General features: G+C 69.8%; 51 protein-coding genes (1 of these 51 running past the window's edge). 19 read left to right on the top strand and 32 right to left on the bottom strand.

Annotation, left to right across the window (positions count from 1 at the left end; translation table 11 throughout):
* The first annotated feature begins 6 nt into the window (after positions 1–6).
* The 3 genes from BTH_RS14245 to BTH_RS14235 all read left to right on the top strand — a co-directional run bounded on the left by BTH_RS14245 (position 7) and on the right by BTH_RS14235 (position 3,233).
* Positions 7–258 (top strand): accessory factor UbiK family protein, encoded by a 252-nt coding sequence (locus tag BTH_RS14245; RefSeq protein WP_009893183.1) that lies wholly within the window; start codon positions 7–9, stop codon positions 256–258.
* Positions 259–398: 140 nt separating this feature from the next.
* Positions 399–1,979, top strand: a complete 1,581-nt coding sequence (locus BTH_RS14240) for a YifB family Mg chelatase-like AAA ATPase (RefSeq protein ID WP_009893184.1) — start codon at positions 399–401, stop codon at positions 1,977–1,979.
* 474 nt (positions 1,980–2,453) lie between these two features.
* On the top strand, positions 2,454–3,233 hold the full coding sequence (locus tag BTH_RS14235) for a thioesterase II family protein (RefSeq protein WP_009893185.1): 780 nt from the start codon (positions 2,454–2,456) through the stop codon (positions 3,231–3,233).
* A 704-nt stretch (positions 3,234–3,937) separates the two neighbouring features.
* Here the strand turns inward: BTH_RS14235 and BTH_RS14230 are convergent.
* A complete protein-coding gene (locus BTH_RS14230) occupies positions 3,938–4,651 on the bottom strand; it encodes a hypothetical protein (RefSeq protein ID WP_011401755.1) in 714 nt (237 codons plus the stop codon).
* 170 nt (positions 4,652–4,821) lie between these two features.
* On the opposite strand from BTH_RS14230, the gene BTH_RS14225 reads away from it, so the two are divergent.
* Positions 4,822–5,358 (top strand): peroxiredoxin family protein, encoded by a 537-nt coding sequence (locus BTH_RS14225; protein ID WP_009893188.1) that lies wholly within the window; start codon positions 4,822–4,824, stop codon positions 5,356–5,358.
* An 81-nt stretch (positions 5,359–5,439) separates the two neighbouring features.
* Here the strand turns inward: BTH_RS14225 and BTH_RS14220 are convergent, their stop codons facing one another.
* The 9 genes from BTH_RS14220 to BTH_RS14180 form a co-directional block, all read right to left on the bottom strand.
* Complete coding sequence (locus BTH_RS14220; protein WP_009893189.1) at positions 5,440–6,795, bottom strand: sigma-54-dependent transcriptional regulator; 1,356 nt, start codon at positions 6,793–6,795, stop codon at positions 5,440–5,442.
* A 48-nt stretch (positions 6,796–6,843) separates the two neighbouring features.
* A complete protein-coding gene (locus BTH_RS14215) occupies positions 6,844–8,877 on the bottom strand; it encodes a sensor histidine kinase (protein ID WP_009893190.1) in 2,034 nt (677 codons plus the stop codon).
* 2 nt (positions 8,878–8,879) lie between these two features.
* Positions 8,880–10,169 carry a dicarboxylate/amino acid:cation symporter gene (locus BTH_RS14210; RefSeq protein WP_038707809.1) on the bottom strand — a complete coding sequence of 430 codons (1,290 nt, stop codon included), beginning with the start codon at positions 10,167–10,169 and terminating at the stop codon, positions 8,880–8,882.
* Between the two features lie 362 nt (positions 10,170–10,531).
* Positions 10,532–12,247, bottom strand: a complete 1,716-nt coding sequence (locus BTH_RS14205) for a cation acetate symporter (RefSeq protein ID WP_011401753.1) — start codon at positions 12,245–12,247, stop codon at positions 10,532–10,534.
* An 11-nt stretch (positions 12,248–12,258) separates the two neighbouring features.
* Positions 12,259–12,564 (bottom strand): DUF485 domain-containing protein, encoded by a 306-nt coding sequence (locus BTH_RS14200; protein ID WP_009893193.1) that lies wholly within the window; start codon positions 12,562–12,564, stop codon positions 12,259–12,261.
* A gap of 138 nt (positions 12,565–12,702) precedes the next feature.
* Entirely contained in the window at positions 12,703–13,908 is a 1,206-nt protein-coding gene (locus tag BTH_RS14195; RefSeq protein WP_009893194.1) for a CaiB/BaiF CoA transferase family protein, read from the bottom strand.
* A 25-nt stretch (positions 13,909–13,933) separates the two neighbouring features.
* Positions 13,934–15,064, bottom strand: a complete 1,131-nt coding sequence (locus BTH_RS14190; protein ID WP_009893195.1) for an acyl-CoA dehydrogenase family protein — start codon at positions 15,062–15,064, stop codon at positions 13,934–13,936.
* 9 nt (positions 15,065–15,073) lie between these two features.
* On the bottom strand, positions 15,074–16,285 hold the full coding sequence (locus BTH_RS14185; protein ID WP_009893197.1) for an acyl-CoA dehydrogenase family protein: 1,212 nt from the start codon (positions 16,283–16,285) through the stop codon (positions 15,074–15,076).
* A 54-nt stretch (positions 16,286–16,339) separates the two neighbouring features.
* Positions 16,340–18,466 (bottom strand): 3-hydroxyacyl-CoA dehydrogenase NAD-binding domain-containing protein, encoded by a 2,127-nt coding sequence (locus BTH_RS14180; protein ID WP_009893198.1) that lies wholly within the window; start codon positions 18,464–18,466, stop codon positions 16,340–16,342.
* Between the two features lie 158 nt (positions 18,467–18,624).
* Here BTH_RS14180 and BTH_RS14175 point away from each other — a divergent pair, with 158 nt between their 5' ends.
* Entirely contained in the window at positions 18,625–19,527 is a 903-nt protein-coding gene (locus BTH_RS14175; protein ID WP_009893199.1) for a LysR family transcriptional regulator, read from the top strand.
* A 97-nt stretch (positions 19,528–19,624) separates the two neighbouring features.
* Here the strand turns inward: BTH_RS14175 and BTH_RS14170 are convergent, their stop codons facing one another.
* Positions 19,625–20,014: a hypothetical protein gene (locus BTH_RS14170; protein ID WP_009893201.1), complete on the bottom strand. Its 390-nt coding sequence runs from the start codon at positions 20,012–20,014 to the stop codon at positions 19,625–19,627.
* A gap of 663 nt (positions 20,015–20,677) precedes the next feature.
* Between BTH_RS14170 and BTH_RS14165 the strand changes: the two genes are divergently transcribed.
* Positions 20,678–22,567: a gamma-glutamyltransferase family protein gene (locus tag BTH_RS14165; protein WP_009908407.1), complete on the top strand. Its 1,890-nt coding sequence runs from the start codon at positions 20,678–20,680 to the stop codon at positions 22,565–22,567.
* 100 nt (positions 22,568–22,667) lie between these two features.
* Here the strand turns inward: BTH_RS14165 and BTH_RS14160 are convergent, their stop codons facing one another.
* On the bottom strand, positions 22,668–23,582 hold the full coding sequence (locus BTH_RS14160; protein ID WP_011401750.1) for a LysR family transcriptional regulator: 915 nt from the start codon (positions 23,580–23,582) through the stop codon (positions 22,668–22,670).
* 103 nt (positions 23,583–23,685) lie between these two features.
* Between BTH_RS14160 and BTH_RS14155 the strand changes: the two genes are divergently transcribed.
* A complete protein-coding gene (locus BTH_RS14155; RefSeq protein ID WP_009893206.1) occupies positions 23,686–24,675 on the top strand; it encodes a zinc-dependent alcohol dehydrogenase family protein in 990 nt (329 codons plus the stop codon).
* Positions 24,676–24,862: 187 nt separating this feature from the next.
* On the opposite strand, the gene lipA is transcribed toward BTH_RS14155, so the two are convergent.
* From lipA to BTH_RS14140, 3 genes are all read right to left on the bottom strand, one after another.
* Positions 24,863–25,852 carry a lipoyl synthase gene (lipA, locus tag BTH_RS14150; protein ID WP_009893208.1) on the bottom strand — a complete coding sequence of 330 codons (990 nt, stop codon included), beginning with the start codon at positions 25,850–25,852 and terminating at the stop codon, positions 24,863–24,865.
* Positions 25,845–26,636, bottom strand: coding sequence for a lipoyl(octanoyl) transferase LipB (lipB, locus tag BTH_RS14145; RefSeq protein WP_043036552.1), 792 nt, complete (start codon positions 26,634–26,636; stop codon positions 25,845–25,847). Before lipB ends, lipA begins: the two co-directional genes overlap by 8 nt.
* A gap of 75 nt (positions 26,637–26,711) precedes the next feature.
* On the bottom strand, positions 26,712–27,038 hold the full coding sequence (locus BTH_RS14140; protein WP_009893210.1) for a DUF2917 domain-containing protein: 327 nt from the start codon (positions 27,036–27,038) through the stop codon (positions 26,712–26,714).
* Positions 27,039–27,140: 102 nt separating this feature from the next.
* On the opposite strand from BTH_RS14140, the gene BTH_RS14135 reads away from it, so the two are divergent.
* A complete protein-coding gene (locus BTH_RS14135; protein WP_011401749.1) occupies positions 27,141–28,103 on the top strand; it encodes a transcriptional regulator GcvA in 963 nt (320 codons plus the stop codon).
* 33 nt (positions 28,104–28,136) lie between these two features.
* Here BTH_RS14135 and BTH_RS14130 read toward each other — a convergent pair whose 3' ends face one another.
* The 10 genes from BTH_RS14130 to BTH_RS14085 all read right to left on the bottom strand — a co-directional run bounded on the left by BTH_RS14130 (position 28,137) and on the right by BTH_RS14085 (position 37,167).
* A complete protein-coding gene (locus BTH_RS14130; RefSeq protein ID WP_009893214.1) occupies positions 28,137–28,445 on the bottom strand; it encodes an HP0495 family protein in 309 nt (102 codons plus the stop codon).
* A gap of 33 nt (positions 28,446–28,478) precedes the next feature.
* Entirely contained in the window at positions 28,479–29,390 is a 912-nt protein-coding gene (locus BTH_RS14125; RefSeq protein WP_009893216.1) for a D-amino acid aminotransferase, read from the bottom strand.
* A gap of 84 nt (positions 29,391–29,474) precedes the next feature.
* Positions 29,475–30,785, bottom strand: coding sequence for a D-alanyl-D-alanine carboxypeptidase family protein (locus tag BTH_RS14120; RefSeq protein WP_009893218.1), 1,311 nt, complete (start codon positions 30,783–30,785; stop codon positions 29,475–29,477).
* A gap of 412 nt (positions 30,786–31,197) precedes the next feature.
* Positions 31,198–31,842 carry an alpha/beta hydrolase gene (locus BTH_RS14115; RefSeq protein WP_009893220.1) on the bottom strand — a complete coding sequence of 215 codons (645 nt, stop codon included), beginning with the start codon at positions 31,840–31,842 and terminating at the stop codon, positions 31,198–31,200.
* A 46-nt stretch (positions 31,843–31,888) separates the two neighbouring features.
* Positions 31,889–32,206, bottom strand: a complete 318-nt coding sequence (locus tag BTH_RS14110; protein WP_009893222.1) for a (2Fe-2S) ferredoxin domain-containing protein — start codon at positions 32,204–32,206, stop codon at positions 31,889–31,891.
* Positions 32,207–32,354: 148 nt separating this feature from the next.
* Entirely contained in the window at positions 32,355–33,566 is a 1,212-nt protein-coding gene (locus tag BTH_RS14105) for a VanZ family protein (protein ID WP_009893224.1), read from the bottom strand.
* Between the two features lie 31 nt (positions 33,567–33,597).
* Positions 33,598–34,230 carry an ABC-type transport auxiliary lipoprotein family protein gene (locus tag BTH_RS14100; RefSeq protein ID WP_011401747.1) on the bottom strand — a complete coding sequence of 211 codons (633 nt, stop codon included), beginning with the start codon at positions 34,228–34,230 and terminating at the stop codon, positions 33,598–33,600.
* An 18-nt stretch (positions 34,231–34,248) separates the two neighbouring features.
* Positions 34,249–35,178 (bottom strand): MlaD family protein, encoded by a 930-nt coding sequence (locus tag BTH_RS14095; RefSeq protein WP_009893226.1) that lies wholly within the window; start codon positions 35,176–35,178, stop codon positions 34,249–34,251.
* Positions 35,179–35,203: 25 nt separating this feature from the next.
* Positions 35,204–36,046, bottom strand: a complete 843-nt coding sequence (locus tag BTH_RS14090; protein ID WP_009893227.1) for an ABC transporter ATP-binding protein — start codon at positions 36,044–36,046, stop codon at positions 35,204–35,206.
* Complete coding sequence (locus tag BTH_RS14085) at positions 36,043–37,167, bottom strand: MlaE family ABC transporter permease (RefSeq protein ID WP_009893228.1); 1,125 nt, start codon at positions 37,165–37,167, stop codon at positions 36,043–36,045. Before BTH_RS14085 ends, BTH_RS14090 begins: the two co-directional genes overlap by 4 nt.
* A gap of 310 nt (positions 37,168–37,477) precedes the next feature.
* Between BTH_RS14085 and BTH_RS14080 the strand changes: the two genes are divergently transcribed.
* The 5 genes from BTH_RS14080 to BTH_RS14060 all read left to right on the top strand — a co-directional run bounded on the left by BTH_RS14080 (position 37,478) and on the right by BTH_RS14060 (position 43,103).
* Positions 37,478–39,541 (top strand): bifunctional 2',3'-cyclic-nucleotide 2'-phosphodiesterase/3'-nucleotidase, encoded by a 2,064-nt coding sequence (locus BTH_RS14080; RefSeq protein WP_019256579.1) that lies wholly within the window; start codon positions 37,478–37,480, stop codon positions 39,539–39,541.
* A gap of 80 nt (positions 39,542–39,621) precedes the next feature.
* Positions 39,622–40,506, top strand: a complete 885-nt coding sequence (locus BTH_RS14075) for a tetratricopeptide repeat protein (RefSeq protein ID WP_009893230.1) — start codon at positions 39,622–39,624, stop codon at positions 40,504–40,506.
* Positions 40,507–40,857: 351 nt separating this feature from the next.
* Positions 40,858–41,820, top strand: a complete 963-nt coding sequence (locus tag BTH_RS14070) for a biotin--[acetyl-CoA-carboxylase] ligase (protein ID WP_009893233.1) — start codon at positions 40,858–40,860, stop codon at positions 41,818–41,820.
* Positions 41,817–42,596, top strand: coding sequence for a type III pantothenate kinase (locus BTH_RS14065; protein ID WP_009893234.1), 780 nt, complete (start codon positions 41,817–41,819; stop codon positions 42,594–42,596). The genes BTH_RS14070 and BTH_RS14065 overlap by 4 nt, the downstream gene beginning before the upstream one ends.
* Before the next feature lie 99 nt (positions 42,597–42,695).
* Positions 42,696–43,103: a hypothetical protein gene (locus tag BTH_RS14060; RefSeq protein ID WP_223297027.1), complete on the top strand. Its 408-nt coding sequence runs from the start codon at positions 42,696–42,698 to the stop codon at positions 43,101–43,103.
* A 51-nt stretch (positions 43,104–43,154) separates the two neighbouring features.
* On the opposite strand, the gene rfaE2 is transcribed toward BTH_RS14060, so the two are convergent.
* From rfaE2 to BTH_RS14030, 6 genes are all read right to left on the bottom strand, one after another.
* On the bottom strand, positions 43,155–43,640 hold the full coding sequence (rfaE2, locus tag BTH_RS14055) for a D-glycero-beta-D-manno-heptose 1-phosphate adenylyltransferase (protein ID WP_009893237.1): 486 nt from the start codon (positions 43,638–43,640) through the stop codon (positions 43,155–43,157).
* 129 nt (positions 43,641–43,769) lie between these two features.
* On the bottom strand, positions 43,770–44,645 hold the full coding sequence (locus BTH_RS14050) for a ferritin-like domain-containing protein (RefSeq protein ID WP_009893238.1): 876 nt from the start codon (positions 44,643–44,645) through the stop codon (positions 43,770–43,772).
* Between the two features lie 455 nt (positions 44,646–45,100).
* Positions 45,101–46,333 carry a patatin-like phospholipase family protein gene (locus tag BTH_RS14045; protein WP_009893239.1) on the bottom strand — a complete coding sequence of 411 codons (1,233 nt, stop codon included), beginning with the start codon at positions 46,331–46,333 and terminating at the stop codon, positions 45,101–45,103.
* 36 nt (positions 46,334–46,369) lie between these two features.
* Entirely contained in the window at positions 46,370–47,209 is an 840-nt protein-coding gene (locus tag BTH_RS14040; protein ID WP_009893241.1) for a PhaM family polyhydroxyalkanoate granule multifunctional regulatory protein, read from the bottom strand.
* A gap of 88 nt (positions 47,210–47,297) precedes the next feature.
* Positions 47,298–48,125: an enoyl-CoA hydratase/isomerase family protein gene (locus BTH_RS14035; RefSeq protein WP_009893242.1), complete on the bottom strand. Its 828-nt coding sequence runs from the start codon at positions 48,123–48,125 to the stop codon at positions 47,298–47,300.
* A 208-nt stretch (positions 48,126–48,333) separates the two neighbouring features.
* Complete coding sequence (locus tag BTH_RS14030) at positions 48,334–49,326, bottom strand: fumarylacetoacetate hydrolase family protein (protein WP_009893244.1); 993 nt, start codon at positions 49,324–49,326, stop codon at positions 48,334–48,336.
* Between the two features lie 117 nt (positions 49,327–49,443).
* Here BTH_RS14030 and BTH_RS14025 point away from each other — a divergent pair, with 117 nt between their 5' ends.
* The 5 genes from BTH_RS14025 (at position 49,444) to metH (ending at position 56,189) form a co-directional block, all read left to right on the top strand.
* Positions 49,444–50,307, top strand: a complete 864-nt coding sequence (locus BTH_RS14025; protein ID WP_009893246.1) for an IclR family transcriptional regulator — start codon at positions 49,444–49,446, stop codon at positions 50,305–50,307.
* A gap of 76 nt (positions 50,308–50,383) precedes the next feature.
* The gene (locus BTH_RS14020) at positions 50,384–51,715 is read left to right on the top strand and encodes a DUF3108 domain-containing protein (RefSeq protein ID WP_009893250.1); all 1,332 of its coding nucleotides are present in this window, start codon (positions 50,384–50,386) and stop codon (positions 51,713–51,715) included.
* 184 nt (positions 51,716–51,899) lie between these two features.
* Positions 51,900–52,157, top strand: a complete 258-nt coding sequence (locus BTH_RS14015) for a BTH_I0359 family protein (protein WP_009893251.1) — start codon at positions 51,900–51,902, stop codon at positions 52,155–52,157.
* 192 nt (positions 52,158–52,349) lie between these two features.
* A complete protein-coding gene (locus BTH_RS14010; protein WP_009893253.1) occupies positions 52,350–53,426 on the top strand; it encodes a homocysteine S-methyltransferase family protein in 1,077 nt (358 codons plus the stop codon).
* A gap of 45 nt (positions 53,427–53,471) precedes the next feature.
* A complete protein-coding gene (gene metH, locus BTH_RS14005; protein ID WP_009893255.1) occupies positions 53,472–56,189 on the top strand; it encodes a methionine synthase in 2,718 nt (905 codons plus the stop codon).
* Positions 56,190–56,435: 246 nt separating this feature from the next.
* On the opposite strand, the gene BTH_RS14000 is transcribed toward metH, so the two are convergent.
* Positions 56,436–56,759, bottom strand: coding sequence for a DUF1840 domain-containing protein (locus tag BTH_RS14000; protein ID WP_009893257.1), 324 nt, complete (start codon positions 56,757–56,759; stop codon positions 56,436–56,438).
* Positions 56,760–56,961: 202 nt separating this feature from the next.
* Between BTH_RS14000 and argS the strand changes: the two genes are divergently transcribed.
* A protein-coding gene (argS, locus tag BTH_RS13995) for an arginine--tRNA ligase (RefSeq protein WP_009893259.1) crosses the window boundary here: on the top strand, positions 56,962–57,015 show its beginning. Its footprint extends 1,731 nt past the window's final position; only the first 54 of its 1,785 coding nucleotides appear in the window; its start codon is at positions 56,962–56,964; its stop codon lies off the right edge, out of view.

The following is a 57,015-nucleotide window of genomic DNA, read 5'->3' as shown; positions in this document are numbered from 1 at the left end:
AATACCATGAAGCAACCCAGCGACGTTTTCAACGGCCTGCAGGCGCGCATCGGCGACCTGCTGAAAAACTCGCCGGCCAAGGATGTCGAGCGCAACGTGAAGGCCATGCTCACGCAAGGCTTCTCGAAGCTCGATCTCGTCACCCGCGAAGAATTCGACACGCAGACGCAAGTGCTCGCGCGCACCCGCGCACGGCTCGAGGAGCTCGAGAAGCGCGTCGCCGAGCTCGAACAGAAACTGGCCGACGTTCAGTCGTGACGGCCGCCGCCGCTCGCATTCGCTGAGCGGCTCCCCCCGCAGCTCGCGCCACGCCGGCCAAGCGCGCATCGAAACCATCCTCCGGACGCCGTGGGCGGCGCGAATCGCGCCGCGCGGCCCGGTTCACGCGGAGTCGAATCATGTCGCTTGCCGTGGTGCGCAGCCGCGCGCCCGCTGCCGGCCGCGCGCCGGAAGTCACCGTCGAAGTCCATCTCGCCAACGGGCTGCCGTCGTTCTCGATCGTCGGGCTGCCCGATCTCGAAGTGCGCGAAAGCCGTGAGCGCGTGCGGGCCGCGCTGCAGAACTGCGGCTTCGAATTCCCCGTGCGGCGCATCACCGTCAACCTCGCGCCCGCCGACTTGCCGAAGGAATCCGGGCGCTTCGATTTGCCGATCGCGCTCGGCATCCTCGCCGCGAGCGGTCAGCTCCCGGCGGGCGCGCTCGACGGCCGCGAGTTCGCGGGCGAGCTGTCGCTGACGGGCGCGCTTCGGCCGATGCGCGGTGCGTTCGCGATGGCGTGCGGCGCGGCCCGCGGCCAGCAGGCCGACGAAGACGGCTCGTCCGCGGATGGCGGAGCGCCGCTCGCGGTCATGACAGCGGTGGCGGAGCTTTACCTGCCGCTGCCGAGCGCGGCCGAAGCGGCGCTCGTGCCGGGGGTGACCGTGTACGGCGCGGCCGATCTGCCCGCGCTGTGCGCGCACCTCGCCGACGCGCCGGACGGGCGGCTCGCGCCCGTCGCCGCGCCCCGTCTCGACGACCTCCCTGCCGCGTCCGCGCCCGACCTCGCCGACGTGATCGGCCAGACGGGCGCGAAGCGCGCGCTCGAAGTCGCGGCGGCGGGCGGCCACCACATGCTGATGATCGGCCCGCCGGGCGCCGGCAAATCCATGCTCGCCGCACGCCTGCCGGCCCTCTTGCCGCCGCTCACCGACGACGAGGCGCTGACGTCGGCCGCGATCCTGTCGTCGAGCCGGGCGGGCTTCTCGCCCGCTCAGTGGCGGCGGCGCCCGTTTCGCACGCCGCATCACTCGTCGAGCTCGGCTGCGCTCGTCGGCGGCCGCAATCCGCCGCAGCCGGGCGAGATCACGCTCGCGCACCTGGGCGTGCTGTTCCTCGACGAGTTGCCGGAATTCGACCGGCATGTGCTCGAAACGCTGCGCGAGCCGCTCGAAGCCGGCCGCATCACGATCTCGCGCGCTGCGCTGCAAGCGGATTTCCCGGCCGCGTGCCAGTTGATCGCCGCGATGAATCCGTGCCCGTGCGGCTGGCGGGGCGACCCCGGCGGCCGCTGCCGCTGCTCGCCAGACATCGCCGCACGCTATCTGCGCAAGCTGTCCGGGCCGCTCCTCGACCGGATCGACATCCAGATCGAGATTCCCGCACTCACGCCCGCCGAGCTGGCCGAGCGGCCCGCGACCGCCGGCGAATCGAGCAAGACCGTGGCCGCGCGCGTCGCGCTCGCGCGCGAACGGCAATTCGCGCGACAGCGCAAGACCAACCACATGCTGACGGGCCGCGAGACCGATGCGTTCTGCCGCCCGGACAGCACGGGCGAGACGCTGCTGCGCGACGCGGGCGAGCGATTCCGATGGTCGGCGCGTGCGTACTACCGGGTGCTGAAGGTCGCGCGAACGATTGCCGATCTCGCGGGCGACGATGCGCCGAGCGCCGCGCATATCGCCGAGGCGATCCGGTATCGAAGGGTGTTTTCGCCGGTTTGAGCGCACGTCGATCCAAGAATCCGCCGACGGGTGGAAAAGCGGAACCCCGAAGGTGGCGGCGCGGCGTGCGATGCCGCGCCCAATAATGAGCGGCGACACGCAATACGATGCGCGAACGCCAACCGGAATGTCGGCCGGCGTAGAGAACCGGCGCGCGCGCCATCGGCCGCGTGCTTCGGCGGCATTCCCAATCAAGGCGAACGCGCCCGCCACGGTCGTCGCTCGCCTCGGCGCGGACCATGCAAGCGCGGCTATCGGCAAAACGGACCGCGCGCCGATGCGGCCGATGACAACCCCAACGCAGTCGGGCATTCGAACCGAGAAACGATAACGGGAATCGCCGGCAAATCGTAATATAGTACGACCAATGATGCCCAATCTCCGACCGGGCATCGCCTCGCGTCCCGCGCCCGAGCATTCGCGACGCCGCCGGACCGCCCGAAGATTTGCCTTCCCTGACTGGAGCGATCGCGCATGGCCTTGCTGCCCGGCACCCTCACCATTCCCGACCGACGCGAACACGCGCGGCACCGGCTGTTGATGTTTCATCACGCGTGCGGCTCCGCGACGAACTATTTCCGGTGGGCGGCTGCGTTCCCGCCGCATATCGAAGTCTGGCTCGTCGAACTGCCGGGGCGGGGCCGAAGCCTCAAGCACTCCGCGTTCGACACGCTGCCGCCGCTGCGCGACTACCTGCGCGAGCTCGCCCCCGAGCTTCCCGCCAACTACGCGATCTTCGGCCACAGCATGGGCGCGCTTGTCGCGTACTGCTTCGCGCACGACATGGCGCAACTCGGGCGGGCGCCGCGCTGGCTCGGCGTGTCGGGCGCCGACTCGCCGTTCGCCGAATCGCGACGCCGCGCGTTTCCGGTTCATCAGCGTCCCGATGCGGCGATCGTCGAGCACCTCGCGACGCTCGGCGGCACGCCGCCCGAAGTCTTCGCGCACGACGAACTGCGCACGATGCTGCTGCAACTCGCGAAGGCCGACTTCCGGATCGTCGAGGCATTCTTTCCGCTCGCGTCGGCGACGCCGTTGCCCGTGCCCGTCACGGTCTTCGCCGGTGCGCAGGACGCCGTGCTGTCCGAGGCCGGACTGCAGGACTGGCAGCGCGCGTCGACGCTGCCGATCGAGCGCGAAACATTCGACGGCGGACATTTCTATCTGCTCGACACGCCGTCCGCCATCCACCGCGCGATAGACGCCGCGCTGACGAAGCACGATTTGCCGGCGAGCCTCCCCGTCGTTCTGTAGTCGGGAAACGGCCAGATGGCAGCCGGCGCGCGCGGCACGGTGAAACAGGGTGGTGCGCATCGCGCCGGCGCGCCGCGCGATTCCGCGCGTGCGTGAATTCCGAGGCCGCCCTTCCGGCCGCCCGGCGATTTGGCGAAGCTCGCCCGCGCCCGGACGAGCATCAAAGTGCGTCGCCGAACCGAACCGTTCGCCCGATCGAGCCCGGCTTACGATCAGTGGTTTGCACCCGCCATCTTTCCGGCAGCTCACAGGCGTGCCAACGGCACCCCGGCGATTCCGCGAACACACGCGGCACCGCACCGGCAGCCGTCGCAAATGCAGCCGGAAGCACCGTCCGAGGGCAGGTACACAAGGGTTTCGGGCCCGGCCGCCTTCGGGCGACCGGCAAAAAAATGCATGTCAAGACTTGACTTATGCACAATTAGCCAAATCCAGCCAAATCTCGACGCGCTCCAGCCATCACTTGAAGCCTTCCACGCAATGCATTGATTTTATTGATTTTTTTCAAGTGCAAAGATTGCGGGCAATTTAACTGAAAGGCCCTCCGGCGGGCCTTTGCCGACCGCCCGTCGAACTTTTCAACAAAGTTGTCCACAGTCTCTGTGGATAGTCAAAAAAATCCCGCAAAATCCGGCGATTAGCGCCCGTTCTTGCGAAGGAACTTTCACTTCCGAATCGGCTCTCAGGCATCCCGAATCGCTCGGTCAATCAAGTTTTAACGAGCCGAAAAATTGTTCGAGCGGCTCCGACGCAAGCGGCGCATCGGAGATCACGATCACCTCGTACACGTGCCGGCCATGCGCGACAAGCCGCGCGATCACCGTCTTCGACGCGCGCGCGCCGGACGCGCCCTGCGCCTGCCGATCCGCGCCGGACGCGCCCGGTGCGCCGGCGGGCGCCCCACTCATTCGCAGCTCGATACCCGCCGTCTGGCCGCCGGCCGCCAGCGGCACGAGCACCGCCCGCTCGTCCGGCTGCGCGCGCAGATTGCGCGCCAAACCGGTGCGCAGATAGTCGAGCACCGCGTGCCGGGTCGCGTCGCGATCGTCCGGCAGCATCACCGTGCCGACGGCGAACACCGCACCGCCGACGTGCGCCGCCTGCATCCGCATCTTCATCGGCGCACCGCCGATCGCGACCGGATGCTCCTCGACGGTCGGCTTGGCCGGCAGGTCGATCGTATAGCCGGCGTCGTTGTGCAGCGTGCGCCAGTCATAGGCGGGCGAGCACGCGGCAAGCAACGCGAGCGCGCCCAGCACGACGGCCGCACGGCGCGCGCGCGCGCTCAGCCAAACGCGGCGCACACGCCCATGCGTCAATCCCGGCGGATGTAACCGCGCGGACGGAGCGCACACCCCAGGCCGGCCGGTCGAACGGAAACGAAGCGAGCGCGCGTAGCGCAGAGCGGCACGAATCATGAAGAAAACGGATCGCAATGGACGTTGAACGAAGCCGCATTATCGCCGCTCGGCGCGACAGCGCGGCGCCGGTGCGCACGCCCGTTTGACGGTACAATGAGCGCCGTTCGCATCGAGAAGGCGCCCGCACACGGTGCCGCCCGAAGTCCCCGCATTCAGAGGTCCCTCAGATGAGTCCCGCTCCCGCTCCCACCGGCCGCCGCACCGGCCCGTTGCGCTACGTCGCGATCGCGGTTGCCGCGGTCGCGATCGCCGTCGCCGGCTATTTCGCGTTCAACGGCAAATCCAGCGCGCCCGAAGCGACGTTCACGCTGCTGTCCGGCCAGAAGATCTCGACCGCCGCCGATCTGAAGGGCAAGGTCTATCTCGTGAACTTCTGGGCGACGAGCTGCGCGACCTGCATGCAGGAAATGCCGCAGATGGTCGACACGTACAACCGTTTCAAGGGCCAGGGCCTCGAATTCGTCGCGGTCGCGATGAACTACGATCCGCCGATGTACGTCGCGAACTACGCGCAGACGCGCCAGTTGCCGTTCAAGGTCGCGCTCGACGACGGCAGCGTCGCGAAGCAGTTCGGCAACGTCCAGCTCACGCCGACGACGTTCGTGATCGGCAAGGACGGCAAGATCCTGAAGCGCTACGTCGGCGCGCCGCAGTTCGCGGAGCTCGATCAACTGCTGCAAAAGGCGCTCGACACGAGCGCGTAAGCGCGCCCTTCGTCTCGGCGGCCCGCCGCACGGCGCGCCGCCGCCCTCCGAACGGATCGCTCGACGCGGGCCACGCCCGCATCAGCGCTCCGTTTCTCCTTTCGCGCTCAGCCCATAGCGCTTCATCTTCTCGTAGAGCGTCGCCTTGCCGACATGCAGCTTGTCGGCCGTCGTCGCGACCGCGCCACCCGTGCGGTTCAGCGTCTCGGCGATCACCGCGCGCTCGAATTGCTCGACGCGCTCCTTGAGCGACTGCTCGGCGCTCTCGTCGGTTGGCCCGCCCGCATCGCCGACGAAGCCTTCCGTCACGCCGAGCACGAAGCGATCGGCCGCATTGCGCAGCTCGCGCACGTTGCCCGGCCAGTCGCGCTGCATCAGGCTCGCGCGCTGACGATCGGTGAGGAGCGGAGCCGGACGCCCGTAACGGACCGCCGCGTCGAGCATGAAGTGCTCGAAGAGCGGCACGATGTCCTCGCGGCGCTCGGCGAGCGGCGGCAGCGCGATCGTCACGACATTCAGCCGGTACAGCAGGTCGCGCCGGAACGTGCCGGCCGCGACATGCTCGCTCATGTCGCCCTTCGCCGCCGCGACCACGCGGCAGTTCACGCGGATCGGCTGGTTCGAGCCGAGCCGCTCGAGCACGCCGTCCTGCAGCACGCGCAACAGCTTCACCTGCAGCGCGAGCGGCATGCTCTCGATCTCGTCGAGGAACAGCGTGCCGCCTGACGCATATTCGAGCTTGCCGATACGGCGCTTCGCCGCGCCGGTAAACGCGCCCGGCTCGTAGCCGAACATCTCGGATTCGAACATCGGCTCGGGCAGCGCGCCGCAGTTGACCGCGATGAACGGCTTGTCGCGGCGCGGCGACAGCTCGTGCAAGCTGCGCGCGATCAGTTCCTTGCCGGCGCCGGTGTCGCCGTTGATGAGGACCGACGCGTCGGTCGGCGCGACGTTCGCGATCAGCCGCCGCACCTGCTCGATCGCCGGGCTGCGGCCGATGATCCGCGGCGCGACGACGCCCTGCCCCGCGAGCTCGCGCCGCAGCGCGTGGTTCTCGAGCACGAGCGCGCGGCGCTCGAGCGCGCGCCGCGCCGTCTCGATCAGGCGCTCGGCCGCGAATGGCTTTTCGATGAAGTCGTAAGCGCCGTCGCGCATCGCCTGCACGGCCATCGAGATGTCGCCGTGCCCGGTGACGAGCACGACGGGCACGTCGGGCGTGCGTGCGCGACATTGCGCGAGCAGATCGAGGCCGCTCGCGCCGGGCAGGCGGATGTCGGACACGATCACGCCCGCCGCGTCGCCGACGATCGCCTTCTCGGCCGCCTCGACCGAACCGAACCCGACGACGTCGAAGCCCGCGAGCTGCAGGCTCTGCACGCTCGCGCGGCGCACGAGCTCGTCGTCTTCGATGTAGATCACTTGCAGGCGGTTCGCCATCTTCTGTCACCCCATGATGCTGACGCGGGCCGCGCGCGAAACGCGCGCTCAGCTCGCGGCGGAAGTGTCCGGATGATGCGTGCGCGCGCGGCGCAGCGTCAAGACGAACTCCGCGCCGCCCGCCGGCGCGTTGCGCGCGGTGAGCGAGCCGCCCGCGTCGCGCGCGATCGACGACGAGATCGCGAGGCCGAGCCCGAGCCCGCGCCCCATTTCCTTCGTCGTGAAGAACGGCTCGAACAGCCGCGCGAGCGATTCCGGCGCGATCCCCGGCCCATTGTCGCGCACGGCGATCGCAAGCGTCGCGGCCGTCGCATCGATCGTCACGTCGATGCGCGGCGCGGCCGCCGCCGCGACCGCGTCGAGCGCGTTGCCGAGCAGATTGATGAGCACCTGCTCGAGCCGCAGATCCTCGCAGCGCGCGACGAGCGCCGGCTCATCCCGCGACGGATCGAAGCGCACGGCTTCGACGGGATCGCGCGTCTCGTCGCGCAGCACGATCGCGAGCTCGACGCCTCTCATCCGCTCCTCGAGCAACGCGAGCGCGTTGCGCAGCGCGCGCGCGACGTGCGCCCGCTCGTTGCGCGGCTTCGCGCGCCCGACGAACAGCTTCAGCTGATTCGTGATCTTGCCCATCCGCTCGGTGAGCGCCGCGATCGCCTCGAGATTCTCGCGCGCGGCCGCCTGCTCGCCGCGGTCGAGCAGCACGCGCGTGTTGTCGGAGAAGCTGCGCAGCGCGGCGAGCGGCTGGTTCAGCTCGTGCGTGATGCCGGCCGCCATCTGGCCGAGCGCGGCGAGCTTGCTCGCCTGAACGAGCTCGTCGTGCGCGGCGCGCAGCTCCTGCTCCGCGCGGATGCGCTCGCCGACTTCCTTCTTGAGCCGCGCGTTCGCCTGCGACAGATCGGCCGTGCGCTCCTCGACGCGCCGGTTCAGCTCCGCATACGCGCTTTGCAGCAGCACGCGGCTGCGCAGCATCTCCTGCACGCGCGCGCGGCGCGCGCGCCAGTAGAACGCAAGCAGGCCGAGCGACACGAAGCCGAACGCGGTGACGATCGTCGCATTGCGCGCGTCGACGTCGACGGGCTCGATCGGCGCGAGCGTGACGAGCTGCCAGTCGGGCTCGCCGAGCAGGCGGCGCGTCGCGAGATAGCGCGGCGAACGCCGCCCCGCGCCCATCCGCACGATCTGCGCATCGGGCCCGAGCACGCGCTCGACGCGCAGCGGCAGCGGCGTGACCGGATACTGCGCGTACTGGCGCGTCTCGTGAATCGACGTCGCGATCGGCCCCGGCAGCGGCTTGAGCGTGTGGTACTTCCACGCCGGCACCGACGACAGGAAGATCACGCCGTGGTCGTCGGCGACGACGAGCGGCTCCGACGCGTCCGCGCCCTGGAACCACTCGAGATTGAGCTTGACGACCGCGACGCCGATGATCTTGCCGTCGCGCCGCACGGGTTGCGAGATGTAGTAGCCGGGATCGCGCGAGATCGTGCCGATCCCGAAGAAGCGGCCGGTGCCGCCCTTCACCGCATCGATGAAGTACGGGCGGAATTGATAGCCGATGCCGGTGAAGCTGTCCGGGCCGCGCCAGTTGCTCGCGGCGACGCACAGCCCGTTCGCGGTGATCACGTAGGTCGCCGTCGCGTGCGCGTGGCGGTTCATGTCCTCGAGGTAGACGTTCGCGCGATTCACGTAGCGGTGATTGCCGGGCGCGGCGAGGACGTCCTGCACGAACGGGTGGCCGCCCAGCAGGTACGGCAGCGATTCGTAGCGGTCGAGCGTGCTTTTCAGCGCGTTGGTCGTGCGGTCGACGCGCGCCGCCGCGCTGTCGCGCAGATCGGCGATGCCGCGCCGCCACGTGACGGTCCACGTGAGCGCGCACGCGGCCGCGAGCATCGCGGCGAGCGCGAGAACGACGAGCAGGCGGCGCTTCACGGTGACGGCTTCCGGACTGTAAGGATCGTCTATTGTGGCATAGCCGCCCCCCGAAAAGGCCGCGGGGCCGTGCGAAGCGCGCTTCGACGCGCCCGGCCCGGCCCCGCCCGGCGCGGGCGCCGCTGCGCGCCCCGCCGTCTCCGCACACATCGTCAGACCCGCGCGGCTTCGCCCGCGGCCGCCTTGCCGTTGCCCGAAAGCGCCGCGTGCAGCTTCGCGCGGTCGAGCTCCTTCTCCCACGCGGACACGACAACCGTCGCGACGCCATTGCCGACGATGTTGGTCAGCGCGCGGCATTCGCTCATGAAGCGGTCGATGCCGAGGATCAGCACCATGCCGGACAGCGGAATCGTCGGCACGACGGCGAGCGTCGCGGCGAGCGTGATGAAACCCGCGCCCGTCACGCCGCTCGCGCCCTTCGACGTCAGCATCGCGACCGCGAGCAGCGTGAGCTGCTGCATCCACGTCAGTTCGATGTTGGTCGCCTGCGCGATGAAGAGAACGGCCATCGTCATGTAGATGTTCGTGCCGTCGAGGTTGAACGAGTAGCCGGTCGGCACGACGAGGCCGACGACCGAGCGCGAGCAGCCTGCCTTCTCGAGCTTCTCCATCAGTTGCGGCAGCGCCGCCTCCGACGAACTCGTGCCGAGCACGATCAGCAGTTCCTCCTTGATGTAGCCGACGAAGCGGACGATCGAGAAGCCGGTGAAGCGCGCGATCGCGCCGAGCACGACGAGCACGAACACGACCGACGTCAGGTAGAACGTGCCGATCAGCTTCAGGAGCGGCACGAGCGAGCCGACGCCGTACTTGCCGATCGTGAACGCCATCGCGCCGAACGCGCCGACCGGAGCCAGCTTCGTGACGATGTGCACGATGCCGAACAGCACGCGCGTGATGCCGTCGATGAAATCGGTGACGACGCGGCCGCGCTCGCCGAGATGCGCGAGCACGCTGCCGAACAGGAGCGCGATCAGCAGGATCTGCAGGATCTCGCCCTGCGCGAACGCGTCGATCATCGTGTTCGGGATGATGTGCATCAGGAAGTCGACGGTCGACTGGCCGTGCGCCTTCGCCGCGTACGACGCGACTTCCTTGCCGTTGAGCGTCGCCGGATCGATGTTGAAGCCGACGCCGGGACGCAGGATGTGCGTCGCCGCGAGGCCGAGCACGAGCGCGAACGTCGACACGATTTCGAAATACAGGAGCGCCTTGCCGCCGACGCGGCCCACCTTCTTCATGTCCTGCATGCCGGCGATGCCCGTCACGACGGTGCAGAAGATGATCGGGCCGATCACCATCTTGATCAGCTTGATGAAGCCGTCGCCGAGCGGCTTCATGTCGACGGCGAGCGACGGATAGAGGTGACCCAGGAGCACGCCGACGACGATGGCGAAAATCACCTGCACGTAGAGGACTTTATAGAACGGTTTCTTCACGATGGTTCCAGAGAAGAGAGAAGGTGGGTCGAAGCAGGTCGGCGTCACGCGCGCGGACGAATGTCAGGGGAGCCACTCGCCCGCGCGGCTGCCGTGCCGCAACAAGCGATGGCCTCAGCGAATCCGAGGGAGGTGGACGGGGTGGGGCATCGAATGTCTCCTTGCTGTAGTAGTGAGGCCAAGGCGGCCTTGGGCGTTTACTTCGCAAGGTCGATGCCAGGTGCTCGATCAGGCTCAGCCTGTTGATTTCTCTGGGTTTTCCGAACCGTCGCGGGCGCGCGCATTCCGGAAATCCGGATTTCCGGAATGCAGCCGTCCGGATCGCCGGACGGCTCGCGCGCCGCCGCGCCCTTTTCCCCGACGATTCAGTGCGTGGCGGCCTGCGCGGCGAGCACGCCCGTTTGCGCGTAGAACTCCTGCCGCGCGAACGCGTCGCGCTCGCGCCGCGCGCGCTCGCTGCGATCGGTCAGCGAGCCGATCACGATGCCCGCGAACGCGAGCGGCACCGACACGAGCGCCGGGTTGTCGAGGAACACCGGCGCGTGCGCGTGATGCAGCACGTCGACCCATACCGATTTCGACAGCAACGTGAGCGCGACGGCCGACGCGAGGCCGAGCCCGCCGCCCAGCACCGCGCCGCGCGTCGTCATCCCGCGCCAGAAGATCGACGTCGCGAGCACCGGGAAGTTCGCGCTCGCCGCCACCGCCGCGACGAGCCCGACCATGAACGCGACGTTCACATGCTCGAACAGAATCGACAGGCCGATCGCGACCGCGGAGAGCGCGAGCGTCGCCGCGCGCGAAATGCGCATCTCGAGCCGCTCGTCCGGCCTGCCGCGCGCCCACATCTGCGCGTAGAGATCGTGCGAGATCGTCGTCGCGCCGGCGAGCGTCAGGCCCGCGACGACGGCGAGGATCGTCGCGAACGTGACGGCCGCGATGAAGCCGTAGAACCAGTTGCCGCCGACCGCCTGCGCGAGCTTCACCGCGACCATGTTCGAGCCGCCGACGAGATCGCGCGTCAGGTTGAACGCGCCCGCCGCGTCGTGGCGGAAGAACTCCGGGTGCTGCGCGAGCAGCACGATCGCCGAGAAGCCGATCACGAACGTGAGCAGATAGAAGTAGCCGATGAAGCCCGTCGCGTACAGCACCGATTTGCGCGCCTCCTTTGCATTCGGCACCGTGAAGAAGCGCATCAGGATGTGCGGAAAGCCCGCGGTGCCGAACATCAGCGCGATGCCGAGCGACAGCGCGTTCGCCGGATCGCGGATCAGCTTGCCGGGCCCCATGATGCCGAGCGCGCCCGGATGCACGGCCACCGCGCGGCGAAACATCTCGTCAACGCTGAAGCCGAACTCGCCGAGCGCGAGCGCGGCGAGCAGCGTCGCGCCGGCGAGCAGCAGCACGGCCTTGATCATCTGCACCCAGGTCGTCGCGGTCATTCCGCCGAAGAATACGTAGACGACCATCAGCGCGCCGACGATCAGCTCCGCGGTGCCGTACGACAGCCCGAACAGCAACTGGATCAGCTTGCCCGCGCCGACCATCTGCACGACGAGGTACAGCACGACGATCGTCAGCGCGTTCGCGGACGTGAGAAGCCGGATCGGCCGCTGCGCGAAGCGGTACGCGACGACGTCGACGAACGTGAACTTGCCGAGATTGCGCAGCGGCTCGGCGATCAGGAACATCACGAACGGCCAGCCGACGAGAAAGCCGATCGAGTAGATGAGCCCGTCGAAGCCGAACATGAACACCATGCCCGACAAGCCGAGAAACGACGCGGCGGACATGTAGTCGCCCGCGATCGCCAGGCCGTTCTGCAGGCCGGTGATGCCGCCGCCCGCCGTGTAGAAGTCGCGCGCGCTGCGGGTGCGGCGCGCGGCCCAGCGCGTGAGCGCGAGCGTCGCGAACACGAAGACGAAGAACATGCCGATCGCCACGGGGTTCAGCGCGACCTTGTCGGGCATCGGCGCGGCGGCGACGCCCATCGCGTGCGCGGGCGCGCAAGCAAGCGCCGCGCACGCAAAGAGCGCGGCCGGCATGAGACGCGCGGCGCGCGCGATCGATTGACGCAGCATCGCGGCCTCCGTCACGAACGGTTGAAAAGCGCGTCGACCGAGCGGTCGAACGAGCGGTTCGCGCGCAGCACGTAGCCCGCCGTCAGGCCGACCGCGACGAAGATGATCGCGACGCCCGCGACGACGCCGACGCTGATCGTCGCGCCCGCGTAGAGCGGCGCGGCGAGCGTGCGCGGCGCGAGCGCGACGAGCAGGATGAAGCCGTAGTACGTCGCGATCATCAGCGCCGTCAGCATGAAGCTGAAGCGGCGCCGCGCGCGCACGAGCTGCTGATAGTCGCGACAAGCCACGACCGTTTCGATGACGGAAGTCTCCATGACGTCTCCTCCTCGATCGACGAGGTTGTTGTGTAATCGTTGCCGCCGGCGCGGCGGTCTTGCGGTCTTGCGGTCTTGCGGTCTTGCGGTCTTGCGGTCTTGCGGTCTTACTGTCTTGCGGTCTGCCGTCCGCCGCGCTCACACGACGCGCTCGCTTCGCAGTTGCGCGATCTCGGGCCCGGACATCCCGAGCCAGTCGCCGAGCACGCGCTCGGTATCCGCGCCGAGCACGGGCGGCGCGCCGCGCACGGGCAGGCGCTCGCCGTCGAACCGGTACGGCGGCGCGAGCACGTCGACATCGCCCGCGACCGGATGCGGCTGCCGCGTGACGAGCCCCGCCGATCGCGCGCGCTCGGACATGAGCGCCTCGCGCAAGCCGAGCACCTCGCCGCACGGAATGCCCGCGTCGGCGAGCGCCGCGAGCAGCGCCGCGCGCGGCCGGCGGCCGAGCTCGCGGAGGATCTCCGGCAGCAGTTCCGCGCGATTCGCGGAGCGCGCGATGTTCGTCGCGAAGCGCGCGTCGGCCGCGAGCTCCGGCCGGCCGATCACGTCGCAAAAGCGCGCGAACTGCGGGTTGTTGCCGACCGTGATCACGATCGGGCCGTCCGCCGCGTCGAACACGCCGTACGGCACGATCGACGGATGCGCGTTGCCGTAGCGCGGCGGGTCCTCGCCCATCAGCAGCGCTTCGAGCCCGTAGTACGACGTGACCATCAGCCCGCAATCGAACAGCGCCATCTCGATGCGCCGCCCGCGCCCCGTCGCGTGCCGCTCGTAGAGCGCGGCGAGGATCGCCTGCGCCGAGTACATGCCGGTGAAGAGGTCCGCCACCGCGACGCCGAACTTCAGCGGCGGCCGCCCGGCTTCGCCGTTCAGCGCCATCAGGCCGGCCTCGCCCTGCACGACGAGGTCGTAGCCCGGCCGGCTCGCTTCGGGGCCGGAGCGGTCGTAGCCGGAGATCGCGCAGTGGACGAGCCGCGGATTGAGCTCGGCGAGCGCGTCGTAGCCCAGGCCGAGCTTCTCCGCGCCGCCCGCCTTGAAGTTGTGCACGACGACGTCCGCCTGCGCGGCGAGCCCGCGCGCGATGCGCCGCCCCGCTTCCGTCTGCAGATCGACGCAGATCGAGCGCTTGCTGCGGTTCACGCTGTTGAAGTAGGTCGTCTCGGTGTCGCCCACGCGCAGGCCCCAGTCGCGCGTGTCGTCGCCGCGCCGCGGATGCTCGACCTTGATCACCTCCGCGCCGAGATCCGCGAGCACCATCGCGCACCACGGCCCGGCGAGCACGCGCGAGAAGTCGAGCACCTTGATACCCGCGAGCGGCTGCGCGCCCGGTTCGTTGCGCATCTTCGTCTCCTCCGTTCGTTGGCGGCTATTGCTTCGACAGCGCGACATAGCGCGCGAGGTGGTGATCCTCGTCGCCGAGCTGGTGATCGATCATCACGAGCCGTTTCGCGTAGTGCGCGAGCGGCAGCTCCCACGTCATCCCGATCCCGCCGTGCAGCTGGATGCTCTCCTCGGCGACGAGCGCGCCGATCCGGCCGACGCTGTACTTGGCGGCGGACAGCGCGCGCTCGCGCGCCACGCGCGGCGCGTCGAGCTGCGCGGCCGCGTTGATCACCGCCGAGCGCGCCTGCTCGATCTCGAGCAGCAGCTCCGCCATCCGGTGCTGCAGCGCCTGGAAGCTGCCGATCGGCACGCCGAACTGGCGGCGGGTGCGCAGATACTCGAGCGTGTACGCCTTCGCGACGTCCATCGCGCCAAGCGCCTCCGCCGCGAGCGCGAGCAGGCCGAAGCCGAGCGCGCGCTCGATCGCGTCGGCCGCTTCGCCCGGCGCGCCGACGAGCGCGTCGTCGGCCAGCGCGACGCGCTCGAAGCGCACGTCGGCCGCGCGGCCGCCGTCGATCTTCCGGTAGCCGCGCGCCGTCACGCCCGGCGCCGTCTTCGGCACGACGAAGAGCGACAGGCCCGCGGCGGCGTCGTCGGCGCCGGCGGTGCGCGCGCTGACGACGAAGAACGTCGCGTGCTCGCCGCAATCGACGACGGCCTTCGCTCCGTCAAGCACCCAGCGCCCGCCTTCGCGAGCCGCGCGCGTTCTCACCGTGTACGGTTCGTAATGCGTGCCGGGCTCCGCATGCGCGAACGCACCGATCGCACGGCCTTCGATCAGATCGGCGAGCCGCGCGCGGTGCGCGTCGCCGCCCGCCTGCGCGAGCGCGCGCCCGGTCATCAGCGCGCCCGCGAACGGCTCGACGACGAGCCCGCGGCCGAGGCACTCGAACACGAGCGCGATGTCGAAGCCCGCGCCGCCGAGGCCGCCGCAGTCCTCGGGGAAGAGCGCGCCGATCGCGCCCAGCTCGGCGAAGCGCCGCCACATGTCGTCGCTGTAGCCGGGCTCGGAGAGCGCGATCCGGTCGCGCGCGGCGAACGGGTACTGCTCGGCGATGAAGCGGTTCAGGCTGTCCGCCAGCATCCGGCGGTCTTCGGTGTATCGAAAGTCCATGGATCGTCCTTACAACCCGAGCATCGTCTTCGAGATGATGTTCTTCTGGATCTCGTTCGAGCCGCCGAAGATCGACAGCTTGCGGTTGTTGAAGTATTGCGTCGCGGCGCTCGCCGCCTCGGGCAGGCCGCCCAACGGCTCGCCGTCGTAATCGGCGTCGAGCGCCTCGTCGACGAACGGCTGCGCATACGGCCCCATCGCGCGACGCATCAGCGACGAAATCTCCTGGCGGATCTGCGTGCCGCGAATCTTCAGCATCGAGCTCTCCGCGCCCGGCGCGCCGCCGCCCGCGACGGCCGCGAGCACGCGCAGGTTCGTCGTCTTCATGTTGTCGAGCTCGATCTCGACGCGAGCGAGCCGCGCGGCGAAGAGCGGATCGTCGGCGAGCGGCCGGCCGTTCCTCTTCACCTTCGCCGCGACCGCGCGCAGCCTGTCCAGCGCCGCGACCGAGAAGCCCACGCCCGCGATGTTCGTGCGCTCGTACGTGAGCAGGTATTTCGCGTAGGTCCAGCCGCGGTTCTCTTCGCCGACGAGGTTTTCGGCCGGCACGCGCACGTCGGTGAAGAACACTTCGTTGACTTCGTGCTCGCCGTCGAGCGTGACGATCGGGCGCACCTCGACGCCGGGCGCGTTCATGTCGACGAGCAGGAAGCTGATGCCTTCCTGCTTGCGCACGTCGGTCGCGGTGCGCACGAGGCAGAAGATCATGTTCGCGTAGTGCCCGAGCGTCGTCCACGTCTTCTGCCCGTTGACGACGTAGTGGTCGCCCTGCGCGTCGACGCCCCGCACCGCGCTCGTTTTCACCGCGGCGAGATCGGAGCCCGCGCCCGGCTCCGAATAGCCCTGGCACCACCAGTCGGTGCCGTCGAGAATGCGCGGCAGCCAGCGGCGCTTCTGCGCTTCGCTGCCGTACCTGATCAGCACGGGGCCGAGCATGTTCACGCCGAACGGCACGATGCGCGGCGCGCCCGCGATCGCGCACTCGTTGTCGAACAGGAACTTCTGCGCGACGCTCCAGCCGGGGCCGCCCCATTCGCGCGGCCAGTGGCTCGCGAGCCAGCCCCGCGCGTTGAGGATGGCGTGCCATTCGCGCATGTCGTCGCGCGTGAGCCGCAAGCCGCCCTTCACCTTGCGCGAAATGCGCGGCGGCAGCTCGTCGGCGAGAAAGCGCTGCACCTGCGCGCGGAACGCTTCCTCTTCAGCGGTGAAATTGAGATCCATGTGACGTCGTTCTCGAATACGTGTAGGGCAACCGGCGGGCGACCGGGCGCGGCGTCAGTCGATGCGGTTCAGGCTCGCGAAGGTCTCGCCGCGCGCGACGAGATCGACGAGCAGCGGCGACGGCTTCCAGAAGACGGGGTCCTCGCTCGCGAACGCGCGAATGTCGGCGAGCACGTTCGCGAGGCCCACCGTGTCCGCGTAATGCATCGGGCCGCCGCGATATCGCGGGAACCCGTAGCCGTGCAGGAACACCGCGTCGACGTCGAGCGGGCGCAGCGCGATCTTCTCGTGCACGACGTTCGCGCCTTCGTTGATCATCGCGGCGAGATAGCGGCGCACGATCTCGTCGTCGGTGAACGCGCGCGGGCTCACGCCCTTCTTCGCGCGCGCTTCGGCGATGATCGCCTCGACCTCCGGGTCCGGCGCGCCAGCGCGCGCGCCGTCCGGATACAGGTAGTAGCCGCGGCCCGTCTTCTGGCCGAACCAGCCGCGCTCACAGAGGCGATCGCCGATCTCGACGTAGCGCAGCCGCGGATCGCGCGTCGGCGCGCGGCGCTTGCGCGTCGCCCAGCCGATGTCGCCGCCCGCCAGATCGACGACCTGATACGGCCCCATCGGAAAGCCGAATTCGCGGATCGCGCGATCGATCTGATACGGCGACGCGCCGTCCTCCATCATGTAGTCGGCGGCCGTGCGGTAGACGGCGAGCACGCGGTTGCCGATGAAGCCGTCGCACACGCCCGCGCGCACCGGAATCTTCCTCAGCTTCTTCGCGAGCTCGAACGCGGTCGCGACGACGTCCGCGCTCACCTTCGCCGGCACGACCACTTCGAGCAGCTTCATGATGTTCGCGGGCGAGAAGAAATGCAGGCCGATCACGTCCGGCGTGCGCTCGACGCTCGCCGCGATCTCGTCGATGTCGAGATACGACGTGTTCGTCGCGAGCACCGCGCCCGGCTTGCACGCGCGCGCGAGCTCCGCGAACACGGACTTCTTGACCGCCATGTCCTCGAACACTGCCTCGATCACGACGTCGGCCTGCGCGAGCGCGTCGTACGACGTGCCGCCCTTGAAGCGAGCGAGGCGCGCGGCCTGCGCGGCGGGCGTCATGCGGCCCTTCGCGACGAGGCCCGCGTAGACCTTCTCGACGTGCGCGCGGCCGCGCTCGAGCGACGCGTCGTCGCGCTCGATCATCGTCACCGGGAAGCCGGCGTCGAGCGCCGCGACCGCGATGCCCGCGCCCATCGTGCCGCCGCCGACCACGCCGATCCGCTCGATCGCGCGCGGCACGCCGCGGCGCGTCTCGGGCGACTTCGCCGCCTCGCGCTCCGCGAAGAACGCATGCACGAGCCCGGCGCGCTGCGGGCTGTCGAGGCATTCGACGAACAGCCGGCGCTCGGTGCGCAGGCCCTCGTCGAACGGCAGCGCGAGCGCGGCGGCGACCGCGTCGACGATCTTCGCGGGCGAGAACAGGCCGCGCGACTTCTTCGCGACGTCGGCGCGCGCCGCCTCGAGCGCGGCTTCGGCGGCCGCGCGATCGGCGAGCCCTTGGGCGTCGCGCGTGCGGCGCGCGGGCGCGCCCGCCGCGAGCAGCTCGTGCACGTACGCGAGCCCTTCGGCGAGCGTGTCGTCGCTGTGCGCGAGCCGGTCGACGAGGCCGAGCGTCAACGCCTCCTCGGCCGACGCGTGCCGGCCGCTCAGCATCAGGTCGAGCGCGGCCTTCGCGCCGATCAGGCGCGGCGTGCGCTGCGTGCCGCCCGCGCCGGGCAGCAGGCCGAGCTGCACTTCGGGCAGGCCGAGCTTCGCGCCCGGCACCGCGATCCGGTAGTGCGCGGCGAGCGCGATCTCGAGGCCGCCGCCCAGCGCCGCGCCGTGCAGCGCGACGACGACGGGCTTGCCGCTCGTCTCGATCCGGTTGCACACGTCGGGCAGCAGCGGCGGCACGGGCGGCTTGCCGAACTCGCGAATGTCCGCGCCGGCGATGAAGTTGCGCCCGGCGCCGACGATCAGCACCGCGCCGACGGCGGCGTCGGCATCGGCCGCGTCGAGCGCGTCGACGAGGCCGCGCCGCACGTCGGCGGACAGCGCGTTGACGGGCGGATGGTCGATCGTGACGACGAGCACCTTGTCGCGCCGCTCGCGCGTGACGGTGCCGGTTGCGTGGGAAGCCTGCTGATTCATGTCTGTCGCTCCGTACGGAATGCGCGCCTTCGCTCCGTCGAGGGAGACGCGGGGTTTGCCACGATTCTCGATTGATCTAGATTGATTGACAATTCCAGCATTCTTTAACAACCTGTCAAGCCGGTTTTGACAATGTATTTCGACATGCAGGCACGGCGATGGATCTGAATGCGCTCACGCTGCTCGTCGACATCCTCGACGCGGGCAATCTCAGCAAGGCGGCGCAGCGGCTCAAGATGAGCCGCGCGAACGTCAGCTACCGGCTCAACCAGCTGGAAAAATCGATCGGGCTGCAGCTCGTGCGCCGCACGACGCGGCGCATCGAGCCGACCGAGATCGGGCTGCGGCTCTACGAGCACGGGCGGCGAATCCAGAACGAGTTGCTCGCCGCGCGCGAGGCGGTCACGACGCTGGGCCAGGATTTGCAGGGGCGCGTGCGGCTTTCGGTGCCGAGCGGCTACGGGCAGCTCGTGATGTCGAACTGGCTGATCGCGTTCAAGCGGCTCTATCCGGGCATCGTGCTCGACGTCGTGTTCGAGAACCGCATCGAGGATCTGATGCGCGACGAAGTCGACATCGCGGTGCGCGTGATGTCCGAGCCGCCACAGAACCTCGTCGCGCGCGACATGGGCGCGGTGCGCTACGTCGCGTGCGCGTCGCCCGGCTTCGCCGCGACGCACGGCATGCCGACCGAGCTCGACCAGTTGTTCGACGCGCCCGTCATCACGTCGACGGTGGTCGGCCGGCAGTTGCGGGTCGCCGCGTACCTCGGCGACGAGCGGCACGAGGTGCTGCTCGAGCCAACGCTCATCTCCGAGAACTTCCTGTTCCTGAGGCAGGCGATCCTGTCCGGGCTCGGCGTCGGAATCGTGCCGGACTACGTCGTCCACGACGACGTGCGGCGCGGCGCGGTCGTCACGACGCTCGACGCGTACCGGCTCAGCATCTTCGGCACGCACATGTACATGCTGTACATGCCGAACCGCCATCACACGCGCGCGACGTCGACGTTCATCGACTTCGTGCTCGACGAGGCGAGAAACGCCGGGCGCGGCGGGTGACGCGGCGCGCGACGCCGATGTCCGGCGCGGCGCCGCCGCACGGAACAGCCGCGCGGCGATCGCTCGGGCGCGCGCCGACGAGCCGAATGGGCGAGAGTCAGCGTCGCGCGCCCGTGCGGCGCATCGCACGCAATCGCCGCAGATGCACGAGCAGCGCGACCACCCAGCCCGTCAGCAGCATGCCGCCGATGGGCAGCGACCCGAGCATCAGCCAGCCGAGCACGCCCATCGCGTAGAGCGCCTCGCCGAAATCGATGCCGCCGATCAGGCAGGGATGGACCGCGGCTTCGTTCAACTCGCAGCCGGCCGCGTCGGCGACGAGTCCGGCCGCCGCCGCCGACAGCACGGGAAACAGCGCGATCACGAGGATCGCGGCGAGCGCGAATCCGTATGCGCGGACGAGCGCGCGCGGGCGGACGGGCGGCGGATGCCCGGCGGCGGGCGCGTGCCGCGTCCGCCGGCTTCGCTCGTCGGATGGTTCTTGCATGTGTTCGTGCCCGAATGTCCGTCTGTCCAAGGTTTCGGTCCGACGCGGCGCGTGAGCGGGAAAGTGCCGCGCGCCTGCCGACCGCCGGCGCGCCGGCATCGGCGCGGCCACGACGCGCGTTCGCCCATCGCAACACGAACGCGCTTCGCCGATGGTAGCGGCCGGCGCCGGGCTTGGCCACCTCGCCGGGAACGCACACGAACGCTCGCAACCCCGCGCGCGTCGGCCGATGCCGCTTCGCGCCCGCGTCGCCGCCCGCGCAAGCGCAACGATGCCGAACGCGATCGCGCGCGGGCCTGAACCCGCGCCCTCCAACGACGGCGAAATCGTGCGCGGCGCGGCAACCGGATACAACCGGGCGGCACGATGCCGCAGCCGGTTCCCGATGCACACGGCGCGGGCGGTTGCGCACGCGCGCGGCCGGCCGGCCCGCAGCGGACCTCGCCCGTCCCGCCGTCGCCGCCGAACCAAACCGAAACGAACCGGCGAACGGCGAAAGTCCGGCCCAGCGCCTCGCGCATCTAAGGGTTTATTGTCGGATGACAAGCCGCTTGCGGCGCGGCGACAATACCCCGCCCGCGCGACGCCGCACGGGCGTTCGCATTTGCGCGCGCCGTCGTCTGCCGTCGTCTGCCGTCGTCCTTCGTTCGTACCGAGGTGTTCATGACCGACCGGATTCGTCCGCGCCCGTCCCGTTCACGGGCCGGCGCGATCGCCGCCGCCTTTTTCGCCGTCGCCGCCGCCGGATGCGCGAACGCGCCCGGCCCGAGCGCGCAGAACGCCGCCGCATCGGCGTCGGCAGCGTCGGCTGCCTCGGCGGCTTCCGCGACGCCAGGCGCATCGCCGTCCGAACCGGCCGAGCTGTCGAGCTGGGTCGACAAGCCGGGCTGGACCGCGCAGCGCGACATGATCGCGGCCGCGCATCCGCTCGCCGCGCAGGCCGGCCAGGAGATGCTGAAGGCGGGCGGCACCGCCGTCGACGCGGCGATTGCCGCGCAGATGGTGCTGATGCTCGTCGAGCCGCAGGCGTCGGGCATCGGCGGCGGCGCGTTCCTGCTGCACGCGAACGGCAAGACGGTCGAAGCGTACGACGGCCGCGAGACCGCGCCCGCCGCCGCGACCGACCGGCTCTTCTACGGCGCCGACGGCAAGCCGCTGCCGCGCGCTGCGCCCGGCGCGCGCACGGTCGGCGTGCCGGGCGTGCTGCGCATGCTCGAGCTCGCGCACCGCGCGCACGGCAAGCTGCCGTGGCGACGCCTGTTCCAGCCCGCGATCCGGCTCGCCGAGCAGGGCTTTCCGCTTGGCCCTCGGCTGGCGGCGGCGCTTGCGAACGACCCGTCGCTCGCGAGCGATCCGGCCGCGCGCGCGTGCTTCTACGACAAGAACGGCGCGCCGAAGCCCGCGGGCGCGACGCTGAGGAATCCCCAGCTCGCGGCGACGCTCAAGCTCGTCGCCGCGCACGGCGCGAACGCGTTCTATACGGGCGCGATCGCGCGCGACATCGTCGCGAAAGTTCGGCAGGCGCCGAATCCCGGCGTGCTGAGCGTGCAGGACCTCGCGCGATACCGCGCGAAAGTGCGCGAGCCGCTGTGCGCCGACTATCGCAAATGGATCGTGTGCGGGATGCCGCCGCCGTCGGCGGGCGGGCTCGTCGTCGCGCAGATCCTCGGTCTGCTCGAGGCGCAGCCGGACTGGCGGCAGATCGGCGCGCAGAAGCCCGTGCGCAATGCGACGGGCGTCGAGCCGACGCCGTTCGCCGCGCATCAGTTCAGCGAGGCGGGCCGTCTCGCGTACGCGGACCGCGCGCAGTACGTCGCCGATCCCGACTTCGTCGCGCCGCCGGGCGGCAGTTGGACGAGCCTCGTCGAGCGGCGCTACGTCGCCGAGCGCGCGCGGCTGATCGGCGACGCGAGCGCGGGCACCGCGAGCGCCGGCTCGCCATCCGGCCTGCCGCCTGCGTCCGCCGCCGACCGCGGCGCGGAACCGCCGTCGGGATCGCAGATCACGGTCGTCGATCGCTACGGCAACGCGGTATCGATGACGTCGACGCTCGACGAGCGCTTCGGCTCGCGGCTGATGGTGCGCGGCTTCCTGCTCAACAGCCAGTTGCTCGATTTCTCGCCCGTGTCGGCCGAGCACGGCAAGCCGGTCGCGAACCGCGTGCAGCCGGGCAAGCGCGCACGCTCGACGCTCGCGCCCGAACTCGTGTTCGAGAAAGGCTCGCAGCGGCTGATGATGGCGCTCGGCTCGGCGGGCGGCGCATTCGCCGCGAACGACGTCGCGAAGACGCTCGTCGGGATGATCGACTGGGGCATGACGATGCAGCAGGCGATCGCGCTGCCGAACTTCGGCTCGCGCAACGGGCCGACCGAGCTCGAGAAGGGGCGCGTATCCGATGCGCTTGCCCAAGCGCTGAAGGAACGCGGGCACGACGTGCGCGTCGTCGAGCTGGGGTCGAGCCTGCAGGGAATCCAGCGGATCAACGTCGAGGGGCAGTCGGTATGGTTCGGCGGCTCGGACCCGCGAAGCGACGGGGTCGTCTCGGGGGACTGAGCGTTTCGTCGGGCGGGGCGGGTCGCGCCTCGCGATGCGGGCGGGCGCTCGCGCACCCCGCCGGCCCGTTCGTCCGGTCCGCCGGACCTCACGCGCGGGCTCACGTCCGCCCGTCGCCCGCCCGCTCGCCGAACGCCGCGATCACGGCGTCGATGAAGCTGCGCAGCTTCGGCGTCGGCTGCCGATCGGGCGAATACAGCACATGGATCGGCCGCGCGGGCGGCTCATGGCCGGGCAGCAGGCGCACGAGCCGGCCCGCCGCGAGATCGTCGCGCACGAGCTCGGCCGGCTGCAGGATGATGCCGAGCCCGTCGAGCGCGGCCATCCGCAGCGCCGCACCGTTGTTGACCGCGAGCCGGCTCCTCACGCGCACCGAATGCTGCTGCCCCTGCGCGCTCTCGAACGGCCATTCGAGCGCCGCCGGCTGCCCCGAATACGAAAACCCGAGGCATTCGTGCGCGGCCAGATCGGCGGGCTCGGCCGGCGCGCCGTGCTCGGCGAGATACGCGGGCGACGCGCACAGCACGAGCCGGTACGGCGCGAGCGGCCGCGCGATCAGCCCGGAATCGGCGAGCGGCGCGATGCGGATCACCGCGTCGTAGCCTTCGTCGACGACATCGACGATGCGATCGCTCAACGTCAGATCAATCTGCACCTCCGGATACGCGCGCATGTACGACGCGAGCATCGGCATCAGGCAATGCACGCCGAAGCTGATCGGAGCGTTGATGCGCAGCGTGCCGCGCGGCGCGGCCATCAGGTTCGCGGCGAGCGCGTCGACGGCCTGCGCCTCGGCCAGTACCGCCCGGCTGCGCTCGTAGAACGCGCGGCCGGCTTCGGTCAGGCTCTGGCGGCGCGTCGTGCGATTGATGAGCCGCATCCCGTAGTGGGTCTCGAGAAAGCGCACGTGCTTGCCGACCATCTGCGACGACAGGCCGAGCGATGCGCCCGCCGCCGCGAACGAGCCCGTTTCCGCGGCCTTCACGAACACAGCCATGCTGGTGAGTCGATCCATGATTCGAAATCATTCGTTTCAATAAATGATTCGACTTGGCAATTTATCGTCGAATCGGCGCGAATTATAGTGGGCTCACCGATTTTTCTCATGGAGATCCGACATGGCACGCATCGTACGCATCCATCAAACCGGCGGCCCCGACGTGCTGCGCCTCGACGAGATCGACCCCGCGCCGCCGGGACCGGGCGAGATCGCGCTGCAGGTGAAAGCGCTCGGCCTGAACCGCGCCGAATCGATGTTCCGCTCCGGGCATTACGTCGAGCAACCGGTGTTCCCCGCGCGGCTCGGCTACGAGGCGGCGGGCGTCGTCAGCGCGCTCGGGCCCGGCGTGACGGGCTTCGCGATCGGCGATGCGGTCAGCATCGTGCCGCCGCTGTCGATCTCGCGCTGGGGCACGTACGGCGAGGTCGCGACGGTGCCCGCCGACGTCGCCGTCAAGCATCCCGCATCGCTCGGCTGGACCGAGGCGGCCGCGGTGTGGATGCAGTACGTGACCGCGTGGGGCGCGCTGATCGACCTCGCGCAGATCAAGCGCGGCGACGCGGTCGTCATCACGGCGGCGTCGAGCAGCGTCGGGCTCGCGGCGATTCAGGTCGCTCGGATGGCCGGCGCGGTCGCGATCGCGACGACGCGCACCGACGCGAAGGCGCAGGCGCTGCGCGAGTTCGGCGCCGACCACGTGATCGTCACGCAGCGCGAGGATCTCGCCGCGCGCGTGCGCGAGATCACGGGCGGCGCGGGGGCGCGGGTCGCGTTCGATCCGGTCGCGGGCCCGGCGCTGCCGCAACTGGCCGATGCACTCGCGTTCGGCGGCATCGTGATCGAATACGGCGCGCTGGCGGCCGAACAGGCGCCCTTCCCGCTGTTCGCCGTGCTCGGCAAGATGCTGAGCGTGCACGGCTACCAGTACAAGCGCGTCGTCGGCGATCCGGCGAAGCTCGATGCCGCGAAGCGCTTCGTGCTCGACGGGCTCGCGTCGGGCGCGCTCAAGCCGGCGATCGACCGCGTGTTCCCGCTCGATCGAATCGCCGACGCGCACCGCTACCTCGAATCGAACGAGCAGTTCGGCAAGATCGTCGTCACGGTGTAACGGCACGCGCGCGGGCTTCGTGCGTTCGGAAGCGACAGGCGCGGCGCATCCGATCCGGCGACGGACGGTGCGCCGCCCCCACCGCATCGCGCGCGGCGCGCGCATAAAAAAACCCGCGGCGTCCGCTGCGGGTTTCTCGTTCGACGCCCGGGCCGCCCGATCCGGCGGCCCGGCGGCCCGGATCGGATCAGACCACCCCGGCGCCGTGCGCCTGCAGATCGGCGTGATAGCTCGAACGCACCATCGCGCCGACGGCCGCGTGCGTGAAGCCCATCTTGTACGCCTCTTCCTCGTACATCTTGAACGTATCCGGATGCACGTATTCGCGCACCGGCAAATGGTGCTCGGACGGCTGCAGGTATTGGCCGATCGTCAGCATGTCGACATCGTGCGCGCGCAGGTCGCGCATCACCTGCAGGATTTCGTCGGTCGTCTCGCCGAGGCCGACCATCAGGCCCGACTTCGTCGCGACGTCCGGATGCAGCGCCTTGAAGTCCTTCAGCAGCTTCAGCGAATGCGCGTAGTCCGAGCCGGGGCGCGCCTCCTTGTACAGGCGCGGCACCGTTTCGAGGTTGTGGTTCATCACGTCGGGCGGCGCGGCGTTCAGGATCTCGAGCGCGCGGTCGAGGCGGCCGCGGAAGTCCGGCGTCAGGATCTCGATGCGCGTCGCCGGCGACTGCTCGCGCACTTCGCGGATGCACTCGACGAAGTGTCCGGCGCCGCCGTCGCGCAAGTCGTCGCGGTCGACGCTCGTGATCACCACGTACTTGAGCTTGAGCGCCGCGATCGTGCGCGCGAGGTTCTTCGGCTCGTCGGCGTCGAGCGGATCGGGACGGCCGTGGCCGACGTCGCAGAACGGGCAGCGGCGCGTGCACTTGTCGCCCATGATCATGAACGTCGCGGTGCCCTTGCCGAAGCACTCGCCGATGTTCGGACAGCTCGCCTCCTCGCACACCGTGTGCAGATTGTGCTCGCGCAGGATCGTCTTGATCTCGTTGAAGCGCGAGCTGCCGGTGGCCGCCTTCACGCGAATCCATTCGGGCTTCTTCAGCTTCTCGATCGGGACGATCTTGATCGGAATGCGCGCGGTCTTCGCCTGCGCCTTCTGCTTGGCGGTCGGATCGTAGGCGGACGCGGCCGGTTCGGCGGGTGCGGGGGTAGCGGTAAGGTCAGTCATTCGATTGTTCCAGTGCCTGCTGCGGCAATGCGGCGGCCGCGGTTGCGCCGTCGAGGTTGGCGATCAGACGGCGCACGAGCGTCCGCGCGACTTCGTGCCAGTCGGCGGTCGCGCCGAGGCTCGCCATGTCGACCGTTTCGAGCCCCGCATAGCCGCACGGGTTGATCGCGAGAAACGGGCGCAGATCCATCTTCACGTTGACGCTCAGGCCGTGATAGCTGCAGCCGTTGCGGATCTTCAGGCCGAGCGCGGCAATCTTCGCGCCATGATGCGGCCCCGATTCCACGTAGATCCCGGGCGCGCCGGCCTTGCGGACCGACGCGAGATTATACGCCGCAAGCGTCTCGATCACGGCCTGTTCGATCCGCGTGACGAGCGTGCGCACCATCAGCTTGCGCCGCCTCAAGTCGATGAGCAGATACGCGACGATTTGCCCCGGACCGTGGTAGGTGATTTGTCCGCCGCGATCGACCTTCACGAGCGGCACGCCGCTGTCGGCGACGAGCAGGTGCGCAGGGTTGCCGGCCTGGCCGAGCGTGTAGACGGGCGGGTGCTCGACAACCCAGATCTCGTCGCCGGTGTCCGGCGTGCGCGCGTCGGTGAACGCGCGCATCGCGTCGAAGCATGCGTCGTAAGGCGTCTCGCCGAGCCAGCGGACCGTGACGGGCAGCGTATCAGGCGGGGCGGCGCAAGACTGCGGGGACGCGGAAGTGGACGCGGCGGCGTCGGGCGCGGCATGCGCGTCGGAGGCGGGAGGCACGATGGAAACCGGCGAGGCTGACATGGACGGTAGTTTACCGAAAACCCATGCACCTCGCCGGTGCCGGATCGAACGGGCCGCGCGGCGGCCGACGAACGCTCAGACCGTGCGCCACCCGTCGCGAAAGAGCGCGACGAACCGCGCCGCGAGCCGCACGATGCCGGACACGGCCGCCTGCTGCGGCGGCACGATCGCCGAGAACGACACGCACGCGCTCGTCTCGCCGTCGACGCTCAGCCACAGGCGCTCGCCGCGCCGCAGCTTCAGCGTGTCGCCCGGCAACAGGAAATAATCGGCGACGTCGTTGCTGCGCGTCGCCCAGACACTCGCGCCCCGCACGGTGAGCCGCGTGCTGCGCGCGACCTTCATCGGCACGGTTTCGCCGGGCTGGATTTCGAACGTCATGCTCAAGGAAATTTCTCTCATGACAGACTCCGACAGAAGGGGCTTGAATGGCTACAATCGTAGTTCTATCAAGGCCTTGCGCAAAACGATCGATTCTCACGTGCTTGTGAGAAAAACTAACCGATGAGCATTCGTCAATTGCCGATCCTGAACGCGTTGCGCGTGTTCGAGGCCGCTGCGCGGCACGAGAGCTTTTCGCGGGCGGCCAACGAGCTGTCCGTCACGCACGGCGCGGTCAGCCATCAGATGCGCGCGCTCGAGGCGGAACTCGGCGTGCCGCTGTTCGTGCGCCACGGCAAGCGGCTCGCGCTGACGGACGCGGGCGGCCGCTACGCGCAGCAGGTGCGCGCCGCGCTCGCGCTGCTCGCCGACGCGACCCGCGAGATCCGCGCGAGCGACCGCGACAAGCGGCTCGCCGTGTCGACGCTGCCGTCGTTCGCCGCGCGCTGGATCACGCCGCGAATCGGCCCGTTCATCGAGCAGCATCCGGAAATCGACCTGGAGCTGCGGGCGAGCGATACGCTCGTCGATTTCGCGCGCGACGACGTCGACGTCGCGATCCGCTTCGGCTACGGCGTCTATCCGGGACTGTACGTCGAGCCGCTGCTCGACGAGACGTTTTTCCCCGTCTGCGCGCCGACGCTCAACGGCGGCGTGCTACCCGAGACGCCCGCCGATCTCGTCCGCTATCCGCTGCTGCGCTCGGACGACGAGCTGTGGCGGCCGTGGTTCGACGCAGCGGGCCTCGATACGCTGACCGAGCCGAAGCGCGGCGTGCTGTACCAGGATTCGTCGAATCTGCTGCAGGCGGCGATCGACGGCCAGGGCATCGCGCTCGTGCGGCGCTCGCTCGCGATGCCGGAAGTGGCGGCGGGAAGGATCGTGCGGCTGTTCGACATCGCGGGGCCGAGCCCGTGGCACTACTTCTTCGTGTGCCCGCCGTCGCTCGCGCAAACGCCGCGCGTGCAGGCGTTCAGGACGTGGCTGCTGGACGAGATCGCGCGCTTCAAGGTGCTGTGCGCGACGCAGGAGACGCGGCACGCGGCGGCCTACGCGGCCGCGCGTGCGCTCAAGACAGGGGATTGAGGCTTCTTTTGTTCAGGCCCTGACGGCCGGCCGTCACAGCACGACCTTGACCATCGGATGGCCCGTCAGCGCGCGGTAGATGTTGTCGAGCTGCTCCTGGCTCGTCGCGCGCACGGTGATCGTGAGGCCCGTGTAGTTGCCGCCGCTCGACGCGCGCTCCTCGATCTTCTCGAGATCGATCTCGTTGTCGTGCACGCTCACGACCTTGAAGATCGTGTCCTTGAACTCCGGATGCGCGCGGCCCATCACCTTGATCGGGAAGTCGCACGGAAACTCGAGCAGCGTTTCCTTGGGCGTGGCGATTTCGCCTGTCAGCTCGACGGTCTTGTTCGGTTCGGTCATGTCGTTTCTCCACGCGTCGGCGGTGCGGCCCGCTCAGACGCTTTCCATCTCGTGCGCCTTCGCGCGCTGATACGCGGCGTACAGCGCGTCGAACACCGGGCCCGGCCGGCCGCCCTGCACGGGCAGATCGTCGAGCCGGGTCACGGGCAGGATTTCCTTCGTCGCCGACGTGAGCAGGATCTCGTCGGCCGCGCGCAGCTCCGCTTCGTTGATCTCGCGCGCGACGAAGCGAATCCCGCACTCCTCGGCAAGTTCCTCGACGAGCGCGTAGCGGATGCCCTCGAGAATCCGGTTGCTGCGCGGCGGCGCGATCAGCTCGCCGTTCTTCACGATCCACACGTTCGACGACGAGCCTTCCGTCACGTTGCCGTCGCGCAGCTGGATCGTCTCGGCCGCGTCGTGCTCCGCCGCATGCTGCGCCATCAGCACGTTGCCGAGCAGCGACACCGATTTGATGTCGCAATGCAGCCAGCGGCGATCCTCGGCCGTCACGCAGTGCACGCCCTGCGCGCGCTGCGCGTCGGTCGGCAGCGCGAGCGGGCTCGCCATCGCGAACACCGTCGGCACCGCGTTCGCCGGAAACGCATGGCCGCGCTTCGCGACGCCGCGCGTCACCTGGATGTAGACGATCGCGTGCTGGCCGTCGCCGAGCGCGGCCGCGTTCGCGTCGACGAGCCGCGCGACGAGCGCGCGCCAGCCCGCTTCGTCGTGCGGATCGGCGATGCCGATCTTCTTCAGGCTGCGCGCGAGACGCGCGAGATGCTGCGCGATCCGGAACGGCGCGCGGCGCGCGCCTTCCGCGTAGATCGGCACGACTTCGTAGACGCCATCGCCGAAGATGAAGCCGCGGTCGAGCACCGGCACGCGCGCTTCGGAAAGCGGCACCAGCTCTTCGCGCGAAGCGACGCTCAAATAGACGATCGGCTCGATGTCGGCTTGACTCATGGCGTTGAACGAATGACGAAAATCGTGACGGAAAGCGCAAGCCCGCGGCGCCGGCGTGTCCGGCGCCGCGGGCTTGCGGACAGCTTACTTCTTTTTGCTGAACATCAGCAGGATCGAATCCCAGATGCGGCCGAGCAGGCCCGCCTCGGGCACCGGCTGCAGCGCGACGACCGGGAATTCCGCCACCGTCTTGCCGTCGGCGACGAGCTTCACCGAGCCGACCGCCTGGCCGTCCGCGAGCGGCGCGATGAGCGGCGCGTTCAGCGCGACTTCCGGCTTCACCTTGTCCGCCAGGCCGCGCGGCACGGTGATGAACTGGTCCTTCTTCACGCCGACCTGCACGTTGTTGCTCTTGCCCTTATAGACGCGCGGCGTGTCGATCGGCTGGCCGGCCTTGTACAGGCGCACCGAATCGAACGCGGTGTAGCCGTAGTTCAGCATCTTCATGCTGTCCTGCACGCGGTCGCTCTCCTTCGTCTCGCCCATCATCACCGTGACGAGGCGGCGCGTCGCATCGGCCGCGCCCGGCAGCGAACGCTTCGCCGACGCGATCAGGCAGTACCCGGCCGCCTGCGTGTGGCCGGTCTTCAGGCCGTCGACGGTCGGATCGAGCCACAGCAGCCGGTTGCGGTTCGGCTGCTTGATGTTGTTGTACGTGAATTCCTTGACCGAGAAGATGTTGTAGTAATCCGGATAGTCGCGGATCAGGTGCGTCGACAGCGTCGCGAGATCGCCCGCCGTCGTGTAGTGGTTCGGGTCGGGCATGCCGTTCACGTCGGCGAAGTGCGTGTTCTTCATCCCGAGGCGCTGCGCTTCAGCGTTCATCATGTTGACGAACTGCGCCTCGCTGCCGCCGACGAGCTCGGCGAGCGCGATCGCCGCGTCGTTGCCCGACTGGATGATCATCCCGTAGACGAGATCGTGCACGCTGACGGGCTTGTTCGCCTCGATGAACATCCGCGACTCGTCGCGGCCGACGCGGCGCACTGCCTCGCTCGGCGTGACGATCTGCTCCATCGTGATCTTCTTCGCGTCGAGCGCCTCGAACACGAGGTAGGCCGTCATCAGCTTCGTGAGCGACGCCGGCTCGACGCGCTCGTCCGCGTTGCCGGAGGCGAGCACCTGGTTGCTCGACGCGTCGACGAGCACCCACGAGCGCGCGTTCACGCCCGGCGGCGGCACGGCGCCCGGCGCATAAGTGGCGGGCGCGCCCGTCGGCGCGGCGGCGGCCGGCGCGGCCGCGTGCTTCGCCTTGGCGGCGGGCTTCGCCTGCGCGACGGCGATCGTCGACACGAGCGCGGCGGGCAGCACGATGCCGAGCGCGACGTTGCGCGCGGCGACGGCAATGGCGGTGGAGGAAGCGAGTGACGTGAGGCCGAGGGAAGACAGACGCATATCGATTCAGGCTGGTGGCAGAAATTGCAGCGCGCACGGGGCGCACGGTTGAAGGGCCGGTCGGCGGCGTTGCGGCGGCATGTCGGGGAACGAAGGCTCGCGAAACGCGCCGATTGGACACGCGGCGGCGCAATCGGTTCGCAGAGCGAAAAGCGGCGCGGCGGCCTGCACGGCGCATCGGACGTCCGTGCGCACGGGCCGACGCAAAACCCGGCCATTATACGGAAGTTCGCCGCGGCCACTGCCGGGATTGGGGAGCTTGTCGCGCGGCGGACGATGTGGCGCGGTTGCGGCGCGCGGGCCGCCGGCCGCGCGCCGGGCCGCGCTCGCTCGGCCGCGCATGTAACGCATCGCCCGCGCCGCTCGGCACGGCACGGCACGGCACGCATCGCCGCTCGTTGCGCGTTGCCCGTCAGCGCCACGCGCCGACGATGACGCGCTTCAGGATGTGCAGCTTGCGATGGAAGAAGTGCTCGGCGCCCGGAATCACGACGACGGGCAGCTCCTGCGGCCGCGCCCAGTCGTAGACCGCCGCGATCGGCACCGTGTCGTCGTGCTCGCCGTGGATCACGATCGTGTCCTCCGGCACGTCGGCGACCTGCCAGCGGCTCGCCGCGGTGCCGACGAACACCATCCGCTCGATCGCCTGCCCCGCGTCGCGCAACCGCTTGCCGACGTGCGACAGCACGAACGTGCCGAACGAGAAGCCCGCAAGCACGATCGGCAAGTCCGCATGGCCGGGCAGCGCGCGCATGTGCGCGAGCACCGCGAGCAGATCGTCGGCCTCGCCGACGCCGTTGTCGTGCTCGCCCTCGGTCGCGCCGACGCCGCGAAAATTCGAGCGGATCACCGCGTAGTTGAGCTGGACGAAGATGCGCGCGAGCGTCTGCGCGACCTTGTTGTCCATCGTGCCGCCGAACAGCGGATGCGGATGCGCGACGAGCGCGATCCCGCGCGGCGCGGCCGAGCCGTCGCGCACGGCGTCGGGCAGGTCGATCGCGATTTCGATGTTGCCGACGGGGCCGGCGATCAGGGACTTCTGGGTATGGGCGTTCATGCGGCGTTCATGCGGACGGCGTGCGGGGCGATTCGAAAAACCGTGCTCAGATTCTCAGGCGCTCGACCACCTGGCCGTCGCGCAGATGCGATTCGACGATTTCGTCGATGTCGTTCTTGTCGACGTACGTGTACCACGTGCCTTCCGGATAGACGACGACGACGGGGCCTTCCTCGCAGCGGTCGAGGCAACCCGCCTTGTTGACGCGCACCTTGCCCGCCCCCGCGAGGCCGAGCTCCTTCACGCGCTTCTTCGCGTATTCCTGCATCTCCTGCGCGCCGCAGTTCGCGCAGCTCGGGCGCTCGGCGTCCTTTTCGCGCTGGTTCAGGCAGAAGAAGACGTGGTGTCGGTAGTAGGGATCCATGATGTGGCCCGTTGCATGCGGACGCCGCGTGAGCGCCCGGCGTTATTGGACAGAACCTCGGACAGAACCTCGGACGGAAACCGGACGAAGACGATCGGCCGGAATCGGCGGGCTAGCCGTAGCCGATTCGTCGCGGATTCGTGGCCGATTATAGCGACCGGCGCCGTTTGCCGCTGGCGCCGCGCGACGCGCCCGCGCCGTGCTTCGCGAGCCACGCGCGCTCCGCGCGGCCGGCGAGCCAGACGAGCGCCGCGTACGGCCAGAACCACGCGAGCCAGCGCGCGATGCTGTTGAAGTGCACGTAGCGGCCCTGCCGCCAGCCGGACAGCGCGAAATCGAAGAACGGATTGACGGGCAGCACGTTGACGAGCGCGAGCGCGACGGCGAGCGCGGCCGCCGCGAGCGCCACGCGCCATGCGCCCGGCAGCCGCAGCGCGACGATCGCGGCGACGAGGCCCGCCGCGATGCCGCGCAGCGCGCCCGGCGTCGCCCAGTCGAACACGAGCCCCGTGTACGACTGCATGAATGTCGCGGCCGCCTTCAATGCAAGCGCGAGCGCGGTGAAACCGACGACGAGCCGCACGCGCGGCGCGCGCTCGCGCATCGCGAGCGACGCGACCGCGAGCGCCGCGAACAGGCCGAGCGCGGCGAGCAGCGTCTCCCACGCGGAATCTGACATGAGGCCGTCGAGCCGGTCCGGCCACGCGGGGACGTTCCACGCGCTCGGCGCCCACGCGAGGAGCGCGCCGCGCATCGACACGTCGGCGCGCGCCCACAGCTCGCTCGGCCAGTCGCCGATGCCGAACAGGAACGGCGACGGAAACAGGATCGCGCCCGCCCACAGCGCGCTCAGGAAGAGCGGCGTCGACGCTTCGCGCTCGAACCACGCGAAGCGCACGCGCCGCACGATGCCGCGCTCGATCAGCGCGGTCGCGGCGGGCGCGGCCGCCGCCGCGCCGACGAGCGCGCCGAGCGCGTTCGCCGCGAGATCGAGGTTCGACGACACGCGCGTCGGCAGATAGGTCTGCAGCGCCTCCATCGCGCCCGAGAGCAGCGCGCCGAGCAATGTCGCGACGAGTGCGGCCGGCACGCCCCGCAGTGGATAGAGCGCGAGCACCGCGAGCGCGCCGAACGGCAGATAGCCGATCACGTTGCTGACGACGTCGAACGCGGTCAGATAGCGCGGCAGCGGCGCGAGCAGAAAATCGAACGGGCCGATGCCGAGCGAGCGCCAGCCCGCGAACGGATAAAGCGACGCATAGACGACGAGCGCCGCGTAGACAGCGAACGCCTGACGCGCGAGCGTCGAATGACGACGCTGCCTGCGCGCGGCGGGTGTCATCTCGGCGGCGCCGCGCACGGCGCGGCAGGCGCGGCGTGCGCGGCGGCGTTCATGGCGTGGCCGCGTACGTCTGGACGCCGAGCCACGCGACGAGCTGCGCGACGAACTCGTCGCTCGCCGTGGCGAGCGCCTGCGCGCCGCCCGCCGCGTCCGGCGTGCTCGCCGGCGCGCGCGACACGAACGTGCGCTGGCCGAGCACCTTGCCGTCCTGCGTGAGCGTCGCGCGCGCGGTGACGGCCGCGTGGCTCTGCGAACGGCCGTCGAACACCTGCTCGAACTCGGACAGCTCGACCTTCAGCACGGGCGCGCGCACGCCGTCGTCGCCCTCGAGCACCGCGCCGCGCCCCGACAGCGCGCCGCGCAGCCGCTGCGTCAGCAACTGCGCGGGCGGCGCCGTCCATTTGCTGTCGCGGTAGACGGAGATCCGCTGCGCGTCCGCGTACGCGAGCCGGTAGACGAAGCGGTCCGTGTTGAGCGCATCGGGCGCGCTCACGTCGAGCACCTTGAGCGCGGGCCCCGTGCCCGACGACGCGGCCGGCCGCACCGGACCGAGGTCGTAGCGGATGTTCGTGAGCGCGGCGGGCGTACCCGCGCAGCCGCTCGCGATCGCGAGCGCCACGGCGAGCGCGAGCGCCGCGCGGCCGCGGCGGAACAATGAACCTGACATGAAGTGTGCGTGCATCGCGGATTCCAGAAAAACTTATTGGGCGGGTGCGGCGCTCGGCCACGCGAATCCCGTCTCGCCCGGGCCCGGCTCGGCTGCCGGCGCGCCGAACAGCAGGCTGCGCGGATTGCGGCCGACGTCGCCCGCGACATCCTTCAGCGTGCGCGACGCGTCGCCGACGTTCGTCGCGAGCGCGTTGAAGCGCGGCAGCGTGTCGTAACGCACGCGCGCGCTCAGCTCGGCGAGCGTGTCGTTCATCGACGCGAGCGCCTGCCCCGCGCGGTTCAGGTTCGTGACGAGCGGCCCGCCGGGCGCGACGAGCGCGTTCGCCGCGCTGAGCGCGTGGTTCACGTGCTCCATCGTCTGCGGCATCTGCGCGAGCGCGGGCTCGACCTGCCTCGACAGATGGGTGACGCCGTCGGCCGCGTGCTGCATGCTCGCCGCGGTCGCCTTCAACTGATCGCGCATGTCGGGCGACAGCATCTCGTTCACGCTCTTCGCGGCGATCTCCATCTGCTTGAGCAGCACATCGCCGCGCTGCTGGAGCTGATCGAACAGGCTCGGGCGCATCGGGATCTGCGCGACGGCCTTCGCCGACGTCGGCAGCGGCGCGAGATCGGCGCCCGTGTCGTCGAGCTGCACGAACGCGATGCCCGTCACGCCCTGGAAGCCCAGGCTGCCGAACGTCGAGCGCGTGATCGGCGCATGCGTGTCGACGAGGATGCGAATCACGATCTGGCCCGGATGGCCGCGATCGAAGTCGATCGACTGCACCTTGCCGACATCGAGCCCGCGATAGCGGACGGCTGCGTCGGGAAAGAGCCCGGTCACGTTCGAGCGCGATACGAGATCGTACGGCACGCGCACCGTGCGATCGACGTTGAACCAGTAGACCGCGCCGACGATCGCGGCGAGCAGCGCGATCGTGAAAAGGCCGGCCCAGAACGCGTGTGATTTGTTTTCCATGCGGGGGTTCCCTCGTGTTCCTTGACTACAACTCGACGTCCGAAGGCGCCGGCTCGAGCGCGGCCTTCGGCAGGCGCGCGCGACGCTCGGGCGGCAGCGCCTGCAGCGCGCGGCGGCCGCGCCGGCCGAGAAAGTACTCGCGGATGAACGGATGATCGACGCCCGCCGCCTCCTCGACGCTCGCCGCGACGAGCACCTTGCGATCGGCGATCACCGCGACGCGCGTCGACAGCGCGACCATCGTGTCGAGATCGTGCGTGACCATCACGACGGTCAGGCCGAGCGTGCGATGCAGCGTCGCGATCAGCTCGACGAACTCGTCGGACGCGCCGGGGTCGAGCCCCGCCGTCGGCTCGTCGAGAAACAGCAGCTCCGGCTCGAGCGCGATCGCGCGCGCGATCCCGACCCGCTTGACCATCCCGCCCGACAGCGCGGCCGGCATCTTCGACGCATGCTTGCACGGCAGCCCGACCATCTCGAGCTTGAGCATCACGATGTCGTGCAGCAGGTCCTCCGGCACGCGTCCGAGCTCGCGCAGCGGCTGCGCGACGTTGTCGAACACGGAGAGCGACGAGAACAGCGCGCCGTGCTGGAACAGCATGCCCGAGCGGCTGCGCATCACGCGCGCGGCGTCGGCGTCGATCGTCGAGGTGTCCTCGCCGAACACCTTGATCGTGCCTGCGCTCGGCCGCTCGAGCCCGAGAATCTGCCGCACGAGCGTCGTCTTGCCCGAGCCCGAGCCGCCGACGATCGCCACGATCTCGCCGGAACGCACGTCGAAGTCGAGGTGCTCGTGGACGACGTTGCGCCCGTAGCGCTTCGTCAGGTCGCGCACCTCGATCACGAAATCGTCGTCGCGCGCGCTCATCCGAGCCCCACGTTCTGGAAGAGGATCGCGAACACCGCGTCGGCGAGGATCACGACCGTGATCGACGTGACGACGGACGTCGTCGTCCCTTCGCCGAGGCTCTGCGAATTCGCCTTGATCCGGAAGCCGAAGTGGCATGCGACGAGTGCGATCAGCATTCCGAACACGACGCCCTTGCCGAGCCCGATGAACAGGTTCGCGATCGGCACGACGGACGGCAGCGAGCGCACGAAGAAATTCAGGTCGATGCCGAGCACGAACTTCGCGGCGAGCGCGCCGCCCGTGAGCGCAATGATGTTGGTCCACATGACGAGAAGCGGCATCGCGACGCCGAGCGCCAGCACGCGCGGCAGCGTGATGCGCAGGCCGTGCGGAATGCCCATCACGCGCATCGCGTCGAGCTCTTCCGTCACGCGCATCACGCCGATCTGCGCTGTGATCGCGGAGCCCGAGCGGCCCGCGACGAGGATCGCCGACAGCACGGGCCCGAGCTCGCGAATCACCGACAGGCCGAGAATGTTGACGATGTAGCGGTTCGCGCCGAACAGCTGCAACTGCTGCGCGGACAGATACGACAGCACAATGCCGATCAGGAACGCGACGAGCGCCGTGATCGGCAGCGCCTTCGTGCCCGCCGCGTAGACGTTCGCGGAGATCTCGGTCCACGGCATCGTGCGCGGGCGGCGCAGCACCGAAAGCAGATCGACGATCAGGCCGCCGAGCAGGGCGATGCCGCCGTACAGGTGCTCGCCGAACGTGAAGAGGCCCTGGCCGAAGCGCGTGACGGGATCGATCCGCACGACGGGCTCGGGCGCCTCGCGGCCCGCGTCGAGCCGCTCGATGCGCTCGAACACGGTGCGCTGGTTGTCGGTGAGCGCGATCCCGGCGGGCAGCCTGCGGCCCCACACGCGCCAGAGCGCCTGGCCGCCGACGTGATCGAGCCGGTCGACGCCCGACAGATCCCACTCGCCGACGGGCTCCTTCGCGAGCCGGGCGATCCGGCGCGCGACGTTGCCGCGGTCGCGCGCGAGCGCGAGCGCCGTCCACTGGCCTGACAGGCGCACGGTCTGGCCTTGGCTGCCGGCGTCGACCGACAGGCCGGGAGGGGTCTGGAAGTTCAAGGGCGATTTCGCAAAACGGTGACAGAGGCCATTGTAGCGAACCGCCTCGCCGCGCGAAGTCTCGTTTGGCCCGTCCGCCCGGTACGGCACGGCGCCGCGCACGCGCGCGGCGCGCGGTCCGCATCGGCCGCTCCCGCGCCGCGCAAGCTTCCGGTATGCTTTCCGCGCGCCTTCCGGTTGGCCGTCCGCGCGCTTTCATTCTTCGGTCACGTTTCCTTTCGATACTCTCACGCGCTGGATGCCAGGCCGCCGGCGCATGCGCCGCTCACGCCATCCCCGGCTCAACGGAAACAGAACAGGAATAATCCCGATGCCATTCCCCTTGCGTTTTCGCCGGCGGCGCCTAGCCGGCGCCCTCGTCGCATGCGCGGCGCTCGCCGCCGGCTGCAACGACGACGTCGGCTCGCCGCCGCCCGCATCGTCCGGCGCGCAGACGCCCGCCGGCACGAAGGCGACGCTCGCCGTGCTCGAGACGACCGATCTGCACACGAACGTGCTGTCGTACGACTACTTCAAGCTCGCGGCCGACAAGTCGCTCGGCTTCGAGCGCGTCGCGACGCTGATCGCGCAGGCGCGCGCGCAATACCCGAACACGCTGCTGCTCGACAACGGCGACACGATCCAGGGCACGGCGCTCGCCGACTACCAGGCGCTCGTGAAGCCCGTGTCGTGCGGCGAGACGCTCGCGATCTACAAGGTGATGAACGCGGCGAAGTTCGACGGCGGCGGCATCGGCAATCACGAATTCAACTACGGGCTGCCGTACCTGTCGCAGGTGACAGGCAACGCGTTCGCCGTCGACGGCCTGCCCGATCCGGCGCAGCAGAAGAAATGCGCGGGCCCGAACTTCCCGCAGGTGCTCGCGAACGTGATCAGCGCGAAGACGAACGCCCCCCTCTTCACGCCGTACACGATCCTCACGAAGACCGTCACCGCGACGACGCCCGACGGCCGCACGATCACGGCGCCCGTGAAGGTCGGCATCATCGGCTTCACGCCGCCCGCGATCATGAGCTGGGACAAGCGCTGGCTCGACGGCAAGGTCTACACGACGGGCCTGAAGGAAGCCGCCGAGAAGTACATCCCCGAGATGCGCGCGAAGGGCGCGGACCTCGTCGTCGCGATCTCGCACGGCGGGCTCGACAACTCGCCGTACTCGCCGACGATGGAAAACGGCAGCTGGTGGCTGTCCACCGTGCCCGGCATCGACGCGATGCTGATCGGCCATTCGCACCAGGTGTTCCCGGATGCGACGAGCACGGTCGCGCAGTTCAACCTGCCGGGCGTCGACAAGGTCAAGGGCACGGTCAACGGCGTGCCGACCGTGATGGCGAACTACTGGGGCAAGCACCTCGGCGTGATCAAGCTCGGCCTCGCGTTCGACGGCAAGGCGTGGAGCGTCGACAAATCGCAGACGAGCGTCGAGGCCCGCTCGATCCAGAATCCGGACAAGAGCTACGTCGACGCCGATCCGTCGGTGGCCGCGGCGATCGCGGCCGAGCATCAGGCGACGATCGACTACGTGAAGACGCCGATCGGCGCCACCGACTACCGGATGACCAGCTATTTCGCGGACGTGGGCGACCCGGGCGCGATCCAGATCGTCAACGAGGCGCAGGCCGACTACGTCGCGAGCTACGTGCGGGCGAACCTGCCACAGTACGCGTCGCTGCCGGTGCTGTCGGTGAGCGCGCCGTTCAAGAGCGGCTTCGGCGGCGGCGCCGATTTCACCGACGTCGCGGCGGGCGCGCTCGCGATCAACAACGCGGCCGATCTCTATCTGTATCCGAACACGGTCTACGCGGTGAAGGTGAGCGGCGCGGACATCAAGAACTGGCTCGAGACCGCGGCGAAGCGCTTCAACACGATCGACCCGACGAAGGCGACCGTGCAGAAGCTCGTGAGCGCGTTCCCCGGCTACAACTTCGACATGTTCACGTCCGCCGATCTGCGCTACGAGATCGACGTCACGCAGGCGGCCGGCAGCCGAATCAGGAACCTCACGTACAAGGGCGCGCCGATCGATCCGAACGCGCAGTTCATCGTCGCGACGAACAACTACCGCGCGAGCGGCGGCGGCAACTTCCCCGGCCTCGACGGCAGCAAGACGATCTTCGCTTCGCCCGACGCGAACCGCGACGTGCTGATCGCGTACATCAAGAAGCGCGGCCAGCTCACGCGCGCGGCGGACGGCATGCAGCGCAGCTGGCGCTTCACGAAGCTCGCGAGCTCGGTCGCGCACGTGCAGTTCGCGTCGGCGCCGAACCTCGTCGCGCTCGCGAACGCGGCGAGCCTCGCGGGCATCACGCAAGTCGCGGCCGACGACGGCTCGGGCAAGGGGCTCGCGACTTACGAGATCGATCTGACGCAATGACGGCGCGGGCGGCGAACGCGCAGCGAGGCTGCGCCGCGCGCCGCCCCGCCCGTCGACCACGAAACCGATTCACCTCGACGATGAACCCGACCAAGAATCTGCTCTCGACGCGTGCCGCGACGCCGCCCGATCACGCGCGCCGCCCATCGCCGCCGCGGCGCATGCTGCGCGCGACGCTGTCGCCCTTCGGCATGCTCGCCGTCGCGGCGGCGCTCGCGGCGGGCGTCGCCGCGACCGGCAGCATCGGGCACCCGGCGTCCGGCGCGCCGAACGCCACCCGCGCGCAGCTCGACGAATGGCGCGCGATGGTCGAACAGGCAAGCGAGCCGAACGCGCTCGGCCGCCTGCGCGCGCTTGCGCAGCGCGGCTCGACCGACGCGCAGGCGGCGCTCGGCCTCGCGCTCGCCGGCTCGCGCGATCTCGCGCTGCGCGACGAAGGCCGGCGCTGGCTCGAGACCGCCGCGCACGCGAGCCCGCCCAACAGCGCGCCGACGAGCGCGGGCGAGCGCGACGCGCGCCTCGCGCTCGGCAAGGCTTGGCTGCTCGGCACGGGAGACGTCGCGCGCGACTACCCGCGCGCGCTCGCGATGCTGCGCCCGCTCGCCGCCGCGGGCGATCCGAACGCCGCGTACTACGTCGGCCTCATCTACCGCAGCGGCTACGGCACGCCCGCCGATCCGACCGAGGCGGCCCGCTGGTTCGAGCTCGCCGCGCAGCACGACATTCCTGCGGCGCAGTTCATGCTCGCGAACGCGTACCGCGACGGCAGCGGCGTGCATCGCGACGAAGCGCGCGCGCTTGCGCTGTACCGGCAGGCCGCCGACCGCGAACTGCCGGAAGCGGTGCAGACGCTCGCGATCGCGTACCGCAACGGCGAGCTCGGGCTGCCGCGCGACCCCGACGCATTCCGCGCGCAATGGATCGAGGCCGCGCACGCGCTCAAGCATCCGGCGCTCGCGCCGTAAGCGCGCGGCGGCAAGCGGCGCGGTGACGGTGACGGCGGTTGGCTGTAGCGGTTGGCTGTAGCGGTTGGCTGTAGCGGTTGGCGGTGGCAGTTAGCGATGGCGGTTAGCGGTGGCGCTGAGCGCTGAGCGCCGAGCGGCGGACGATGGGCAGCGGACAACAGTCGACGAACAAGCTGGCGACGGCCCGCCGCTGCGCGCGCGCCGCGATCGAGCGCCGCCGCCCGCGCGCGGCTATGATGGGCGCATCGCCGACGAACCCGCGCACGGACGCGATCCGCCCTCCCCGTCAAGCGACGGGACCGTCGAACATTACGCTGGCAACCGTCGACCAGTTCCGCAACAATACGCGCCATGAATGTCGCCACCCGCCCTCCAACGCCCGCGAACGACGGGCCGCTCATCGATCGCGCCCGCGTCGATGCGCAACTCGCCCCCGCGGCGCGCGAATGGTCGATCGAGATCGTCGACACGACCGGTTCGACCAACGCCGACCTCGGCGCGCGCCTGAAGACGCTGCCCCGCCGCCGCGACGCGCTCGCCGCGCCGATCGCGCGCATCGCGTACGAACAGACGGCCGGACGCGGCCGGCAAGGCCGCCCGTGGTTCGCGAAGCCGGGCGACGCGCTGCTTTGCTCGGTCGCGTGCGTGCTGCCGCACCCCGTCGGCGCGCTCGCGGGGCTGAGCCTCGCCGTCGGCGCGGCGCTTGCCGATGCGTTCGCCGCGCTGCCCGCCGCACCGGGCGACGCGCCGCGCGCAGGCGTCGGCGGCGCTGCCCCCCGCATCGCCCTCAAATGGCCGAACGACCTGCTCGTCGCGACGGCGCGCGACGGCGAAGCCGCGATCGTCGGCAAACTCGCCGGCGTGCTGATCGAAACCGTTTGGAACATGAGCGACGCGACCGCGGTCGTGATCGGCTTCGGCGTCAACGTGCGCGCGGCCGACACCGCCGCCGCCGAAGTCGACGCGCTGCGCGCGCGCGACGCGACGCTCGCGGGCGGCCTGCCGCCCGTCGCGCTCGCCGCGGTGCGAGCCGGCGCGACGCTCACCGATACGCTCGCCGCCGCGCTGAACGCGCTCGCCGCCGCGCTGCCCGCCTTCGCGGCCGAAGGCCTCGCGCCGTTCGCCGCGCGCTGGAACGCGCTGCATGCTTACGCGGGCCGCGAGGTCGTGCTGCTCGAACGCGGCGCTGAGCTCGCGCGCGGCGTCGCCGTCGGCATCGACGAAACCGGCCAGTTGCTGCTCGACACGCCCGCCGGCAGGCAGGCGATCGCGGCGGGCGACGTGTCGCTGCGCGCGCCGGGAGCCCCCCGATGAGCGGTGTGTGCTTGCTGATCGACGCGGGCAACAGCCGCATCAAGTGGGCGCTCGCGGACACCGGGCGCCATTTCGTCACGAGCGGCGCGTTCGAGCACGCGGACGACACGCCGGACTGGTCGACGCTGCCCGCGCCGCGCGGCGCGTGGATCTCGAATGTCGCCGGCGACGCGGCCGCCGCGCGCATCGACGCGCTGATCGACGCGCACTGGCCCGCGCTGCCGCGCACCGTCGTGCGCGCGTGCGCCGCGCAGTGCGGCGTGACCAACGGCTACGCGGAACCCGCGCGCCTCGGCAGCGACCGCTGGGCGGGGCTCATCGGCGCGCACGCCGCGTTTCCGGGCGAACATCTGCTGATCGCGACGTTCGGCACGGCAACGACACTCGAAGCGCTGCGCGCGGACGGCCGCTTCACGGGCGGGCTGATCGCGCCCGGCTGGGCGCTGATGATGCGCTCGCTCGGCATGCACACCGCGCAGCTGCCGACGGTGTCGATCGACGCGGCGACGAGCCTGCTCGACGAGCTCGCCGCGAACGACGCGCACGCGCCGTTCGCGATCGACACGCCGCATGCGCTGTCCGCCGGCTGCCTGCAGGCGCAGGCGGGGCTCATCGAGCGCGCGTGGCGCGATCTCGAGAAAGCGTGGAAGGCGCCCGTGCGGCTCGTGCTGTCGGGCGGCGCGGCCGATGCGATCGTGCGCGCGCTGACCGTCCCGCACACGCGGCACGACACGCTCGTGTTGACGGGCCTCGCGCTGATCGCGCATTCGGCGTGACGCGCGCCGCGCGCGCATGCGGCCCGCGCGCGGCGCCCGAAGCAACGCATCGCGACGATGCGCGACGGATTGACGTGAACGAAACGATTCCTGGGAGTATTGACGATGCTGCGCTGGCTGATCTCGATTCTCTTTCTCGCCAACATGCTCGCGTTCGTCGTGGTGCGCGGCGTGTTCGGCCCGCTGCCCGCCGCGGGCTCGCGCGAGCCGGGCCACGCGCTGCTGCAGGTGCGGCCGGATGCGTTGCGCGTGACGCCCGTGTCGCAGGCCGCGGATCAGCCGATCGTCGGCGGGCCGATCGTGTCGCCGACGCTCGAAGCCGCGCCGCTGAATGCGCTCGGCGCGGCGGCCGATCCGGCGTCCGGCGCGGCGCCGGGTTCGCCGGCGGCGTCCGCGCCCGCGTCGTCGCCCGCCGCAGCCGCGGCGTCCGCCCCCGCGCCGGTCGCGCCGGTCGCGCCGGTCGCGCCGGTCGCCCCGAGCGCCCCGAGCGCCCCCACCGCGCAATAACGCCGCGCGCGGCAGCCACCGTCGCGCGCGAGCGCGGCCGCGCGCACTCGCTCAGCTCGACTGCGAACGCACCTTCTTCAGCAGCTTGGTCGTCGAGCGATCATGCTCGAACGGAATCGCTAGCGAGCGCCCGCCCCAGCCGCGCACGAGCGCGGTTTCGGGCAGCGCGTCCATGTCGTAGTCGCCGCCCTTCACGAGGATGTCGGGATGCACCGCTTCGATCAGCGACACCGGCGTCTTCTCGTCGAAGCCGACGACCCAGTCGACGCATTCGAGCGCGGCGAGCAACGCCATCCGGTCCTCCTGCGCGTTGATCGGCCGATCGTCGCCCTTGCCGAGCATGCGCACCGACGCGTCGCTGTTCACGCCGACGATGAGGCACGCGCCGAGCGCCTTCGCGTCGGCGAGATAGGTGACGTGGCCGCGATGCAGGATGTCGAATACGCCGTTCGTGAAGACGACAGGCGCGGGCAGCGACGCGCGCAATGCGACAAGCGCGTCGCGGGTGATCAGCTTGCGTTCGAACGAAGCGGGCATGGGGCGGAAACTCGTTGGACGGATGAACGGGAAAACGATGTCGGGCGTCGCGGCTCGCGCGCGCCGGCCGCGGCAAAAGAAAAGCCCGCCGGACCTGCGAGCGGGCTTGTCTCGGTGCGGCGCCGCGCGTTACGCGGGCTGCGTGGCGGCCGGGCCGCTCTCCGACTGCAGGCGCGCGGTCACTTCCTTGCGGTAGCGGTTCAGTTCCTGCGCGGTCGCGAACGTGCGCTCGAACAGCACCGACAGGTTGTGCAGAATCCGTTCGACGACCTTCTTTTCCCACTCGCCGTCGAAGCGGATCTGCTCGTCGAGCCAGCGCTCGAGCCATTCCGGATCGGGCAGGCGCGACTGCACGGTGTCGCGCGGGAACAGCGCCTGGTTCACGTGCAGGTTCGTCGGATGCAGCGGCTTCTCGGTGCGGCGCGCCGACGCCATCAGCACGCCGATCTTCGAGAACGCCGCGCGCGCGACGTCGCCGCAGTTGTTGAGCGCCTTCTTCATGTAGCGCAGATACGCGCCGCCATGACGCGCCTCGTCGCGCGAAATCGTCTCGTAGATGTGCTTGATGACGGGCTCGGTATGCCACTCGGCCGCCCGGCGGTACCAGTGGTTCAGGCGGATCTCGCCGCAGAAGTGCAGCATCAGCGTCTCGAGCGGCGGCGCCGGGTCGAACTCGAAGCGCACCGCGTGCAGCTCCTCTTCGGTCGGCATCAGCTCCGGCTTGAAACGGCGCAGGTACTCCATCAGCACGAGCGAGTGCTTTTGCTCCTCGAAGAACCACACGCTCATGAACGCGGAGAAATCGCTGTCGTGATGATTGTCGCGCAGAAACATCTCCGTCGCGGGCAGCGCCGACCACTCGGTGATCGCGTTCATCTTGATCGTCTTCGCCTGCTCGTCGGTCAGGAGCGACGCGTCGAACGTGTCCCAAGGGATGTCCTTTTCCATGTCCCAGCGGACGGCTTCGAGCGACTTGTAAAGTTCCGGATAAAGCATGGTGTTCATGGTCCCACCCCTGTTCTGCGCAATGCGACAACTAAACGAGACTGTTGCGGAAAATCAGCCCAGTGAGGGCGTTTTCGCAGCCAAGTCGATAATTTTACGCGCTAATCCGGGCCCGGACGCAGGTTTCGCGCCGGACGCCGGGCGACCGCGCTTCCACCGTGGGGCAGGCCGCACTCAGCGCTCCCGGCGCTCGGAAGCCGCGTCGCGCGTGCCTGAAAGGCGCCGGCGCACCGCCGGCCTCGTTGCCGGGCTCCGCACGCGCGCGTGCGGCCCGATGTGATGTATTCGGCGGCGGCCATGATAGCACGCGACTGTGACCGTTCCTGGACGGCCGCGGCCGCCGGCGCCGCCACCATGCGGCAAAGCGTCGCAGCGAAAGCATTCTGTCAGCGTGGCGAAAACGCAACCGAAGCAGCGGGGGCGAGGAATGGATGCGCCGACTTCGCCGCGCGCCGTCACGTCGTCGTGCGTCGCGCGGCGTTCGCGCCCGCGCCGACGTTCGCGCCGGGGCCGCGCTCGGCCTGCGCGCCGTGGCGCTCGGCGGACGCGATCCACTGCGCGAGCCGCTCGCGCTGCCCTTGCGCGTCGCGGTAGCCGAGCTCGACGAGTTCGCGCGCGAACTCGGCCTCGAACAGCAGATAGCTCGCGAACGACGCGCCCGCCGGCTTGTTGCCGCCGACCGCGCCGAGCAGCCCGCGCACCGTGAGCGGCAGCCGCTTCAGATGCTTCGATGCGATGAGCTCGATCCGCTCGGACGGCGCGATCGCGAGCACGTCGACGTGCCGCCAGCCGCTCGCCGGCTCGACGTACGCGGGCAGGTGCTCGATCATCCGGTTCACGTGGTCGATCCGCTCGATGTCCGCGCCGATCGAATCGAGGAACACGCTCGCGAGCACCTGCTGGCCGATCTGCGCGAGCGACGGGTAGCCGCGCCCGTTGCCGTTCGCGGCGGGCACCTCGGGCCGCGGGTCTGCCGCACCGACGACGACGATCCGGTCGCTGCCGAAATGGATCGCGGGTGACAGCGGCGCGATCTGCCGGATCGAGCCGTCGCCGAAATACTCGATCTGGCCGTCGAGCACGAGCGGCACCGCGGGAAACACGAACGGGATCGCCGACGACGCGAGCAGATGCTCGGCCGACAGGTCGACCATCCGCGCCGTGCGCTCCGCGCGTCGCCATGCCTGGATCGGCTCGCTCGCCTGATAGAACGTCAGATGGCGGCCGCTCGAATAGCTGAGCGCCGTCACCGACAGCGCGTGCAGCTTGCGTGCCTCGAGCATCAATTCGATCCGGCGAAAGTCGAGCTCGCGCCGCAGCAGGTGCGCGAGCGGCGCGTTGTCGAGCAGCCCGCGCGGCGAGCGGCGCGCGGCCCAGCCGATGCTCATCGCGGCGAGCCAGCGCGCGCCCGCGGCGGCGATGCCGAGCCAGTCGGTCCGGTAGACGCGCTCGGCGCGCAGATGCTCCCAGAATTCGAGCAGACGCCGCACCCCGTGCTCGAAGTCGTCGGCGTGGCTCGCGAGCGACGTCGCGTTGATCGCGCCCGCCGACGAGCCGCAGATCACCGTGAACGGCGACGTGCGCCGCTTCGGATCGACATCGTGCGCGATCTCGGCGAGCCCCTTCAGCACGCCGACCTGATACGCGGCGCGCGCGCCGCCTCCCATCAGCACGAGCGCGAGCCGCATGTCTGCCTCAGCGTGTCCTCGTCGGCGCCGCGCGCGTCACGGGCGGCTCCTGGCCGGCTTCTTCGCGGCGGCAGGTTTCGCTGCGCCGGCCGCGCTTGAAGCACTCGAAGCACTCGAAGCATTCGACGCGCTCGACGCGCCCGGCGCGCGGTCGGCGGCCGAGCCGCTCGTGCGCGGCGCAGCGGCGCGACGCGCTGCCGGCTTCTTCGCGGCGGAGGGTTTCGGCGCGGCGGCCGCGCCCGCCGCGGGCGCGTCGCCCGCCGCCGCCATGCCCGGCTGCGTCATCGCGAAACGCGCGAGCTGGTTGAATTGCGATTGCAGCAGGTTCCACCAGCCCGCCGGATCGAAGGCGTCCGCGCCCGGCGGCGGCGTCTCGCCGCCGGCGTCGGCCGTCGCGCCCGTTTCGGCTTCGGCGCGCGCGCCGGCCGGCTCGCCGGCATCCGCCTCGCGCTTCGTCGACGAGGCCGACGCCGGCGCGGATTCGCGATGCGCCGAGTCGTCGGGCGACAGCGCGGCTTCGGCCGCGGCCATCGACGTCTGCGCGAGCGCGCCGAACGCGCGCAGCGTCGCGAGCGTCGCGCGCTGCACCTCGAGCGCCTGGATCGCGGACTGCAGCATGCCGAGGTTGAGCTTGAGCCACTGTTCGACCGCGCGCAGATCGGTGATCCGCTTGTCGAGCTCCTCGACGCTCGCGAGCGGCGCCATCAGGTCCGACATCGCCGACAGCGACGGCGGCAGCCCTTGCGACGCGCCGGGCAACGCGCTCATCGCGCCGAACGGCGTGAGGCGCATCATGTCCCACATCTTGTCGAGGAAGCCGGCGGGCTGAAAACCGCCGAAGCCGGAAAACGGATTGGAGCCGTTGGTGTCGGTCATCGTCGAGTCCTTCGAAGCGAGTGAAGCGGGTCGCGGGAAAACGCCGCACGGCGGCGGCGTCCATGATCGATCATAGCGCGCGCGGCGCTCACGACGGCGCGTCGCCCGTGAAGTCCGGCGCGCGGCGCTCGCGCAGCGAGCGAATTCCCTCGCGCACGTCCGGCCCGGAAAATCCCATGAATTCGAGCGCGAGCGACGCGTCGAACGTCGGCCCCGCGAGCCGCAGCCAGTTGTTGAGCGCGTACTTGGTCCAGCGGATCGCGCTTGCCGAGCCTTGCGCGAGGCGCTCGGCGATTTCGTACGCCTTCGGCAGCAGATCGTGATCGTCGGCCGCGAGCGACACGAGCCCGATGCGCTCGGCTTCTTCGCCGCTCACGGGCTCGCAGAGGAGCAAGTGGTATTTCGCCTTCGCCATCCCGCAAAGCAGCGGCCAGACGATCGCCGCGTGATCGCCCGCGGCGACGCCGAGACGCGTGTGGCCGTCGATGATCCGCGCGCTCTTCGCGGCGATCGACACGTCGGCGAGCAGCCCCGCGACGAGCCCCGCGCCGACGGCGGGCCCGTGCATCGCCGATACGATCGGCTTGCTGCAATTGATCACGTTGTAGACGAGATCGCGCGCCTCGCGCCAGACGCGCTCGCGCACCGCGTGATCGTCGGCCATGCGCTCGACGAGCGCGAGATCGCCGCCCGCCGAGAAGCCCTTGCCTTCGCCGCGGATCACCGCGACGCGCGCGTCGGGATCGCGGTCGACGTCGCGCCAGATGTCGGCGAGCTCGCGATGCATCGCCTCGCTCGCGACCGCGAGGCCGCTGCGGTTCGCGCCTTCGCCGCTCATCACGATTTCGACGATGCCGTGCGGCCGGCGCAGGATGCGCAGTGCTTCATAGCCGGCATAGAGAGCGAGATCGGTCATGCTGGACCTTCCTTCGAAGTGGGGGTTGGGTGGGCCGACGAGCCTGCGAATTCAGTGTAGCGAAGGCGGGGGGCGCGGTCATCCGGCGAAACCCGGCGCGCGCCGGGCAAGGCGGCGAGCGCGCGCGGCGATGCCGGCGGGCATCCCGGGCCCGGCGGCGATGCCCGCTTGCGCTTGCACGGCCGCCGCACGCCGCCGCACGTGCGCGTCACGCGACGGCGTCCGCCGGCGCCACCGCCTGCTCGATCGCGCCGAAGATCGACTTCCCGGCCTCGTCGACCATTTCGATCTTCACCCTGTCGCCGTAGCGCATAAACTCGGTCTGCGGCGCGCCGTGCTCGATCGTCTCGAGGCAGCGCTTCTCGGCGATGCAGCAGTAGCCGCGCTTCGCATCCTTGTTCGACACCGTGCCCGAGCCGATGATCGAACCCGCGCGCAGGTTGCGCGTCTTCGCCGCGTGCGCGATCAGTTGACCGAAATGAAACACCATGTCGACGCCCGCGTCCGGCTGGCCGACCTTCTTGCCGTTCCAGTGGACGAGCATCGGGCGATGCAGGCGGCCGTCGCGCCAGTGCTCGCCGAGCTCGTCGGGCGTCACGGCCACCGGCGCGAACGCGCTCGCCGGCTTGCTCTGGAAGAAGCCGAAGCCCTTCGCGAGCTCGGCGGGAATCAGGTTGCGCAGCGACACGTCGTTCACGAGCGTGACGAGCCGCACCGCCTTCAGCGCTTCGTCGGGCGCGGCGCCCATCGGCACGTCGGCCGTGATCACCGCGACCTCCGCCTCGAAATCGATGCCCCACTCTTCCGATGCGCAGACGATGTCGTCGCGCGGCCCGAGGAAATCGTCGCTGCCGCCCTGATACATCAGCGGATCGGTCCAGAACTCGGGCGGCATTTCCGCGCCGCGCGCACGGCGCACGAGCTCGACGTGGTTCACGTACGCGGAGCCGTCCGCCCACTGGAACGCGCGCGGCAGCGGCGCCATGCAGTCGGCGGGCTCGAACGCGAACGCGTTGCGCGCGCGGCCGTGGTTCAGCGCATCGTACAGGTCGCGCAGTTGCGGCGCGTAGAACGCCCAGTCGTCGAGCACGCGCTGCAGCGTCGGCGCGATCGCGTCGGCGATCGCCGCCGTGTGCAGGTCGCGGGATACGACGATCAATTGGCCGTCGCGCGTGCCGTCCTTGAGCGAAGCGAGTTTCATAGGGAAGTGAGCCGTTGTAGTGACGATGGAAGGAATCTATTTTACGATGGTGAATCCGCACGGCGGCACGCGCCGCGAGCCGCGCGGGTGTTCCACTCCCATTCTTCCCGCAACGCCGTGAACAAGTTCGCCTCAAACGCCTCCGCCCCCCCCGACGACGATCTCGCCGACGACCACGACACCGGCGAGGAAAAGGTCCGCTCCGGCATCCAGTCGATCGAAGTGGGCTTTCGGTTGCTCGACGTGCTGACGAGCGAGCCGCGCGCGATGATGCTGCGCGACCTCGCGCAACGCGCGGCGATGAGTCCGGCGAAGGCGCACCGCTATCTCGTCAGTTTCCAGCGGCTCGGGCTCGTGTCGCAGGACCCGGTGTCGGGCCGCTACGAGCTCGGCGGCTTCGCGCTGCAGATGGGTCTCGCGCGCCTCGCGCGCGTCGACGGCGTGAAGCTCGCGCGGATCGCGCTCACCGCGCTGCGCGATCAGCTCGATCAGACGGTCGGCATCGCGGTATGGGGCAACCAGGGGCCGACGATCGTCCACTGGATGGAGTCGAGCCACCCGGCGAAGGCGTCGCTCAAGCTCGGTGACGTGATGCCGCTCCTCGGCTCGGCGACGGGCCTCGTGTTCGCCGCGTACCTGCCGCGCAGCAAGACGGCCGCGATGATCGAGCGCGAACTCGCCGACACGCGGCGCGCGGCGCACTACACCGGCCCACGCACGCACGCGGAAGTCGAGGCCGCGCTCGCCGACGTGCGCGCGCATCGCGCGGCGCGCGTCGAGGGCATGCTGCTGCCGACGATCAACGCGTTCGGCATGCCCGTGTTCGATGCGCTCGGCGATCTCGCGCTCGCGATCATCGCGCTCGGTCACGAAGGCGCGTTCGACATCCGCTGGGGCGGCGAGGTCGACACCGCGCTGCGCGCCTGCGCGCAGAAGCTGTCGTACGAGCTTGGGTATAGTGACGGGGCGCGCGACGCCTGACGGGCGCCGCCGCATCCCGGGCCGCGCGACGCGCGCGCCCCGTTTCGTCGCCGTTCGAGAGGCTCGCCCGCTCCTGATGCCGTCGTCGTCCATCGTCTCGTCGAACCCGCGCATCGCGCCGCGTCGCGTGCGGCGCGCGGCGTTCGCGCTCGCGCTCGTGCTCGCGCTGCACTGGCTCGCCGCGCTGTGGCTCGTGCGGTTTCGCGAGCCGTTCGAGCCCGTCGAACCCGACAACGTGCCGGTTCAGGTCGAACTGCTGAAACCGCAGCCGATCGCGCGCGCGCCCGCGCCCGTGAAGCCCGCCGCCGGCCGGCCGCAGGCCGCGCAGAAGCGCGCGGCGCCTGCGCACGCTCCCATGCCGCGCGCCCGTGCGCCGCGCGCTTCGCAGCCCGTATTGAGCGCCGCCGAATCTCCCATCGAATCGCCCGCCGCCGCTTCCGCGGCCGAGCCGGCGAGCGCCGCGACGGCCGGGGCGACGAGCGAGGCAACAGGAGGCGCGGCGGCCGGCGCGGCGGGCGCAGGCGCGGCCGCGCCGCCGGGCGATGCGTCGAAGGGCGTCAAGTTCGCGCTGCCGCCGTCCGCCAACCTGCAGTACGACACGTTCTACAACGGCATGCAGAACATGCCGGGCACGATTCACTGGCGCACCGACGGCAGCGGCTATTCGCTGTACGTATCGATGCCCGTGCCGTTCGTCGGCCCGTACACGTACGAAAGCCGCGGCCGCGTCGACGCGTTCGGCATCGCGCCCGCCCGCTACGTCGAGACGCGCGGCCGGCGGCCGTCCGACTTCGCGATCTTCAATCGGCAGACGAAGCAAATCGTGTTCACCGGCACGCCGAATTCGCTCGCGCTGCCCGACGGCGCGCAGGACCGCTTCAGCATGCTGATGCAACTCGCGGGCCTCGTCGGCGGCGATCCCGACGCCTACCGCCCGGGCGTCACGCGCGAGTTCTTCGTCGTCGATCGCGACAGCGGCGAGACATGGCCGATCACGACGATCGGCGACGAAACGATCTCGACGGGCATGGGCTCGCTCGATACCCGACATTTCATGCGACTGCCGCGCCGCGCAGGCGACGCGCGCCGCATCGACATCTGGCTCGCGCCGTCGCTCGGCTGGCTGCCCGTGCGGATGGTTCAGACGGAGCCGAACGGCGCGCAGATCGAGTTGCTGCTGCACCGGCGCACGAACGCAAGCGACGCGACGGGCGAGCGCGCGCACGCGGACGCGGACGGCAACGGCCGCGCGGGAGGCGACGCCGGCGCGGCGTCCGCGCGGGCGTCCGAATCAACGACGCCCGCGCCCGGCGCGCCGCTCGACGCAGACGAATCGGTAAATTCGACCGACAAGACCGACGCGCCGCCGCTCCCGCCACCGGCCCCTCCCGGGCGAATCCAACCTTGACAATCTTTGACATCAACTTTCGTCCACCGGAGGAGAATCGGAAACGTTTTAAGGTCATCGGCATCCAACCGATACGCCATGTGTAAAAACGACCGGCGTGCAGCGCCAACCCCTTGAAACCGGCTCGGTCTGCCCCACTTACGGGGCAACGAGGCCGAAAGCCACAGCAAAGAGGAGTGCCGCCATGCAAATGATCTACAACAGCCCCAACTACTGCGTCGTCGAATTTCCGCCGCAGGACGGCCACCACGCGATGAACTCGGGTGGCTACGAAATCGTCGACAAGAACGCGCAGCGCGAAATCTTCATCGACGGCGAACTCGCCGCGCGCTTTCGCGAGCACGTGAAGCAGTTGATCCAGGCCGAGCCGTCGCTCGACGAGGTCGACGAATTCCTCGGACAGTTCGACAGCCTGATGACGCAACCCGTCGTTCTCCACTGACATCGCGCCGAGGCGGCCGCCTGCCGGACCCGCGGGTCCGCGACAGCGCCGCCGCCCGACGCGATCCGGCGCACTCCAGTCCGCCCCCGCCCGGCCGCCGCGCGGGGGCTTCGTTTGTCCACGCGCGGCCGCCTCACGTACGACGGAAGCAGCGGCTACAATGACGGCTTTCCGATTCGCCGGTAATCCGCCATGTCCGAGCCCAAGCCGATCGCGCCTTCCGCCCCCTCCGCCCTCGCCGCGTCGTACACGCGCGGCGCGGCGCTGCCGCGGCTGCTCCAGCAGCGCATCCTGATCCTCGACGGCGCGATGGGCACGATGATCCAGCGCTACAAGCTCGACGAGGCCGCGTATCGCAGCGAGCGCTTCAAGGATTTTCCGCGCGACGTGAAGGGCAACAACGAGCTCTTGTCGATCACGCAGCCGCAGATCATCCGCGAGATCCACGACCAGTACTTCGCCGCCGGCGCCGACATCGTCGAGACGAACACGTTCGGCGCGACGGCCGTCGCGCAGGCCGACTACGGAATGGAAGACCTTGCCGTCGAGATGAACGTCGCGTCGGCCACGCTCGCGCGCGAATCGGCCGCCAAATACGCGACGCCCGACAAGCCGCGCTTCGTCGCGGGCGCGATCGGGCCGACGCCGAAGACGGCGAGCATCTCGCCCGACGTGAACGACCCGGGCGCGCGCAACGTCACGTTCGACGAGCTGCGCGACGCGTACTACACGCAGGCGAAGGCGCTCCTCGACGGCGGCGTCGATCTGTTCCTCGTCGAGACGATCTTCGACACGCTGAACGCGAAGGCCGCGCTCTTCGCGCTCGACCAGTTGTTCGAGGACACCGGCGAACGGCTGCCGATCATGATCTCGGGCACCGTCACCGATGCGTCCGGGCGCATCCTGTCCGGCCAGACGGTCGAGGCGTTCTGGAATTCGCTGCGCCACGCGAGGCCGCTCACGTTCGGCCTGAACTGCGCGCTCGGCGCGGCGCTGATGCGCCCGTACATCGCCGAGCTCGCGAAGCTGTGCGACACCTACGTGTCGTGCTATCCGAACGCCGGCCTGCCGAACCCGATGAGCGACACCGGCTTCGACGAGACGCCCGACGTGACGTCGGGCCTGTTGAAGGAATTCGCGCAGGCGGGCCTCGTGAACGTCGCGGGCGGCTGCTGCGGCACGACGCCCGAACACATCGCGGCGATCGCGAAGGCGCTCGCCGAGGTCAAGCCGCGCCGCTGGCCGAGCCAGTACAGCGAAGCCGCCTGACGCGCGCCGCCCTCCCCACTCCAACCCGAATACGCACGCACCGCCATGACCGACCATACGATGCGCCTAGCCGGCCTCGAGCCGTTCAACGTCACGTCCGGGACGCTCTTCATCAACGTCGGCGAACGCACCAACGTCACCGGCTCGAAGGCGTTCGCGCGGATGATCCTCAACGGCCAGTTCGACGAGGCGCTCGCCGTCGCGCGCCAGCAGGTCGAGAACGGCGCGCAGGTGATCGACATCAACATGGACGAGGCGATGCTCGATTCGAAGGCGGCGATGGTGCGCTTCCTGAATCTGATCGCGTCGGAGCCGGACATCGCGCGCGTGCCGATCATGATCGACTCGTCGAAGTGGGACGTGATCGAAGCGGGCCTGAAGTGCGTGCAGGGCAAGGCGATCGTCAACTCGATCTCGCTGAAGGAAGGCGAGGAGGCGTTCGTGCATCACGCGAAGCTGATCCGCCGCTACGGCGCGGCGAGCGTCGTGATGGCGTTCGACGAGCAGGGCCAGGCCGACACGTTCGCCCGCAAGACTGAAATCTGCAAGCGCTCGTACGACGTGCTCGTGAACCAATGCGGCTTCCCGCCCGAGGACATCATCTTCGACCCGAACATCTTCGCGGTCGCCACCGGCATCGAGGAGCACAACAACTACGCGGTCGACTTCATCGAGGCGACCCGCTGGATCAAGCAGAACCTGCCGTACGCGAAGGTGAGCGGCGGCGTGTCGAACGTGTCGTTCTCGTTTCGCGGCAACGATCCCGTGCGCGAGGCGATCCACACCGTGTTCCTCTATCACGCGATCCAGGCGGGGATGGACATGGGCATCGTCAACGCGGGCCAGCTCGGCGTGTACGCGGAACTCGACGCCGAGCTGCGCGAGCGCGTCGAGGACGTGATCCTGAACCGCCGCGCCGATTCGACCGACCGCCTGCTGGAGATCGCCGACAAGTTCAAGACGGGCGCCGCGAAGAAGGAAGAGAACCTCGAGTGGCGCAACCAGCCGGTCGAGAAGCGGCTCGCGCACGCGCTCGTGCACGGGATCACGAACTTTATCGTCGAGGATACGGAAGAAGCGCGCGCGAAGATCGCCGCGGCCGGCGGCCGGCCGATCAACGTGATCGAAGGCCCGCTGATGGACGGAATGAACGTCGTCGGCGACCTGTTCGGCCAGGGCAAGATGTTCCTGCCGCAAGTCGTGAAATCGGCGCGCGTGATGAAGCAGGCGGTCGCGCACCTGATCCCGTTCATCGAGGAAGAAAAGCGCCTGCTCGCGGAGGCGGGCGGCGACGTGCGCGCGAAGGGCAAGATCGTGATCGCGACCGTGAAGGGCGACGTGCACGACATCGGCAAGAACATCGTGTCGGTCGTGCTCCAGTGCAACAACTTCGAAGTGGTCAACATGGGCGTGATGGTGCCGTGCAACGAGATCCTCGCGAAGGCGAAGGTCGAGGGCGCGGACATCGTCGGGCTGTCGGGCCTCATCACGCCGAGCCTCGAGGAAATGGCCTACGTCGCCTCCGAGATGCAGCGCGACGACTACTTCCGCGTGAAGAAGATTCCGCTCTTGATCGGCGGCGCGACCACCTCGCGCGTGCACACCGCCGTGAAGATCGCGCCGAACTACGAAGGGCCCGTCGTTTATGTTCCGGACGCGTCGCGCTCGGTGTCGGTCGCCTCGAGCCTGCTGTCCGACGAAGGCGCGGCCAAGTACCTCGACGAGCTGAAATCCGATTACGAGCGCATCCGCACGCAGCACGCCAACAAGAAGGCGCTGCCGCTCGTCACGCTCGACGAAGCGCGCGCGAACAAGACCAAGGTCGACTGGGCGAGCTACCAGCCGGTGAAGCCGAAGTTCATCGGCCGCCGCGTGTTCAAGAACTACGATCTGAACGAGCTCGCGAACTACATCGATTGGGGCCCGTTCTTCCAGACCTGGGATCTCGCGGGTCCGTACCCGGCGATCCTGAACGACGAGATCGTCGGCGAATCGGCGCGCCGCGTGTTCTCCGACGCGAAATCGATGCTCGCACGCCTGATCCAGGGCCGCTGGCTGACCGCGAACGGCGTGATCGCGCTGCTGCCGGCGAACACGGTCGGCGACGACGACATCGAGATCTACACCGACGACACGCGCTCGGAAGTGCTGCTCACGTGGCGCAACCTGCGCCAGCAGAGCGTGCGTCCGGTGGTGGACGGCGTGATGCGGCCGAACCGGTCGCTCGCCGACTTCATCGCGCCGAAGGATTCGGGCGTCGCCGACTATATCGGGATGTTCGCGGTGACGGCCGGGATCGGCGTCGACGCGAAGGAAAAGCAGTTCCTCGCCGATCACGACGATTACAGCGCGATCATGCTGAAGGCGCTCGCCGACCGGCTCGCGGAAGCGTTCGCCGAGGCGATGCACGCGCGCGTGCGCCGCGAGCTGTGGGGCTATGCGGCGGGCGAGCAGCTCGACAACGACGCGCTGATCGCCGAGAAATACGCGGGCATCCGCCCGGCGCCCGGCTACCCGGCATGCCCGGACCACCTCGTGAAGCGCGCAATGTTCGAAGCGCTTCATACAGACGAGATCGGGATGAGCATCACCGATTCGCTCGCGATGCTGCCGGCCGCGAGCGTCTCCGGCTTCTATCTCGCGCATCCGGACAGCACGTACTTCTCGGTCGGCAAGATCAGCCAGGACCAGCTCGAGGATTTCGCGCGCCGGATGGCGCTGTCGAAGGCGGACGCCGAGCGCGCGCTCGCGCCGCTGCTCTGACGGACAGTGCGCGCGCGGCGGCCGTGCGACGGCATGCGCCGGGGCCGGCGGCGGGGCTCGCCCGGAGCCGGAGCCGGAACCGCCGATGGCGACGACGGCCAGGCGCCGCCGGCCGCCATTCACAACGAGGCGGCGCGCCCATCGCTACGCACCCGAGCGCCGGCCGCCTCGCCGCCCCTGCCCACAAAATGCAAAAAGCCCGCGCGATGCGGGCTTTTCGGGTGCCTGAGAGCCGACGAACGGCGCTCAGAAGCCCCAGTGGATATCGGCGTTCTGCGCCTTCGCTTCGCGCAGCATCGTGAGAAACGGCGCGACGCGTTGCGCGAGGCTCGGCGGCACTTCGTGGTGCGCATGGTCGGGCTCGTCTTCATGGAAGTGGCCGGCATGCTCGGCCCGCGCCTGCTTCGCCTGGTTGACCGCGTCTTCGAGCTTCGCGATCGCGCCGTCGAGCTCGTCGGACGTGATCACGCCGCGCTCGCCGAGCTGCTTGCCGACGAGGCCGAGCACGTAGACCGCGAAATCCTTCAGCACATCCAGATCCTGTGCCGCCTTGCTTTTGAACGTAATCATGACAATTCCCTTTTCATCTTGTTGTGCTCGCCGTACGTCCGCGACGGACGCCCGGCCGGCGCGCTGAACAAACGTCGGGGGCGCTTAGCACCTGAGCGGCATATTAGCACCTGTTAAAATTCAGCGATCCCTGAAACGCGCGCCCTGCGGCGCGACGGCGCCCCGGCCACGCGGGCCGCCGCCAACGATATCCTCGACCAGCATGCTGCCTGCTCAAAAACATACTCTCGAAACCCTGCTCGAAAACAGCGTGAAG

This window comes from Burkholderia thailandensis E264 (assembly GCF_000012365.1).
Taxonomy (GTDB): Bacteria; Pseudomonadota; Gammaproteobacteria; order Burkholderiales; family Burkholderiaceae; genus Burkholderia; species Burkholderia thailandensis.
Note: the sequence above shows the minus strand (reverse complement) of the source record. Positions and strands in the feature narration are given on the sequence as shown.

Bases quoted from the DNA above. Each gene is read 5' to 3' on its own strand.
- BTH_RS14190 (WP_009893195.1), bottom strand. From the start codon at position 15,064: ATGGACTTTCGATACACCGAAGACCGCCGGATGCTGGCGGACAGCCTG.
- BTH_RS14160 (WP_011401750.1), bottom strand. From the start codon at position 23,582: ATGGATCGACTCACCAGCATGGCTGTGTTCGTGAAGGCCGCGGAAACG.
- BTH_RS14020 (WP_009893250.1), top strand. From the start codon at position 50,384: ATGCCGTCGTCGTCCATCGTCTCGTCGAACCCGCGCATCGCGCCGCGT.
- BTH_RS14045 (WP_009893239.1), bottom strand. From the start codon at position 46,333: ATGCGGCTCGCGCTCGTGCTGATGGGAGGCGGCGCGCGCGCCGCGTAT.
- BTH_RS14135 (WP_011401749.1), top strand. From the start codon at position 27,141: ATGAGCATTCGTCAATTGCCGATCCTGAACGCGTTGCGCGTGTTCGAG.
- BTH_RS14205 (WP_011401753.1), bottom strand. From the start codon at position 12,247: ATGCTGCGTCAATCGATCGCGCGCGCCGCGCGTCTCATGCCGGCCGCG.
- BTH_RS14100 (WP_011401747.1), bottom strand. From the start codon at position 34,230: ATGCACGCACACTTCATGTCAGGTTCATTGTTCCGCCGCGGCCGCGCG.
- BTH_RS14240 (WP_009893184.1), top strand. From the start codon at position 399: ATGTCGCTTGCCGTGGTGCGCAGCCGCGCGCCCGCTGCCGGCCGCGCG.
- BTH_RS14110 (WP_009893222.1), bottom strand. From the start codon at position 32,206: ATGGATCCCTACTACCGACACCACGTCTTCTTCTGCCTGAACCAGCGC.
- BTH_RS14090 (WP_009893227.1), bottom strand. From the start codon at position 36,046: ATGAGCGCGCGCGACGACGATTTCGTGATCGAGGTGCGCGACCTGACG.
- BTH_RS14155 (WP_009893206.1), top strand. From the start codon at position 23,686: ATGGCACGCATCGTACGCATCCATCAAACCGGCGGCCCCGACGTGCTG.
- BTH_RS14230 (WP_011401755.1), bottom strand. From the start codon at position 4,651: ATGATTCGTGCCGCTCTGCGCTACGCGCGCTCGCTTCGTTTCCGTTCG.
- BTH_RS14170 (WP_009893201.1), bottom strand. From the start codon at position 20,014: ATGCAAGAACCATCCGACGAGCGAAGCCGGCGGACGCGGCACGCGCCC.
- BTH_RS14015 (WP_009893251.1), top strand. From the start codon at position 51,900: ATGCAAATGATCTACAACAGCCCCAACTACTGCGTCGTCGAATTTCCG.
- BTH_RS14225 (WP_009893188.1), top strand. From the start codon at position 4,822: ATGAGTCCCGCTCCCGCTCCCACCGGCCGCCGCACCGGCCCGTTGCGC.
- BTH_RS14115 (WP_009893220.1), bottom strand. From the start codon at position 31,842: ATGAACGCCCATACCCAGAAGTCCCTGATCGCCGGCCCCGTCGGCAAC.
- BTH_RS14000 (WP_009893257.1), bottom strand. From the start codon at position 56,759: ATGATTACGTTCAAAAGCAAGGCGGCACAGGATCTGGATGTGCTGAAG.
- BTH_RS14130 (WP_009893214.1), bottom strand. From the start codon at position 28,445: ATGACCGAACCGAACAAGACCGTCGAGCTGACAGGCGAAATCGCCACG.
- BTH_RS14075 (WP_009893230.1), top strand. From the start codon at position 39,622: ATGAACCCGACCAAGAATCTGCTCTCGACGCGTGCCGCGACGCCGCCC.
- BTH_RS14180 (WP_009893198.1), bottom strand. From the start codon at position 18,466: ATGAATCAGCAGGCTTCCCACGCAACCGGCACCGTCACGCGCGAGCGG.
- BTH_RS14220 (WP_009893189.1), bottom strand. From the start codon at position 6,795: ATGGCGAACCGCCTGCAAGTGATCTACATCGAAGACGACGAGCTCGTG.
- lipB (WP_043036552.1), bottom strand. From the start codon at position 26,636: ATGTCAGCCTCGCCGGTTTCCATCGTGCCTCCCGCCTCCGACGCGCAT.
- BTH_RS14235 (WP_009893185.1), top strand. From the start codon at position 2,454: ATGGCCTTGCTGCCCGGCACCCTCACCATTCCCGACCGACGCGAACAC.
- BTH_RS14120 (WP_009893218.1), bottom strand. From the start codon at position 30,785: ATGCGTCTGTCTTCCCTCGGCCTCACGTCACTCGCTTCCTCCACCGCC.
- BTH_RS14065 (WP_009893234.1), top strand. From the start codon at position 41,817: ATGAGCGGTGTGTGCTTGCTGATCGACGCGGGCAACAGCCGCATCAAG.
- BTH_RS14010 (WP_009893253.1), top strand. From the start codon at position 52,350: ATGTCCGAGCCCAAGCCGATCGCGCCTTCCGCCCCCTCCGCCCTCGCC.
- BTH_RS14070 (WP_009893233.1), top strand. From the start codon at position 40,858: ATGAATGTCGCCACCCGCCCTCCAACGCCCGCGAACGACGGGCCGCTC.
- BTH_RS14165 (WP_009908407.1), top strand. From the start codon at position 20,678: ATGACCGACCGGATTCGTCCGCGCCCGTCCCGTTCACGGGCCGGCGCG.
- BTH_RS14245 (WP_009893183.1), top strand. From the start codon at position 7: ATGAAGCAACCCAGCGACGTTTTCAACGGCCTGCAGGCGCGCATCGGC.
- BTH_RS14175 (WP_009893199.1), top strand. From the start codon at position 18,625: ATGGATCTGAATGCGCTCACGCTGCTCGTCGACATCCTCGACGCGGGC.
- BTH_RS14050 (WP_009893238.1), bottom strand. From the start codon at position 44,645: ATGAACACCATGCTTTATCCGGAACTTTACAAGTCGCTCGAAGCCGTC.
- BTH_RS14195 (WP_009893194.1), bottom strand. From the start codon at position 13,908: ATGCGCAACGAACCGGGCGCGCAGCCGCTCGCGGGTATCAAGGTGCTC.
- BTH_RS14185 (WP_009893197.1), bottom strand. From the start codon at position 16,285: ATGGATCTCAATTTCACCGCTGAAGAGGAAGCGTTCCGCGCGCAGGTG.
- lipA (WP_009893208.1), bottom strand. From the start codon at position 25,852: ATGACTGACCTTACCGCTACCCCCGCACCCGCCGAACCGGCCGCGTCC.
- rfaE2 (WP_009893237.1), bottom strand. From the start codon at position 43,640: ATGCCCGCTTCGTTCGAACGCAAGCTGATCACCCGCGACGCGCTTGTC.
- BTH_RS14030 (WP_009893244.1), bottom strand. From the start codon at position 49,326: ATGAAACTCGCTTCGCTCAAGGACGGCACGCGCGACGGCCAATTGATC.
- BTH_RS14035 (WP_009893242.1), bottom strand. From the start codon at position 48,125: ATGACCGATCTCGCTCTCTATGCCGGCTATGAAGCACTGCGCATCCTG.
- BTH_RS14080 (WP_019256579.1), top strand. From the start codon at position 37,478: ATGCCATTCCCCTTGCGTTTTCGCCGGCGGCGCCTAGCCGGCGCCCTC.
- BTH_RS14200 (WP_009893193.1), bottom strand. From the start codon at position 12,564: ATGGAGACTTCCGTCATCGAAACGGTCGTGGCTTGTCGCGACTATCAG.
- metH (WP_009893255.1), top strand. From the start codon at position 53,472: ATGACCGACCATACGATGCGCCTAGCCGGCCTCGAGCCGTTCAACGTC.
- BTH_RS14095 (WP_009893226.1), bottom strand. From the start codon at position 35,178: ATGGAAAACAAATCACACGCGTTCTGGGCCGGCCTTTTCACGATCGCG.
- BTH_RS14140 (WP_009893210.1), bottom strand. From the start codon at position 27,038: ATGAGAGAAATTTCCTTGAGCATGACGTTCGAAATCCAGCCCGGCGAA.
- BTH_RS14125 (WP_009893216.1), bottom strand. From the start codon at position 29,390: ATGAGTCAAGCCGACATCGAGCCGATCGTCTATTTGAGCGTCGCTTCG.
- BTH_RS14215 (WP_009893190.1), bottom strand. From the start codon at position 8,877: ATGTGTGCGGAGACGGCGGGGCGCGCAGCGGCGCCCGCGCCGGGCGGG.
- BTH_RS14040 (WP_009893241.1), bottom strand. From the start codon at position 47,209: ATGACCGACACCAACGGCTCCAATCCGTTTTCCGGCTTCGGCGGTTTT.